49 protein-coding genes (2 of these 49 only partly in view) are annotated in these 57,202 nt (G+C 71.8%); 19 read left to right on the forward strand and 30 right to left on the reverse strand.

Annotated elements, in window-relative coordinates; all coding sequences use genetic code 11:
• The 3 genes from ACZ4TO_RS32390 to ACZ4TO_RS32400 form a co-directional block, all read right to left on the reverse strand.
• Positions 1 to 253, reverse strand: the 5' portion of a protein-coding gene (locus tag ACZ4TO_RS32390; protein WP_468026108.1) for a transaminase. It extends 1,097 nt beyond the left edge of the window; only the first 253 of its 1,350 coding nucleotides appear in the window; its start codon is at positions 251 to 253; its stop codon lies off the left edge, out of view.
• Between the two features lie 182 nt (positions 254 to 435).
• Positions 436 to 1,503 (reverse strand): dipeptidase, encoded by a 1,068-nt coding sequence (locus ACZ4TO_RS32395; protein WP_385044754.1) that lies wholly within the window; start codon positions 1,501 to 1,503, stop codon positions 436 to 438.
• Entirely contained in the window at positions 1,500 to 2,921 is a 1,422-nt protein-coding gene (locus tag ACZ4TO_RS32400; protein WP_468026109.1) for an amidohydrolase family protein, read from the reverse strand. The genes ACZ4TO_RS32395 and ACZ4TO_RS32400 overlap by 4 nt, the downstream gene beginning before the upstream one ends.
• 163 nt (positions 2,922 to 3,084) lie before the next feature.
• On the opposite strand from ACZ4TO_RS32400, the gene ACZ4TO_RS32405 reads away from it, so the two are divergent.
• From ACZ4TO_RS32405 to ACZ4TO_RS32425, 5 genes are all read left to right on the forward strand, one after another.
• Positions 3,085 to 3,930: an IclR family transcriptional regulator gene (locus tag ACZ4TO_RS32405; protein WP_468026110.1), complete on the forward strand. Its 846-nt coding sequence runs from the start codon at positions 3,085 to 3,087 to the stop codon at positions 3,928 to 3,930.
• Complete coding sequence (locus ACZ4TO_RS32410) at positions 3,927 to 4,877, forward strand: ornithine cyclodeaminase family protein (protein WP_468026111.1); 951 nt, start codon at positions 3,927 to 3,929, stop codon at positions 4,875 to 4,877. The genes ACZ4TO_RS32405 and ACZ4TO_RS32410 overlap by 4 nt, the downstream gene beginning before the upstream one ends.
• 139 nt (positions 4,878 to 5,016) lie before the next feature.
• Positions 5,017 to 5,904, forward strand: a complete 888-nt coding sequence (locus tag ACZ4TO_RS32415; protein ID WP_451076242.1) for an oxygenase MpaB family protein — start codon at positions 5,017 to 5,019, stop codon at positions 5,902 to 5,904.
• A gap of 98 nt (positions 5,905 to 6,002) precedes the next feature.
• Complete coding sequence (locus ACZ4TO_RS32420; protein ID WP_468026112.1) at positions 6,003 to 8,030, forward strand: ATP-binding protein; 2,028 nt, start codon at positions 6,003 to 6,005, stop codon at positions 8,028 to 8,030.
• 231 nt (positions 8,031 to 8,261) lie between these two features.
• Entirely contained in the window at positions 8,262 to 9,425 is a 1,164-nt protein-coding gene (locus tag ACZ4TO_RS32425) for a MerR family transcriptional regulator (RefSeq protein WP_468026152.1), read from the forward strand.
• A 19-nt stretch (positions 9,426 to 9,444) separates the two neighbouring features.
• Here the strand turns inward: ACZ4TO_RS32425 and ACZ4TO_RS32430 are convergent, their stop codons facing one another.
• The 10 genes from ACZ4TO_RS32430 to ACZ4TO_RS32475 all read right to left on the reverse strand — a co-directional run bounded on the left by ACZ4TO_RS32430 (position 9,445) and on the right by ACZ4TO_RS32475 (position 17,167).
• Positions 9,445 to 10,653, reverse strand: a complete 1,209-nt coding sequence (locus ACZ4TO_RS32430) for a cysteine desulfurase-like protein (RefSeq protein WP_382778789.1) — start codon at positions 10,651 to 10,653, stop codon at positions 9,445 to 9,447.
• 287 nt (positions 10,654 to 10,940) lie between these two features.
• Positions 10,941 to 11,219, reverse strand: coding sequence for a GlsB/YeaQ/YmgE family stress response membrane protein (locus ACZ4TO_RS32435; protein ID WP_355773918.1), 279 nt, complete (start codon positions 11,217 to 11,219; stop codon positions 10,941 to 10,943).
• A gap of 81 nt (positions 11,220 to 11,300) precedes the next feature.
• A complete protein-coding gene (locus ACZ4TO_RS32440; RefSeq protein WP_382778790.1) occupies positions 11,301 to 12,206 on the reverse strand; it encodes a YihY/virulence factor BrkB family protein in 906 nt (301 codons plus the stop codon).
• Between the two features lie 140 nt (positions 12,207 to 12,346).
• Complete coding sequence (locus ACZ4TO_RS32445; protein ID WP_382778791.1) at positions 12,347 to 12,775, reverse strand: ATP-binding protein; 429 nt, start codon at positions 12,773 to 12,775, stop codon at positions 12,347 to 12,349.
• Entirely contained in the window at positions 12,772 to 13,143 is a 372-nt protein-coding gene (locus ACZ4TO_RS32450) for an STAS domain-containing protein (protein ID WP_468026113.1), read from the reverse strand. Before ACZ4TO_RS32450 ends, ACZ4TO_RS32445 begins: the two co-directional genes overlap by 4 nt.
• Positions 13,144 to 13,165: 22 nt before the next feature.
• Positions 13,166 to 13,531 carry a PRC-barrel domain containing protein gene (locus ACZ4TO_RS32455; RefSeq protein WP_382778793.1) on the reverse strand — a complete coding sequence of 122 codons (366 nt, stop codon included), beginning with the start codon at positions 13,529 to 13,531 and terminating at the stop codon, positions 13,166 to 13,168.
• Positions 13,532 to 13,666: 135 nt separating this feature from the next.
• The gene (locus tag ACZ4TO_RS32460; protein WP_468026114.1) at positions 13,667 to 14,050 is read right to left on the reverse strand and encodes an STAS domain-containing protein; all 384 of its coding nucleotides are present in this window, start codon (positions 14,048 to 14,050) and stop codon (positions 13,667 to 13,669) included.
• Positions 14,047 to 15,174, reverse strand: a complete 1,128-nt coding sequence (locus ACZ4TO_RS32465; RefSeq protein ID WP_468026115.1) for a cobalamin B12-binding domain-containing protein — start codon at positions 15,172 to 15,174, stop codon at positions 14,047 to 14,049. The genes ACZ4TO_RS32460 and ACZ4TO_RS32465 overlap by 4 nt, the downstream gene beginning before the upstream one ends.
• Entirely contained in the window at positions 15,171 to 16,838 is a 1,668-nt protein-coding gene (locus tag ACZ4TO_RS32470) for a PP2C family protein-serine/threonine phosphatase (RefSeq protein WP_382778796.1), read from the reverse strand. The genes ACZ4TO_RS32465 and ACZ4TO_RS32470 overlap by 4 nt, the downstream gene beginning before the upstream one ends.
• 152 nt (positions 16,839 to 16,990) lie before the next feature.
• Positions 16,991 to 17,167, reverse strand: coding sequence for a hypothetical protein (locus ACZ4TO_RS32475; RefSeq protein ID WP_192582574.1), 177 nt, complete (start codon positions 17,165 to 17,167; stop codon positions 16,991 to 16,993).
• Between the two features lie 207 nt (positions 17,168 to 17,374).
• Here ACZ4TO_RS32475 and ACZ4TO_RS32480 point away from each other — a divergent pair, with 207 nt between their 5' ends.
• Positions 17,375 to 17,968 carry a DUF4383 domain-containing protein gene (locus ACZ4TO_RS32480; protein WP_468026116.1) on the forward strand — a complete coding sequence of 198 codons (594 nt, stop codon included), beginning with the start codon at positions 17,375 to 17,377 and terminating at the stop codon, positions 17,966 to 17,968.
• Here ACZ4TO_RS32480 and ACZ4TO_RS32485 read toward each other — a convergent pair.
• On the reverse strand, positions 17,965 to 18,414 hold the full coding sequence (locus tag ACZ4TO_RS32485; protein ID WP_468026117.1) for a hypothetical protein: 450 nt from the start codon (positions 18,412 to 18,414) through the stop codon (positions 17,965 to 17,967). The two genes, ACZ4TO_RS32480 and ACZ4TO_RS32485, sit on opposite strands and share 4 nt — an antisense overlap.
• 98 nt (positions 18,415 to 18,512) lie before the next feature.
• Complete coding sequence (locus ACZ4TO_RS32490) at positions 18,513 to 18,872, reverse strand: DUF5133 domain-containing protein (protein ID WP_382778799.1); 360 nt, start codon at positions 18,870 to 18,872, stop codon at positions 18,513 to 18,515.
• A gap of 199 nt (positions 18,873 to 19,071) precedes the next feature.
• Between ACZ4TO_RS32490 and ACZ4TO_RS32495 the strand changes: the two genes are divergently transcribed.
• Positions 19,072 to 19,644, forward strand: a complete 573-nt coding sequence (locus ACZ4TO_RS32495) for a Dps family protein (RefSeq protein ID WP_451076236.1) — start codon at positions 19,072 to 19,074, stop codon at positions 19,642 to 19,644.
• A gap of 90 nt (positions 19,645 to 19,734) precedes the next feature.
• Here the strand turns inward: ACZ4TO_RS32495 and ACZ4TO_RS32500 are convergent, their stop codons facing one another.
• Entirely contained in the window at positions 19,735 to 20,670 is a 936-nt protein-coding gene (locus ACZ4TO_RS32500; RefSeq protein WP_468026118.1) for an anti-sigma factor RsbA family regulatory protein, read from the reverse strand.
• Positions 20,671 to 20,976: 306 nt separating this feature from the next.
• Between ACZ4TO_RS32500 and ACZ4TO_RS32505 the strand changes: the two genes are divergently transcribed.
• The 3 genes from ACZ4TO_RS32505 to ACZ4TO_RS32515 all read left to right on the forward strand — a co-directional run bounded on the left by ACZ4TO_RS32505 (position 20,977) and on the right by ACZ4TO_RS32515 (position 29,040).
• Positions 20,977 to 21,858 (forward strand): RNA polymerase sigma factor SigF, encoded by an 882-nt coding sequence (locus tag ACZ4TO_RS32505; RefSeq protein ID WP_468026119.1) that lies wholly within the window; start codon positions 20,977 to 20,979, stop codon positions 21,856 to 21,858.
• A gap of 366 nt (positions 21,859 to 22,224) precedes the next feature.
• Entirely contained in the window at positions 22,225 to 26,502 is a 4,278-nt protein-coding gene (locus ACZ4TO_RS32510) for a HAMP domain-containing protein (RefSeq protein WP_382778803.1), read from the forward strand.
• Between the two features lie 120 nt (positions 26,503 to 26,622).
• On the forward strand, positions 26,623 to 29,040 hold the full coding sequence (locus ACZ4TO_RS32515; RefSeq protein WP_468026120.1) for a SpoIIE family protein phosphatase: 2,418 nt from the start codon (positions 26,623 to 26,625) through the stop codon (positions 29,038 to 29,040).
• 202 nt (positions 29,041 to 29,242) lie between these two features.
• On the opposite strand, the gene ACZ4TO_RS32520 is transcribed toward ACZ4TO_RS32515, so the two are convergent.
• Together ACZ4TO_RS32520 and ACZ4TO_RS32525 are read right to left on the reverse strand one after the other, a co-directional pair.
• Positions 29,243 to 29,983, reverse strand: a complete 741-nt coding sequence (locus ACZ4TO_RS32520; RefSeq protein ID WP_468026121.1) for an HAD family hydrolase — start codon at positions 29,981 to 29,983, stop codon at positions 29,243 to 29,245.
• A 91-nt stretch (positions 29,984 to 30,074) separates the two neighbouring features.
• Complete coding sequence (locus ACZ4TO_RS32525) at positions 30,075 to 30,932, reverse strand: DMT family transporter (protein WP_468026122.1); 858 nt, start codon at positions 30,930 to 30,932, stop codon at positions 30,075 to 30,077.
• 297 nt (positions 30,933 to 31,229) lie between these two features.
• Between ACZ4TO_RS32525 and ACZ4TO_RS32530 the strand changes: the two genes are divergently transcribed.
• Complete coding sequence (locus ACZ4TO_RS32530) at positions 31,230 to 32,402, forward strand: PP2C family protein-serine/threonine phosphatase (RefSeq protein ID WP_468026123.1); 1,173 nt, start codon at positions 31,230 to 31,232, stop codon at positions 32,400 to 32,402.
• Between the two features lie 102 nt (positions 32,403 to 32,504).
• Here the strand turns inward: ACZ4TO_RS32530 and kstD are convergent, their stop codons facing one another.
• Entirely contained in the window at positions 32,505 to 34,319 is a 1,815-nt protein-coding gene (gene kstD / locus ACZ4TO_RS32535; protein WP_468026124.1) for a 3-oxosteroid 1-dehydrogenase, read from the reverse strand.
• 251 nt (positions 34,320 to 34,570) lie between these two features.
• Between kstD and ACZ4TO_RS32540 the strand changes: the two genes are divergently transcribed.
• Positions 34,571 to 36,214, forward strand: coding sequence for a GMC oxidoreductase (locus tag ACZ4TO_RS32540; protein ID WP_382778808.1), 1,644 nt, complete (start codon positions 34,571 to 34,573; stop codon positions 36,212 to 36,214).
• Between the two features lie 100 nt (positions 36,215 to 36,314).
• On the opposite strand, the gene ACZ4TO_RS32545 is transcribed toward ACZ4TO_RS32540, so the two are convergent.
• The gene (locus tag ACZ4TO_RS32545; protein ID WP_382778900.1) at positions 36,315 to 36,794 is read right to left on the reverse strand and encodes a carboxymuconolactone decarboxylase family protein; all 480 of its coding nucleotides are present in this window, start codon (positions 36,792 to 36,794) and stop codon (positions 36,315 to 36,317) included.
• 9 nt (positions 36,795 to 36,803) lie between these two features.
• Positions 36,804 to 37,877, reverse strand: a complete 1,074-nt coding sequence (locus tag ACZ4TO_RS32550) for an NAD(P)H-dependent amine dehydrogenase family protein (RefSeq protein ID WP_382778809.1) — start codon at positions 37,875 to 37,877, stop codon at positions 36,804 to 36,806.
• A 276-nt stretch (positions 37,878 to 38,153) separates the two neighbouring features.
• On the opposite strand from ACZ4TO_RS32550, the gene ACZ4TO_RS32555 reads away from it, so the two are divergent.
• Positions 38,154 to 38,774, forward strand: coding sequence for an L-threonylcarbamoyladenylate synthase (locus ACZ4TO_RS32555; protein WP_382778810.1), 621 nt, complete (start codon positions 38,154 to 38,156; stop codon positions 38,772 to 38,774).
• An 82-nt stretch (positions 38,775 to 38,856) separates the two neighbouring features.
• On the opposite strand, the gene ACZ4TO_RS32560 is transcribed toward ACZ4TO_RS32555, so the two are convergent.
• Both ACZ4TO_RS32560 and ACZ4TO_RS32565 read right to left on the reverse strand, forming a co-directional pair.
• Positions 38,857 to 41,250, reverse strand: a complete 2,394-nt coding sequence (locus tag ACZ4TO_RS32560) for a M4 family metallopeptidase (protein WP_468026125.1) — start codon at positions 41,248 to 41,250, stop codon at positions 38,857 to 38,859.
• 311 nt (positions 41,251 to 41,561) lie between these two features.
• Entirely contained in the window at positions 41,562 to 42,410 is an 849-nt protein-coding gene (locus ACZ4TO_RS32565; RefSeq protein ID WP_468026126.1) for an SMP-30/gluconolactonase/LRE family protein, read from the reverse strand.
• 188 nt (positions 42,411 to 42,598) lie between these two features.
• Between ACZ4TO_RS32565 and ACZ4TO_RS32570 the strand changes: the two genes are divergently transcribed.
• Entirely contained in the window at positions 42,599 to 44,878 is a 2,280-nt protein-coding gene (locus tag ACZ4TO_RS32570; protein ID WP_382778813.1) for an MMPL family transporter, read from the forward strand.
• Positions 44,879 to 45,087: 209 nt separating this feature from the next.
• Positions 45,088 to 45,678: a GNAT family N-acetyltransferase gene (locus ACZ4TO_RS32575; protein WP_468026127.1), complete on the forward strand. Its 591-nt coding sequence runs from the start codon at positions 45,088 to 45,090 to the stop codon at positions 45,676 to 45,678.
• On the opposite strand, the gene ACZ4TO_RS32580 is transcribed toward ACZ4TO_RS32575, so the two are convergent.
• Positions 45,639 to 45,875, reverse strand: a complete 237-nt coding sequence (locus ACZ4TO_RS32580; protein ID WP_382778815.1) for a DUF6296 family protein — start codon at positions 45,873 to 45,875, stop codon at positions 45,639 to 45,641. The genes ACZ4TO_RS32575 and ACZ4TO_RS32580 overlap by 40 nt on opposite strands.
• Before the next feature lie 188 nt (positions 45,876 to 46,063).
• On the opposite strand from ACZ4TO_RS32580, the gene ACZ4TO_RS32585 reads away from it, so the two are divergent.
• Positions 46,064 to 48,796: a SpoIIE family protein phosphatase gene (locus ACZ4TO_RS32585; RefSeq protein ID WP_382778816.1), complete on the forward strand. Its 2,733-nt coding sequence runs from the start codon at positions 46,064 to 46,066 to the stop codon at positions 48,794 to 48,796.
• 39 nt (positions 48,797 to 48,835) lie between these two features.
• Here ACZ4TO_RS32585 and ACZ4TO_RS32590 read toward each other — a convergent pair whose 3' ends face one another.
• Entirely contained in the window at positions 48,836 to 50,476 is a 1,641-nt protein-coding gene (locus ACZ4TO_RS32590) for an MFS transporter (protein ID WP_468026128.1), read from the reverse strand.
• Between the two features lie 402 nt (positions 50,477 to 50,878).
• On the opposite strand from ACZ4TO_RS32590, the gene ACZ4TO_RS32595 reads away from it, so the two are divergent.
• Both ACZ4TO_RS32595 and ACZ4TO_RS32600 read left to right on the forward strand, forming a co-directional pair.
• Positions 50,879 to 52,378 (forward strand): MFS transporter, encoded by a 1,500-nt coding sequence (locus tag ACZ4TO_RS32595; protein ID WP_468026129.1) that lies wholly within the window; start codon positions 50,879 to 50,881, stop codon positions 52,376 to 52,378.
• A gap of 58 nt (positions 52,379 to 52,436) precedes the next feature.
• On the forward strand, positions 52,437 to 52,661 hold the full coding sequence (locus ACZ4TO_RS32600) for a cold-shock protein (protein ID WP_382778819.1): 225 nt from the start codon (positions 52,437 to 52,439) through the stop codon (positions 52,659 to 52,661).
• Between the two features lie 164 nt (positions 52,662 to 52,825).
• On the opposite strand, the gene ACZ4TO_RS32605 is transcribed toward ACZ4TO_RS32600, so the two are convergent.
• The 4 genes from ACZ4TO_RS32605 to ACZ4TO_RS32620 all read right to left on the reverse strand — a co-directional run bounded on the left by ACZ4TO_RS32605 (position 52,826) and on the right by ACZ4TO_RS32620 (position 56,173).
• Complete coding sequence (locus ACZ4TO_RS32605; RefSeq protein ID WP_382778820.1) at positions 52,826 to 53,434, reverse strand: hypothetical protein; 609 nt, start codon at positions 53,432 to 53,434, stop codon at positions 52,826 to 52,828.
• Positions 53,435 to 53,926: 492 nt separating this feature from the next.
• Positions 53,927 to 54,787: an ABC transporter permease gene (locus tag ACZ4TO_RS32610; protein WP_382778821.1), complete on the reverse strand. Its 861-nt coding sequence runs from the start codon at positions 54,785 to 54,787 to the stop codon at positions 53,927 to 53,929.
• Positions 54,747 to 55,526 (reverse strand): ABC transporter ATP-binding protein, encoded by a 780-nt coding sequence (locus ACZ4TO_RS32615; protein ID WP_382778902.1) that lies wholly within the window; start codon positions 55,524 to 55,526, stop codon positions 54,747 to 54,749. Before ACZ4TO_RS32615 ends, ACZ4TO_RS32610 begins: the two co-directional genes overlap by 41 nt.
• 185 nt (positions 55,527 to 55,711) lie before the next feature.
• Complete coding sequence (locus tag ACZ4TO_RS32620) at positions 55,712 to 56,173, reverse strand: MarR family winged helix-turn-helix transcriptional regulator (protein WP_468026130.1); 462 nt, start codon at positions 56,171 to 56,173, stop codon at positions 55,712 to 55,714.
• Between the two features lie 216 nt (positions 56,174 to 56,389).
• On the opposite strand from ACZ4TO_RS32620, the gene ACZ4TO_RS32625 reads away from it, so the two are divergent.
• Complete coding sequence (locus ACZ4TO_RS32625) at positions 56,390 to 56,767, forward strand: STAS domain-containing protein (RefSeq protein ID WP_468026131.1); 378 nt, start codon at positions 56,390 to 56,392, stop codon at positions 56,765 to 56,767.
• Positions 56,768 to 56,863: 96 nt separating this feature from the next.
• Here ACZ4TO_RS32625 and ACZ4TO_RS32630 read toward each other — a convergent pair whose 3' ends face one another.
• Positions 56,864 to 57,202, reverse strand: the 3' portion of a protein-coding gene (locus ACZ4TO_RS32630) for a MarR family winged helix-turn-helix transcriptional regulator (RefSeq protein WP_468026132.1). Its footprint extends 93 nt past the window's final position; 339 of the gene's 432 nt are visible here — the last part of the coding sequence; its start codon lies off the right edge, out of view — the gene reads right to left on this strand; the stop codon is at positions 56,864 to 56,866.

Consider the following 57,202-nt stretch of genomic DNA (forward strand, 5'->3'; position numbering starts at 1 on the left):
AGTGGCCGGCCATCGCGCCGGTGTCGCCGAGACAGAAGTCGATGTACTCGTGGCCGTCGATGTCGGTGACGCGGGCTCCGCGGGCGCTGTCCAGATAGCGCGGGAAGGCCCCGGCCGTCTTGTTCATCCAGGTCATGGGGACTCTGCCGAAAAGATGCTCGGCGCCCTCGTACGCGGCCCTGGACCGGGGGTTTCGGCGCTCGGCCTCGGCGCTCTCACGCGCGAGGAGCTGTTGCAGGCGAGTGCGGTCCATCGAGGGCTCCTCTGTCGGTCGACTCGGTCGCCGTGTTCGGTCGGCGAACACGTTCGACGAGCGGTTTCGGCCAGCGTACGAACGCAAACGGTGTGGAAGCAAGAGCAGACGCTCGATTCAGTCGACGAGACGACTGAATCGAGCGTCGAGCACCGTCAGAACACTCGGCGCGACCCGAAGGCCTACGGGACCCACACCCGGTCGGCGTAGTCGACGAAGTTCCTGCCGAGGATCTTCTCGATGCGTTCCGAGGTGTAACCGCGCTGCTCCAGAAGGCGGACGAGCTCCCGGAACTGGTCCACTCCGCTCAGCTCCAGCACGAAGGGGAGCGTGTCGTCGCGCTCGCCCGCCGCGCCGACACCCGCCTGGCGCCGCAGTGCCACGTGCTCGGCGAGATGCGCGCGGTAGGTGTCGAGGTCGTCGATGGACGTCACGGTCCCGTCGGTGCCGATGCCGACGGCGTCCTCGCCGCACACGTTGACGGCGTGGACGATGTGCTCCACCACGTCGGCGGCCGTGGCGTGGCCCGACAGGTTGAGGAAGGGCATGAAGTAGATGCCCACGAAACCGCCGCGCGAGGCGACCAGGCGCAGTTCCTCGTCCGTCTTGTTGCGGGGGAGGTCGGCGAGCGCGCGGCAGCCGGTGTGGTTGATCGACACGGGAAGGCGCGCCGACTTGGCGGCCTCCAGGCAGGTCCGCTCGCCGCTGTGGGAGAGGTCGACCATCAGGTGGTGCTCGTCGAGGGCCTCCACGACGCTGCGGCCGAAGTCGGTCAGCCCCCGGTTCTCCGGTGCCATGGACCCGTCACCGATGTGATTGGCCTGGTTGTACGTGAGCTGGACGACCCGGACGCCGAGATCGGCGAACGTGGCGACGCGCTCGACGTCGTCGCCGACCGCCACGGCGTTCTGGAAGCCGTAGATGACGCCGATCCGGCGCTCCTGCCTGGCCCGGTGGATGTCCGCGACCGTACGGACCTTCAGGAGGTCGGCCGCGTTGTCCCGGATGATCCCGTCCCAGACCGCGATCTCGTGCAGCGTGTGCTCGTACGGCGGCAGGTCCCCCATCGTGTAGCCGAGGGTGATGTTGACGGCGGTGAGGCCCGAGGCATGGGCGTCGGCCAGCGTGCGGGCGTCGACGCTCATCTGCTCGCTGGACGGGTTGAGCTGCGCGGCGGCCTCGGCCGACTGCGGTGCGTTCGGGTTGTCGAGCTGCCCGAGCGCGTTGACGATCATGGGAAGGCCGGTCATCGGGTCTCCTCGGCGGGGTGGGTCACGTCGGCGGGGCGGGTGACGTCTGCGGGGGCGGCGGGCTCCTCGGACCCGGGGCCCTGGGCGGCCGCCGGCAGTCCGGCGTCGGGGGCGCTGCCGTCGAAGTCCCGGCGCTCGAAGCGACGGCCGCGCTTGACGGTCAGCGTGACGCTGCGCAGGTTCGCGATGTCCCGCAGCGGATCGTCCTCCAGGACGACGAAGTTGGCGAGCTTGCCCGCTTCGACGGTGCCCATGACGTCCTCGGCCCCGGCGCTCCGGGCGCCGATCAGCGTGGCCGAGCGCAGCACCTGCGCGGGCGACATCCCGCAGCGCTCGACGAGGAACGCCAGCTCGTCGTACAGCGCGGGGAAGGGGTCCCCGGCGTCGGTCTCGTAGTCGGTGCCGGTCGCGATGTCGACACCGGCGCGGTGGGCCTGCGCGGTGAGCACGGCGGCGAGGTCGGTGTTGGCCGCCGCGCGCGCGGCGTCCTCGGGCCCCTCGCCCGCGAGGGCCTCGCTCGCCCACATGCCCGCGGTCGCGTCGAGGACCGTACCCCGCTGCCGCATCAGGGCGAAGAGCTCCTCGACACGGGGGTCGTCCCCGGCGGCGAACCGCTCGTAGTCGACCTTCGGCTTGGTCTTGTAGCTGGTCAGGGGCTCGTCCGTGCCCTCGAAGGCGAGCAGGGTGACATGCGAGACGGCGTCCGCGCCGGCCTCGACGATCTCGCCGGGCGAGGCGGGGAAGACGGTGGCGTGGGCCCAGACGGGGATGCCCTGGCGGTGCGCCTCCGCGGTGATCGCGGCGACGGTGTCCCGGTCGAGATCCGCGTACACCTTGATCGCGGAGGCATGGGTGCCGCGCGCCAGGGCGACGGCGATCGGCAGGTCGGTGTCCTTCGTGATCGCCTGCATCCACGGCACGGCGCCGGGCGTCTCGCCCTGCGACACCTGGTGGGTGCGCGGGTCGTCGAAGAAGCCGGGGCCCGCCATCAGGGCGGCGTAGCGGATGTCCGGGCCGGGGATCTCGCCGACGAGCGTCGCCCTCGCGATGTCGCCCACCTGACGCAAGTCGTCGGCCATGTCACGGATGGCCGTGACGCCGCTGTGGACGAGCCGGCGCAGCACCGCCTCGGCCAGGGGCCGGTCGGGCGGGGTCGCGATGTGCTGGTGGGCGTCGATCAGACCGGGGATGACGAAACGGCCGTCGAGGTCGAAGACCCGGGCGTCCGCGGGCAGGTTCTCGGCGATCACGGCGTCGTCGCCGACGGCACGGATGGTCTGGCCGTCGATCACGATCGACGTCGACTTCCGGGCCGGAGCGCCGGTCCCGTCGAACAGTGTCGCGCCGCGGTACACCGCGACGGAGCCCTTCACCGCGGGCGCGTGCGGGGCCGGTGCGCCCGAAGTCTCGTCCGTCATCTTCACCTCAGTAGTCGCCGTGCCCGGGCCCGGCGGTCGCCGCCGTCCGGACCTATGGGCCGCTTGATGGATCTTGTTACGCTCTACGTAACAGACGTATCGTCTCTCGCAACATGCGCTACCGTACGCTCACATCTCACGACGTCACAAGGAGGGGCCGGAATTGACCGAGGCACCCCGCAGCGCGGTGGACAAGGCCCTGGACCTCGTCGAGGCCGTGGCCCGCGCGTCCCGGCCGCCGCGTCTCACCGACCTGGCCGAGGAGGTCGGGCTGCATCGCGCGACCGCCTACCGCGTGCTCGTCGACCTGGTCAGGCGCGGCTGGGTGCTGCGCGCCGGCGACCGCTATCTGCCGGGCACGGCGGTCCTGCGACTGTCGTCCTCGGCGGCCCGGAACTCGCTCGGCGCCCTCGCCGGACCGGTTCTCGCGGCGCTGTCCGAGCGCACCGGCCTGATGGTCAACCTCCAGGTGCCCGAGGTCGACCGGTCCCGCGTCATCGACGTCGTACGGCCCGACCGGCTGGCGATGATCAGCAGCCTGGACGGCCAGGCCCTGCCCGTCCACCGGTTCGCCGGCCCGCTCGCCCTGGTCGCCGCCCTCGACCCGGACCGACGCGGCCCCTATCTGCGCGCCGCGCAGGAGTCCGGGCACCCGCTGGACGGACCCGAGGGGCTGCTGGCGGACGTCGAGGAGGCCGAACGCACGGGATTCGCCGTCGAGTACGGGCGCAACGAACAGCCCGTCGCCTCACTCGCCCGCGCCGTGGTCACCCGGCCGGGCGAGCCGGTCTGCGCCCTCACGCTGGTCGGCCTCGGTCCGGACTTCGACGAGGCCCGGCTGCCCGGCCTGCGCGAACACCTGCGGGAGGCGACGGACGAACTGGCCCGCATCCTCTCCGGCACCGAGACCGCCGAGGCCCCCGGACCCAGCGGAACCACCCGCACCAGCCACACCACCGAGACCACCGCGGTCACCGGAACCACCGAGACCACCGAAGGCCCGGCATGAGCGAGATCCTCTTCCTCGACGGGGCGCGGACGCGCGCCGCACTCGAACCGCGGCGCGTCCTGGACGCCTTGACCACGGCCCTCGTCGCCATCGGCCGCGACGAGGTCTCCGTACCGCCGCGGATCGCCGCCCACACCCCGCACGGGCTGCTCGGCGCGATGCCCGGTCATGTGCCCGGTCTCGGGCTCGCGGCCAAGCTGGTCTCCGTGTTCGCCGACCCGAAGCGGCCGGGCCGCAGCAGTCACCGGGGGATCGTCGCGCTCTTCGACGAGACGGACGGCCGCCCGCTGGCCCTGATGGACGCGGAACCGCTGACCGAGATCCGTACCGCGGCGACCGCCACCCTGAGCGCACGCGCGCTGGCCCGTCCGGACGCCGGCGAGGTCGCCGTCGTCGGAACGGGCGCCCAGGCGCGCGCCCAGATCGCGCTGCTCGCGGCCCTGGACCCCGAGACCCCCGTCGTCGTCGCGGGCCGCGATCCCGGACGGGCCGGGAGCGCCGCCGCGCTCCACCCGGCCGGCCGGGTGGCGGGGAGCGTCGAGGAGGCGGTACGAGGGGCCGGCACGGTGTTCTGCTGCACCGGCGCCGTCCGCCCGGTGATCCGTCGCGCCTGGCTCGCCCCCGGCACCCACGTCAGCTCGGTGGGCGGCTCCCACGGGCCCGAACTGGACCCGGACACGGTCCGGGACGCCACCCTCTTCGCCGAGTGGCACGGCGCGGCCACGACCCGGCCTCCGTCCGGCGCCCACGAACTGCAGGACCTCCCGCCCGGGCGGACCGTGACGCTCCTCGGCCAGGTCCTCGGCGGCGACCACTCCGGCCGGCGCGCGGACGACGAACTCACCCTGTTCAAGTCGACCGGCCACGCCGCCCTGGACGTCGCGGCGGCCCACGTCGCGTACACCGTCGCCCGCGCGGAGGCGTGGGGCACCCGCGTCGCCATGTGAGGCGGGGTCGGCCGTCCGGCGCGACCCCGTGGACTTTCCTCCCCCGGTTCGACCATGCTGAAGGTGCTTCCGCCTTTCCGCCGGTCCGGAACGGACCGCGGGCCCGGCGGAACAGGACGCGAAGGGAGACCGACGCCCCATGAGAGCGACCGGAACGGACGGCCACGGAGTACGGGAGCGGCTGGGCAGCGCGCTGTTCTCCCGGGTCGCGGGCCCTGAGGGACCGAAGAACCGCGCCCGTATCCACGGCACGCCCGGCCCCCGCTGGTTCGGCCCGGACCGCCCCATCCGCGCCGTGCACGGGGACGCGTCGATGTTCATCGGCGGCCTGTCCGCGCTGCTGCTCCAGTCCCTGCACCCGCTCGCCATGGCCGCCGTCTCCGCGCACTCGGGCTTCCGCGGCGACCCGTGGGGAAGACTCCAGCGCACCAGCACCTTCCTCGCGGTGACGACGTACGGGACGGCCGAGAGCGCCCAGGACGCCTGCGAGCGGGTACGGGCGGTCCATGAGCGGGTGCGCGGGGTGACCCCGGACGGGCAGAAGTACCACGCGGCGGATCCCCACCTCCTGGGCTGGGTCCACGTCGCCGAGGTCGACAGCTTCCTGCGCGCGCATCAGCGGTACGGAGCGCGGCCGCTGTCCGCGGCCGGCCGCGACGCCTATGTGGCGGACACGGCCCGCGTCGCCGCCGCGCTGGGCGTCCTCGACCCGCCCACGACCGTCGCCGAGCTCGCGGAACGGCTGGCCGTGTACCGCGGCGAGCTGCGGGCGACGCCGCAGGCACGGGACGCCGCGCGGTTCCTGCTGCTGAACCCGCCGGTACCGCTCGTGGCCCGCCTGCCGTACGGGGTGCTCGCCGCGAACGCGGTGTCCCTGCTGCCGCCCTGGGCCGCCGCCGAACTCCGGCTGCCACGAATGCCGTTGGTGGACAGCGTGTGCGTACGTCCGCTCGGCAGCGCCTTCACGGCGGCCGTGCGCTGGGCGATGGCGCCGCAGCGCGCCCGAACCGTGCGGGGGGTCGCCTGAGGGGCGCACGCCCTGGCGCGCTCCCCTCGCCCCACGAACGCGGTATCGACTCGGCGAAGTCGGCACACAGCGGACGTCGAGGCCGAAAGACTGTGCGTGTGCTGAGAAATCTGCCGGCCGTTCCTCCCGGCTTCGTCGGTCGCCTGGGCGAACTCGCCCACCTGGACGACGCGTTGTGCGAGGAGCGTGTCGTGACCCTCACCGGGGCCGGTGGCGTGGGCAAGAGCCGGCTGGCGCTGGAGGCCGCCGACCGGGCGCTGCGCTCGGCGGACCGCGGGGTGGCGTGGGCCGACCTGTGGCCGTTGCGGGACGACCGGCTGCTCGTCGCGACCGTGGCCGACGCGGTGGACTTCGCGGACCACACCACCGACCAGGCGCTCGACTCCCTGACCGGGTGGCTGGCCGACCGGGACGCCCTGCTCGTCCTGGACTCCTGCGAGCATCTGGTCGCCCACTGCCGCCGACTGGTCGCCCGCCTCACCGAGGCCTGCCCGCGCCTGACCGTCCTCGCGACGAGCCGGGAGCCGCTGGGTGTCCCCGGTGAACTCGTCGTCGCGGTCGAGCCGTTGCCTCCGGCCACGGACGCCGTGGAGATGTTCCGCCTGCGCGCGGCCGCGGCGGGCACCCCGCTGTCCTCCCCCGCGGACCTGGTGACCGCGGCCCGGCTGTGCGAGCGGCTCGAAGGCATGCCGCTGGCCGTGGAGCTCATCGCCGGACAGCTCGCCCACCGTACGGTCGAGGAGGTCGAGCTGGAGCTCGGCCGGCGCCTGGACATCACGGCGGACGGACCGCTCCCCGGACCGCCCCGCCACCGGGCGGTACGGACGACGATCGGCTGGAGCCACGAACTGTGCGCGCCCGCCGAACGCCTTCTGTGGGCACGGATGTCGGTGTTCCGGGAGCCGGTGGACGCGACGACGGTGCGCCTCGTGTGCGGCGGGGGCCCGCTCCCCGTGAACGACGTCGACCGGGCGCTGACAGGCCTGGTGAGGAAGTCGGTGGTGTCGCACGCCGGTTCCGACCACCGGATGCTCGACACCGTCCGGGAGTACGGGCGCATGTGGCTCGACCAGGTGGGCGAGAGCCGGGAGTCGGCGGACCGGCACGCCGCGCACTTCCTGGCACTCGCCCGCGAGGCCCACGCAGGCTGGCTGGGAGACCGGCAGGCCTGGTGGTACGAACGGCTCCGCTCGGCGCACGCCGATCTGTGCGCGGCGCTCGACCACCTCCTCTCCGCACGACCCGACGACGCCCTCGAACTGACCGGCCTGCTCGCCTTCCCGTGGAGCTGCTGCGGACATCTCAGAGAGGCGGCGGCGTATCTGGAGGACGCGCTGGCCCTGTCCGCCGCGTCCGGACCGGTCAGGACGAAGGCCCTGTGGGCGCTGGGCGTCACCCGTGTCCTGCGCGGCGAACACGAACAGGCGGCACAGCTCGCGGTGTTCTGCCGGGACCGCGCGGCGCTCCAGGAGGACCTCGGCGGAACCCTGCACGCCGCCTATCTCCTGGGCCTGACCCATCTGCTTCAAGGGCGGCCCATGGCGGCCAGACACGAGGTCGAGGGCGTCCTGCGGGAAGCCGGCGGGACGGCGTTCGCCTCCGCGGGGCACGTGCTGTGCCACCTGGTCCGGGTGTTCGCGCTCACCGCGGAGGGGCTGCTGGACGAGGCGCGCCGGGCGGCGGAGGAACTGCGGCACGGCTGCGTCGCCCGGGGTGAGTGGTGGACGCGCTCGTACACCGACTACCAGCTCTCGCTCATCGCGCTGTTCGAGGACCGCGCGGAGGACGCCACCGCCCACGCCCTGTCGATGCTGGACGGCAAGCGGCACATCGGGGACAGCTTCGGCATCGCGCTCGGCCTGGACCTGCTGGCCTCCGCCCTGGCCGCCCAGGGCGCGGGCGAACGCGCGGTGGCCGCGTACGCCGCCGGGGAGACGTACTGGAGCGCGGTCGGCCATCCGCAGCGCGGCACCCCCGAACTGGGCCCGGTGCGCGCACGCTACGAGGACACGGCCCGCTCCCTCCTCGGCGACGACCGCTACGAACAGGCCCTGCTGCACTCGGCGCTCAGCGACCCCGAGACGATCCTGCACCACCTCCTCGACGGCCCCCGCGGGAGGTCCTGAGGAGGGTGGGGCGGCGCCGGTGTCACGGCGGGCCCGTCCGCTGCATCCGGGGGGCCTTCCCGGCCGGAAGCAGGGGTGAGCCCGGTGGACCGGCCGGGTCCAGGGCGGCTCCGGAATCGAGGCGAGGCCCGTCATGAACCGCTGCCACCGCGCACCGGGCCCGCCCGCCTCCGGGTGGGGCACCGCCGACGGAGCGCCGTCCCGCGTCCTCCCCGGAGCCGAGCCGTGGAACTGAGCGCCGGAGACGAGGCGGAGACCGCCGGAGTGGGGGTGACCACCGGTTTCCTGGCGCGCAGACTCGGCGTGTCGCCCACGACGTTGCGCTCCTGGGACCGGCGGTACGGTCTGGGACCCGCGGTGCGGGCCGACGGCCGTCACCGCCGCTGGACGCCCGACGACGTGGCCATGGTCCAGGAGATGTGCCGCCTGACAGCCGCCGGTCTGCCCCCTGCCGAGGCCGCCCGTGCGGCGAAGGAGGCGGCTCGCGACCGGGTCGCCGCGTCGCCGGCCCTGGCGGCGCGCAAGGGAACCACCGCCCGTACGCGGACCGCGGACCGTACGCGGGCCGCCACCGGCACGCGGGCCGCCGCCCCCGCGCGGACCGGCGACCGGGCTCCGGAGCGGACGGCGGCGGGCCCGGGCACTCCTGGATCGACATCGGGCGCCGGGCCGTCACAGGCCGAGCCCTCCGGCACCGGGATGCCGGACGCCGGTCCGGACTCGGGGGACGCGGCCCAGGACAGCCGGGGTCTCGCGCATGCGGCCGTCCGGCTGGACGCCCCCGCCGTCCAGGAACGGCTGGCGGCGGCGGTCCGCACGCACGGTCTGGACCGGGCCTGGGAGGACGTGATGGTGCCCGCCCTGCGGGCGGTGGGCCGCAAGTGGGAGTCCTCGGGGGACCGTTACGTCGAGGTCGAGCACCTGCTGACCTGGCACGTCTCCGCCACCCTGCGACACGCCTACGTGTCCGCGGCGGGACAGGCACAGCCCGCCACGGCCTCGCCCGTCCTGCTGGCCTGCGTTCCGGGCGAACAGCACACCCTGCCTCTGGAGGCGCTCAACGCGGCACTCGCGCAACGGGGCGTACCCGCCGTGACCCTGGGCGGCTCCGTCCCTCCCGAGGCACTCGTCGCGGCGGTGCAGCGCGTCGGTCCCCCGGTGGTCGTCCTGTGGTCCCAGTCGTGGTCCACGGCGAACCTGCCGCTGGCCCGGCACGTCGCCGCCACGCGCTGGGGCGTACGGGGAGCACGGACCCGGAGCCGGGTCCTGCTGAGCGGGCCGGGCTGGAACACCGAGCCCGGCCCCGGGCTCCTGCGTCCGCGTCACCTCGCCGAGGCGCTCCGCCTGATCACCGCCCCGGACGACCCGACGACGGAGCCGCCGGCGCTCGCCTGACGGGAAACCGTCCCCGCGCCTACGACCGCAGGAAGGCCGCCAGCCCCTCCAGCAGCCGGTCGACGTCGTCCGCGTCGTTGTACGGCGACAGCCCGACGCGCAGACCTCCGGTGTCCCCGAGGCCGAGGTGCCGGGACGCCTCCAGCGCGTAGAACGATCCGGCGGGCGCGTGCACCCCGCGGCCCGCCAGGAACACGGAGGCGTCGGCCGCCTTCCGGCCGTCGAACGTCAGCAGCAGGGTGGGCGTGCGCTCGGCCGCCCGGGAGCGGACCGTGACGCCGGACAGCTCGGCCAGGCCCGCCTCCAACCGCTCGCGCAGCGCCTCCTCGTGCCGCCCGATCGCCGCGAAGGCCGTGCGCAGACGGTCCCGGCGGGCGCCCGCCGTCCCGCCCGCGAGTCCGGCGAGGAGGTCGATGGCGGCGATGGTGCCGGCGAGCAACTCGTAGGGCAGTGTGCCCAGTTCGAACCTTTCGGGCACGGTGTCGGTGGACGGCAGCAGTTTGTCCGGGTGCAGTCGCTCCAGCAGCTCCGGGGCGGCGGCGAGGACCCCGTGGTGCGGGCCGAGGAATTTGTACGGCGAGCACACGAAGAAGTCGGCGCCGAGCCGCGTGACGTCCACGAAGGTGTGCGCCGCGTAGTGCACCCCGTCGACGTGGAGCAGTGCCCGCGGGTGACGGTGGACCAGACGGGCGATCCCGGCGACGTCGGGCACGGTCCCGGTGAGGTTCGAGGCGGCGGTCACCGCGACCAGCCGGGTGCGCTCGGTCAGCAGCGCGCCCACGGCCGAGGGCGGGAGTTCGGCCGACTCCGGGTCGAAGTCGGCCCAGCGCACGTGGGCGCCGGCCTGTTCGGCCGCCTGGAGCCAGGGCCGGATGTTCGCGTCGTGGTCCAGACGGCTGACGACGACCTCGTCGCCGGGGGCCCAGTCCTTCGCGAGCGTCCGGGCGACGTCGTACGTGAGCTGGGTGGCGCTGCGGCCGAAGACGACTCCGGACGGGTGACCGCCCACCAGGTCGGCCACGGCCTGCCGGAACCCCTGGACCAGGTTCTCGGCGTTCACCTCTCCCGGCGTCAGGCGTCCCCGGATCGACAGCGGTCCGGTGAGCGCGTCCGCGATCGCCCCGGCCACCCGGGCCGGGGTTTGGGTGCCGCCGGGCCCGTCGAAATGCGCGACACCGGACAGCAGGGCGGGGATCTCGGCACGCAGCGCGCCGACGTCGTACGTCACTCGGGCTCCTCACTGGCTGCGTCGCGGGCCCGCTCCGGCCGGCCCGGAAGGGGGTCCGGCGGGCGGGGAGCCCGTGACCGGACGGGCCCGCGCGTTCTGTGGTGATCATGGCAGGAGGCTCGCCGCGCTGGGAAGGCGGTCCGGAGCCCCGGGCGCGCCCCGCAGGAACCGCCGCCGCGGGCATCGCCTCCGGAGGAACGACGAACGGCCTGGGGCCGGCACCGGAACTCCGGTGCCGGCCCCAGGCCGTGGGTCAGAACGCGCCGAACGGGCCGGGGCCCGGTCGGTCAGGCGTGGCGGTGCGATCGGCTGTTGCCGGTCAGCACCCGGTACAGAACCAGGAGGATCAGCGATCCCGCGATGGCGGCTATCCACGTCGACAGGTCGAAGAACCCGTCGATCGAGTCGACGCCGAAGATGACCTTGCCCAGCCAGCCGCCCAGCAGGCCACCCGCCACACCGATCAGCATGGTGATGATGATGCCGCCCGGGTCCTTGCCCGGCAGCAGCAGCTTGGCGATGGCACCGGCAAGCAAACCGATCAGAATCCAAGCGATGATGCCCACAGTTCCTCCAGCGTCCGTCCGTACAAGATGTGGCTTCCTCACTCCGTGTGCGCCGTCCGGGCCGGAACAAACCTGTGAACCTCAGACTGTCGCCCGATTCCCCGCCGTCACGGCCTTGTTCAGTTCGGCCGTGAACTGCGCGCCCGCCAGCAGCGCGAGGTTGGACAGCCACAGCCACACGAGGAAGACGACCAGCCCCGCGAGAGAGCCGTAGAGCCGGCTGTAGGCGCCGAGGGCGGAGGCGTACAGGGCGAATCCGGCCGAGACGGCGAGCCAGAGGACGGCCGCCAGGATGCCGCCCGGAAAGCTGTGCCGACGGCGTCGGGCGGGCGTCGGCCCGGTGTGGAACACGACGAGGACCAGCAGGGCCACCAGGCACGTCAACACGGGCCAGCGGAGCAGGTTCCAGGCCAGGGCCACCGGGCCGCGGACACCGAGGACGCGGCCCGCGGCCTCGGCCACGGGTCCGGTCAGGAGCAGGACGAGCGCGCTCACCACGAGCAGCCCGAGCAGCGCCAGAGCGGTCAGCACCAGCCGGTGCGCGGTGCGCCAGGCCGAGCGCTGGTCGGCCGTGTCGTGCATGCGGTGCAGGGCCCGCCGGAACACCGCGAGGTAGCTCGACGCCGACCACAGCGCGCTCGCGGCGCCGGTGACCAGCAGCGTCCAGGCGGCGGACCGCTGCCGCAGCATCTCCCCCAGCGCCTGGTGCAGTTCGGCCCCCGACTGGGCGGGTGCGTAAGCGGTGACGTGCGCGATGAAGTGCTCGGCGGTCTCCGGGCTGATCAGGCCGAAGGCGATGACCATCACCAGCAGGGCCGGGAGCACCGCGAGGATCGCGTAGTACGTCAGCGCGGCCGCCCAGTCGGACACGTCGTCGTTCCACATCGAGACCGGGGTACGGCGCAGGGCGGGCCACCAGAACGCGGGCAGCCGGGGCCCGTACCGGCGGAGCCGCGCCGGGCGGACCGCCTCGATGACACTGTTCATGACTCACCTCTCCGCGCCGGTCCGGCCGGCGTTCCGGACCCCGTGTCCGGCGGAGTCGGTCGAGGCTCTTCTTCCACGCGCGCGTCCCGCTACGCCCGCCGGCCTCGCACATCGCGACGGACGGGACGGGTGGGTCCGCCTCAGGTCAGGGGGACGAACACGTGGATCGTCTTGCCGCCGCCCGGGTACGGCTCGATGGTGACGGCGGTGGAGAGGCGGATGATCAGGGGCCAGCCGTATCCGTTCGTCCGGTGCGTGCGCGGGATCTCGCCGGTGCCGTAGGCCTGGGCGGGAACGACGTCGCTGTTGTCGCGCGCCGAGAGCCGGACGCCCTCGGGTGTCAGCGTCGCGTCGAACCCGGCGAGCCCGTCGCCGTGCCGGATCGCGTTGGTGACCAGTTCCGAGACGACGAGCAGCAGGTCGACGACCGCGTCCGGGTTCGGCCCGCCGGTCCGGCCGTGCTCGCGCAGCAGGGCCCGTACATGGTCGCGTGCCGTGGCGGCGCTCGTGATCGCGACACCCTCTCCCGGGCCCGGGCCCGCCGCCGACGGGCGGTCGCCCGGGGTCATGGTCCGGTCGCCGGGTCCGGGAGTTCCAGCGCCGCCTCGACACTGTCCGCGAGGACGAAGAAGCCCTCGGTCCCTGTCACGTCGAACAGCCTCCGTACGATGTCGCTGAATGGCCCGCAGATCACCATGAGCGTGCCACGGGCGCGGTGCGCGCGCTGCGCTTCGAGGAGGACGTGCAGGATCGAGGAGTCCGCGAAGTCGGTGCCGGACAGATCGACCACCGTGCGTTCCGGGCCCGCCCGGCCGGCCAGACTCAGTGCCTCTTCGAGCCGGAACGCGCTCTCGTGGTCGATGTCGCCGCCGACGTGTACGACGAAGGCGTCCTCGGCCGCCCCGTGCGTCACGGTGGCGTGCAACCCGTCGTGCATGTGAACACTCTTTCTCGTCCGCTCACGCGGGCTGCCTCGGCGGGAGGCCACGGTAGTAGGTCCCGACGCTGGACAGGTACGCGGGGTCCGAGGTCTCGCGGTCGGTCCTGAACACGGGTGCCGACTTGATCTCCTCGCGGGTGCACGCGACGGAGATCTTCTGGGACTCCGTGTCGATGCCGGCGACGACGCCCACCGGCACCAGGACGCTCTTGCCGAACACCCAGACCCCGGTGTCGACGACCAGGTGGCGCATGCCCGAGTCGTCGGCCTGCCGGTCGACATGCCCTATGGTCCCGTCGGTCGCCTCGACGCTGTAGCCGGCCAGTTCGTGCGCTTCGGGGTGGTCGAACTCCGGTGCGTAGGACCAGATTCCGTCGATCGTCATGTCTTCCTCCGTGGGCTCGCCGGTCGTACAGGGCCCCCAATACCCCACTATCCGGCGTGCATTCGACGGGATGCGGCGCGTTGATCGCGAGCCCGGCGCCTTTCACCCGACAGCGTGACGCCCGCCCACGACGCGTCAGCCGGTCCCGGGGCTCCGCTCGCCGTCGCTCTCGTCGCGCAGCGCGGTGAGGTGATCCAGTGTTCCCGTGATCTCCAGGAGCCGGTCCATGCCGCGCGGGCGCTGGTCGAGGTACAGGCACAGACCCGCGGCGTCGGTACGGCGACGGATCATCAGCAGGGTGGACAGGCCCATGGAGTCGATGCTGCCGAGAGCGGCGAAGTCGACGCGCAGTTCCCGGAAACGTCTGCCGGGATCCTGGGGCGCGAGGAGGTACTGGTCGACGGTTCTCATGAGCTCGTCGCACGTCTCGTGGTCGAGGTCTCCGGCGACGCGGATCACGAGTGCGGCGGGCTGGACCTCGACGGTCAGCGTGAAGGCGGGGGGATGTGAAGTGGTCATTCGGGCTTTCCGGGGCCGGGGATCGTGGATGGCGGCGTTCGGTTTCCGAGCGCCTCCCGCGCGTGGGCCAGTGTGCGGCAGGCGCGTGGGAAGTCCTTCAGTTGCAGGGCCAGCAGGTCCAGGGCGGGGTCCAGGCTCCGCGCGGGGACTCGGCGGGCGGTGAGGATGTCGGCGGTCCAGAGGATGAACCGCGTGAACAGCTCCTCGTCGGCCACGTACAGCGAGGTGGCCAGGTACTCGACGATGTGCGCGAGGTCCTCGGCGGTGTGCCGCCGCTGGCGTTCGGTGTAACCGCGCAGCGGCTCGAACCGGTCCTCCAGGTCCGCCAGGGTCTGCTTGACGAGCTGGTGGGTCGTCCCGGCGACGATCGTGTATTCCTGGTCGGCCAGGTGCGGGAGGTCGTCGACGGTCTGGTGGAGGGACGGGGAGACGGGGCGGTCGAGGCCCCGTTCGAGGACCTCGGCCGCGCCCCGGGCGTCGGGCGCCCATCCGTCGGCGCCCAGCGCGCGGGCGTAGCGGCCCTCGGGCCCGAAGGCGGCGCCGCCCGCGATGACGGGCACGCCCGCCGCCTGACAGGCCGTGATGGCCGTGTGCGCGGTGGGCAGATGGGTGGGGATCGAGGAGGAGAGCGCCACCGCCCTCGGTCCCGTCTGGTGCAGATGCGCGATGAGGTGCGGGGTGGGCACGTGCGCGCCGAGGAAGTCCACCCGCCATCCGCGCAGCCGCAGCACCTCCGCGAGGAGCCTGGCCGGCAGGGCGTGCCACTCGCCGTCGACGCAGGCCACCGTGACGCGCGGGCCGCTCGGGGCCTCGTCGCGCGGGCCGGGTCGGTGGGCGAGGACCGCGATGACCCGCTCGTGGATGGCGGTGGCGGTGTGTTCCTGGGCGACGGTGAGCCGGTTGGCCGCCCACTCCATGCCGACTCTCGCCTGGACCGGGGCGATCAGGTCGAGCAGGACGGCCTCGGCGTCGGCCGACGACTCCAGCGCGTCGAGGACGACGGCCGCGGCTCCGCGCTCGTCGCCCTGGTGGACCGCGGACCACAGATGGTCACGGGCGGGGCCGAGCGACACCACGTCGGGGTGCGGCGAGAGTGGTGGAGGTGGTGGGGGTGGTGGGGTCATCCTGTGTACCTGCCCCGCGTGTGGCCGTTCACCGCGCTCAGATGCGCATGGTGGGGTGCGGTGACCGCGACGGTCGCCATGTCGTCGTGGCCGCCGCGTCCGACCCACTGGGCGGCGAGCATCTGGATGTGCTCCACCACGGCTTCGGCGGGCATGCCGGCGCACTGCGCGAGCGCCGTCTCCAGCCGCCGTACGCCGAAGAATTCGTCGCCGAGCGGCCCTCCCCTGGCCTCGGTGATGCCGTCCGTGAAGAAGAGGCAGGTCTCGCCGGGCGCCAGTTCGACGTCGGCCGTGGTGGAGCTGACGTCCCAGAACGCGCCGATGAGGGTCCCGCGGGTTCTGGCCTGCTCGACCGCGCCGTCGGCCCGCACGATCAGCGGAGCGGGGTGTCCCGCGCTGGTGACCCGCAGCCGGACGACGCCCGCGCGGCGTACCACGGAGGCCATGGCGAGGGTGGCGAAGCGGGTGTGGTGGGAGTTCATCAGCGCGCCGTTGAGCAGGCCGAGCAGCCGCTGGTGGTCGTCGGCGAGCGGCAGGAGCGCCTGCACCGTGTTGCGGATCTTGCCGGTCAGGACGGCGGCCTCCAGCCCCTTGCCGCAGACGTCCCCGAGGACCACGAGGGACTCCTGGCCCTCGTCCGAGGCGGGGTGGACGTCGTAGAAGTCGCCGCCGACGCGTTCGGCCTGGCCCGCGGGGCGGTAGCGTCCGGCGAACTCGACCCCGTGCACCGCGTGCAGCTGGGGCGGCAGCAGTTCCCGCATCAACGTCGCGGTGATGGCGGCCTGTTCGGCGTACATGCGGGCCGCGGACATGGCGGCTCCGGCGCGCGAGGCGAACAGCCGGGCGAAGATCTCCTCGCTCTCGGTGAAGGCCGCGTGGCGGCTCGACCGGAGCAGGATGAGGGCACCCGCGGGCACGCCGTGTCCGGGCAGCGGTGTCACGACGGCCGAACCCACGGGTTCGGTGAACCCCTCCGGCACGACCCATCCGGGAACGGTGGCTGGGTCGATCCAGCGGGACGGTACGGGCGGGAATCCGCGCAGGGCCTCGCCGAGCCCCGGCAGTTGTCGTACGTCGTTCTGGACCGTCCGGTGCACGACGGCGCCGTCGGGTCCGCAGAACGTGAGCTGGATCTTGCGTCCGCGCGGCGGGGCGACGATCACGGCGGCGTCGGCGAGGTGCTCGGCGGCCAGTTCCGCCGTCACCTCCATGCACCGTTCGACGTTCAGCGAGGAGAGCAGGGCGCTGGAGGCGCCGGCGAGGAAGCCGGCACGCTCCCGTTCGGCCTTGAGGGCGTCCTCCGCCAGGCGCCGGTCGGTGTCGTCGACCAGCCACCAGACGACGTCGCCGTCGTCCGTGCGGGTGGGGTGCGCCTCGAAGGTGCGGTCGCCGACCGGGCCGTGCGCGATCGCGCCGGATCCGCGGTTGCGGGGGCCCGGCACGATGCCCGGCAGCCGCGTGTGGGCCTCCGCGATCCAATCGGGTACCACGTCCGGCAGCCATGACCCCGCGATCGCGTCGGGGAAGAGCGCGGCCGCGGCGTCGTTCGTGTCGACCACGCCACCGGACGGGTCGGCCACGACCACGGGGTAGGGGGCGGAACCCCACGAGGCGGCCGCGACGGCGCCACGTGGGCCGGGGGGAGGTTGCTGGGAAGTGTCCACGAGCAAGGGCCCGCTCAGCGAGCCCACCACCTTTCCGGACGACAGATTGTTTCCGTCCGACAACCATCTCCCGAGGGAGCGTGTCACGGCAAGCCGCCCGGGTGAAGTCACCCGAATTGGGGCCTTTTCGGCCGGTTCCGTCCGCCCGTCCGTCAACGCCGGCGGCTGCGCGTCGTCCAGCCGCCGCCGACACCGGAGAGGTGCAGGGCGAGCAGCGCGAGTCCGATGAGCATGACGTTGGTGGAGGTGAACACGTGATTGGTCGAGACGTCACCGGCGTTGATCAGGAACGCGATGAACAGCAGGACGGCGGCGGCTATGCCGAGCATGGGGACTCCTCGTGAAGGTCCGGTCGTGGATCGATGGACACCGGATGCCCCGAGAAGCCCGCCCGACACCGCGCCGCACGACGAATTCGCCCGGCCACCGCCCGGAACGGGGTGCAACCGCGTGGCGCTTTTCCACGGAAGTGAGGGACGAAAGGGATGAAGGGGATGCCGTGCGGCGGTGTCCCCCGGCGAACGAAGGGACGGGCGATGAAGCTCCAGGACGAACTGCCCCTCGACCACCACCTGGCCACCGTCTACCGGTGGGGATCCGCGTTCTGCGGTGTGGTCCTGCTCGTCTTCGGCAGCCTCGGCTTCGCCGACGAACTCAGTCCGTTCGACACGAACGGGAACAGCGTCGCGGGCATGTCGACCAACGGCGCCCTGAGCCTGATCTCCGTGGTCGTCGGCGCGGTCCTGATCGCCGGCGCCGTCGTCGGAGGCAACGTCGCCTCCACGCTCAACATGGTGGTGGGAACCCTGTTCCTGCTCAGCGGATTCGTCCACGTCTTCATCCTCGACCGGCCCGCGAACATCCTCGACTTCGGCATGACGAACGTCGTCTTCAGCTTCGTCATGGGCCTGGTGATCCTCACGTTCGGCATGTACGGGCGTGTGTCGAGCAAGCTGCCCCACGACAATCCGTACTGGCGGCACCGCCATCCGAGCGAGGCCACCCGGGGATCCCTGCCCCGCGGCGGCGCCCCGGCCCCGACCGCGCTCCCGGCCGGCACGGAGCGCGGCGGGCGGCACCTGACCGGGGCGGAATCGCCCGGCAAGCGCCGCCACGGGCCGTCGTCCTAGGAAGCGCTCCCGGCCGAGGCCCCCACGCCTTCACGGGCGACCGCGCCCTCCACCGGGCCGGTCGCCCGCCACACGCTCTCGTGGTCCTCGGCCAGTCCGAGCCCGGCCAGACCCTTGAGATGCCCCAGCACGGTGGAGCGCCGGAAGCCCACGGACTCGGTGAGCTCGGCGACCTCGACCCCGCCGGCGCCCGCCTCCGCCAACCGCTCCCAGGTGCGGACGGCATGACGGCTCAGACCGCTCTCGGTCACCGTCCTGGACACGGCCTCGGCCCGTTCCCCGTTCGCGTCCTGCCCGGGGATGGGAGGCTGGGGGCGCGGGGGCCTCGGGTCGGCCGCGGCCGCGCCCGCCGGCACCCGCGCCTCACGGGGCGATCTCCTCGGTCCGACCGGACGGGGCGTCATGTTCACCTTGCGGTGCCTGCGGCCTTTGCTGTGTCGGCTCATCGATTCCTCATCTCCGCCTCGACGATGCTCACAGCAGGACAACGAGCGGGAGGCGAAGAGGTAGTTCAGCCGTTCGAAGGACAGGAACCACGTGGCGGTCAGTGGAGCGGACCGGACACACCCAGGGGTCTGCCGTTCAGGGACCGCACCTCGGTGTGCGGACGGGTGAGCGGCGGGGTGGTCGCGGACACCGCCTTCGGCGAGGGCGCGGGCGACGTCCCGCCCGCCAGCGATCCGGCCTGCCGCGCGTCCCGGCGCTTCTCTCCGGCCGCGAGCAGGACGTCCGCCGCGGCGACGGCTTCGCGGACACTGGTCGTCCCCGTCATCACACACAGGGTGTAGGTGACGTCCTCCAGTCCGCGGACCGTCTCCGGAGTCTCCTTCTCGGCGTACGCGATCTTCAGGGCCGCGTAACGGGTCAGCAGCCTCCGGACAACCTTCGGGTCGGGCACGAGCACGGCGAGGGCTCCTCTCTCGAGTTTCCGACCGTGTGCCCGGGTTCGCGGCGGTTCATTCGCAACAACCGCACCGGACAACCTATTTGGCTCAACGCCGCCTCAGGAACGCCATCCCGTCGCCGTCGCCCGTCGGGTACGGACCGGTCGGTTCCCGGGGCGAAAGGTGTGCGTCCGCCGAACCAGGGCACTCGGAGGCACCATGACGACTTCCACGACTCCCCATTACACGGTCCCCGGCGTCAGCACACAGGACGGCGGTCGGATCATCGACGTGCTGAGCATGCGGCTGCACGCCCTCAACGACCTGTCGCTCACGCTGAAACACATCCACTGGAACGTCGTGGGTCCCCACTTCATCGCCGTGCACGAGATGCTCGACCCGCAGGTGGACCGCGTACGGGAGATGGCGGACGACGCCGCCGAACGGATCTCCGCCCTGGGCGGGGTTCCGCACGGCACTCCGGGCGCCCTCGTCGCCGAACGGACCTGGGACGACTACAGCGTGGGCCGCGCCGACGCCATCGCCCATCTCGGCGCCCTCGATCTCGTCTATACCGGGATCGTGGAGGAGCACCGCGCGGCGGTGGCCGAGGTCGGCAAGATCGACCCGGTGACCGAGGACCTTCTCATCGAGCAGCTCCGCGCGCTGGAGCAGTTCCAGTGGTTCGTCCGGGCACACCTGGAGAGTTCGGGCGGCTCCCTGTCGCAGGCCGGGGCCCGCACGGAGAGCGAGGCGGCGCGATCGGCCGGTCAGGGCGCCGCGCCGCGCTAGGGGCACACGAACGCGGTGGACGACGGCGAGGGGCCCGGACCGGGAGCACAGGTCCGGGCCCCTCGCCGTCCCTGCGACGGCTCGGAGGGGTCAGAGGCGGTCGATGTAGCTGCGCACGGTCGTTCCCGCGTCGTCGCTGTGCAGCCGGACGAGGTCCGAGAGGAAGTGCACGAGCAACAGGCCGCGCCCGCCGATCTGATCCGGACGCGCGGGGTGCCGGCCGGCCAGCGGATCGCTCAGCCTCCCCTTGTCCTGCGTCTCGCACACGATCTGCTCGCCTTCGGCCCAGATCTTCAGGGTTCCCGAACCGCCCCCGTGCACCACACTGTTGGTCGTCAGCTCGGCGACGACGAGGTTCAGGTCCTGGAGCCGGGCTGCCGACATCCCCCAGGCCCGGGCCTCCGCCAGGGCGAAGTCGCGCACGACGGGCAGGAGTTCGGCGTCGAACGAGGCCGTGGCCGCTCCCGGCGGATGGCGCAGCACCTGGTTGAAGCGGGCCAGCACACCGTCCGGGTCGTAGGCCGCGCTGAGGCACTGCCGCCCGGCGCCGATCACGAGGGGGTGGGTGGCGTGGGCGTCGGCGATGACACCCGGGGCGAGAGCACGGGCGTCGTACGGGCAGAGGATCGTCACGTCCCGTCCGGCGAACGCACGGTTGATCAGGGCTTCGTGCTGGACGCAGGCCGGGTACTCCACCGCCGTGCGGCCGGCCCAGACCGGCTCGCCGATGATCCGTACATGGACGTCTCGGTGGAGGTCGGCGAACGCCCGCAGGACGGAGGGGATGATCCGGCCGGGGTTCCGGCCGGCCCGCGCCATGTCGATCCAGCGGACGCCGGCACCGAGCGGTCCCATGGCGTCACGGACGAGTTCGAGCCGCTGGGCGGGCACGGCCACCGCCACCGGCTCTCCCGCGGCTACGCCGTCGGAGACGAACCGTGTCATCTCCTGCACGTACTCGAGTTCGTCGCGGTAGATGAGCGCGGGATGGACGAAGGGGTCGCCGTGCGGTGCCGTCGTCGTCATGGCGCGACCACCGCCGCTCCCGGGATGCGGCGCCCGGCCTGCAGTCCCGCGTCCGGGCACGCCAGGGGCGAGCGCGTCTGCGCCCGGCCCACTCGTCGCTCGCTACCCACTGACTCACCCCGAGACCCACTTTACTTCGCCGCATCCGAACGGTGTCCCGGGGACGAAGGAACCCCTGACCCGGGGTCGAGGGAAGGCGGCGCGCACGCGTTCCGCGAAATTTCGAAACTGGGTGGCATGAGCGGTGTGAGGCGGGGCAGACGGGCCCCTGTCATCAATTCCTTAGGACGATGTGGGGTGGACGGCATGGCAGCCGTGACGGCAGTGAGGACGACGGACACGGCGCACCAGGCAGCCACGGTCACGGAAGACGTTCTTCCGCAGATCGACGAACCCCTGAAGATCAGCCCGAAGGACGCGCGTGAGCTGTCCCGTCAGTTCTTCGACGGGCTGGCCGTACTGGAGGAGGGGACGCCGGAACACCAGTACGCGCGCAACACCCTCATCGAGATGAACCTCTCTCTCGTCCGGTACGCCGCGGCGCGCTTCCGCAGCCGCAGCCAGGGCGAGATGGACGACATCGTCCAGGTCGGCACGATCGGCCTCATCAAGGCCATCGACCGTTTCGAGCTGACCCGCGAGGTCGAGTTCACCTCCTTCGCGGTGCCGTACATCGTCGGTGAGATCAAGCGCTTCTTCCGCGACACGAGCTGGGCCGTGCACGTGCCCCGGCGGCTTCAGGAGGCCCGCGTCGAGCTCGCCAAGGCGACGGAGGAGCTGCGCACCCGCCTCGGCCGGACGCCCACGACCCGTGAGCTGTCCGAGCTGATGTCCCTGTCGGAGGAAGAGGTCATCGAGGCCCGCAAGGCGTCGAACGGCTACAACTCCTCGTCCCTCGACGCCGCGCTCACCGCCGACGGCGGCGCGGACGGCGAGGCGGTCCTCTCCGACTTCATCGGCGAGCTGGACCCGTCGCTGGAACTGGTCGAGGACTTCAACTCCCTGGCCCCGCTGATCGCCGAGCTCGACGAGCGTCAGCGCCGGATCATCCACCTGCGTTTCGTCGAGGAGCGCACCCAGGCGCAGATCGGCGAGGAGCTCGGCATCTCCCAGATGCACGTCTCCCGGCTGATCACCCGCATCATCAAGCGGCTGCGCGCCGGGCTGCTCGACCCCGCGGTCGCCTGACCTCTGCACACGTCACAGCGCGTACGGCTCTCCTGACGGCCCGCCCCGGACTCCGGTCCGGGGCGGGCCGACGGCGTGTCCCGCGCCCGAGGTCCCGTCCAGAGGGACACAGCGGGACCGAGAGGGTCCTGTGTATCCCGTTCACGGGAGGTTATTCCTGCGACCGGCGACATTTTCGGTCGCCCGGGGAATTCCTTCCGACGCTTTGTTCCGCCCCCGCTCCCTGGGTTAGCCTGCGGCGTATTTTCTTGATGGGATGACCCGTGATCTGCGGGAATCCCACGGGCCGGCAGGGGCCGTCCGTGGGCCCGGCGCGGTTCCGAGTTCCGTGACACGGGACTCCAGGGGAGCGGAACGAGGGTGGCCATGACCAGGGCAGCGAGCGGGACGTCCGTACGGACACCGGGTGAGCAGGAGCTGCGGCAACTGCTGGCCGGCCTCACCGCGGTGCGCGACGGCGACTTCGGCACCCGGCTCCCCGACGAGGCCGGTGGTCTGCTGGGGGACATCGCCACCGTCTTCAACGGCATGGTCGACCAGCTCTCGGTGTTCACCTCGGAGGTGACCCGGGTGGCCCGTGAGGTCGGTACGGAGGGGACGCTCGGGGGCCAGGCGGAGGTGCCGGGGGTCTCGGGCACCTGGGCCGACCTCACCGACTCCGTCAACGCCATGGCGGGAAATCTCACGACGCAGGTCCGTGACATCGCGCAGGTGGCCACCGCGGTCGCCAAGGGCGACCTCTCGCAGAAGATCGACGTGCCCGCCCGCGGCGAGATCCTGCAGCTCAAGGAGACCGTCAACACGATGGTCGACCAGCTCTCCGCGTTCGCCGACGAGGTCACCCGCGTCGCCCGCGAGGTCGGCACCGACGGACGCCTCGGCGGCCAGGCCCAGGTTCCCGGGGTCGGCGGTGTGTGGCGTGATCTCACCGACTCGGTGAACTTCATGGCGGGCAACCTCACCGCCCAGGTCCGCAACGTGGCCCAGGTCACGACGGCGGTGGCCCAGGGAGATCTCTCACAGAAGATCACCGTGGACGCCCGGGGCGAGATCCTGGAACTGAAGAACACCATCAACACGATGGTCGACCAGCTCTCCGCGTTCGCCGACGAGGTCACCCGCGTCGCCCGCGAGGTCGGCACCGACGGACGCCTCGGCGGCCAGGCCGACGTGAAGGGCGTCAAGGGCACCTGGCGGGATCTCACCGACTCGGTGAACTTCATGGCGGGCAACCTCACCGCCCAGGTCCGCTCGATCGCCCAGGTCGCCACGGCGGTGGCCAAGGGCGACCTGTCGCAGAAGATCACCGTGGACGCCCGGGGCGAGATCCTGGAGCTCAAGGAGACCATCAACACGATGGTCGAGCAGCTCTCGGCGTTCGCCGACGAGGTGACCCGTGTGGCCCGCGAGGTCGGCACCGCGGGCAACCTGGGCGGACAGGCCACCGTGCGCGGCGTCTCGGGCACCTGGAAGGACCTCACCGACAACGTCAACGTCATGGCGTCGAACCTGACCGGTCAGGTCCGCTCCATCGCGCAGGTGGCGACCGCCGTGGCCCGCGGCGACCTCTCGCAGAAGATCACCGTGGAGGCCAAGGGCGAGGTCGCCGCCCTGGCCGACGTCATCAACACGATGGTCGACACCCTGTCCGCCTTCGCCGACGAGGTCACCCGCGTCGCCCGCGAGGTCGGCACCGAGGGACGGCTCGGTGGCCAGGCGCACGTGCCCAACGTGGCGGGCACCTGGAAGGACCTCACCGACAACGTCAACTCGATGGCCAACAACCTCACCGGCCAGGTGCGCAACATCGCCCTGGTGACGACGGCGGTGGCCAAGGGCGACCTGTCCAAGAAGATCGACGTCGACGCCCGGGGCGAGATCCTCGAACTCAAGACGACCATCAACACCATGGTCGACCAGCTCTCCGCCTTCGCCGCCGAGGTCACCCGCGTGGCCCGCGAGGTCGGCAGCGAGGGCAGGCTCGGCGGCCAGGCCGAGGTGGAGGGCGTCTCCGGCACCTGGAAGCGGCTCACCGAGAACGTGAACGAGCTGGCTGGCAACCTCACCCGTCAGGTCCGCGCGATCGCCGAGGTCACCAGCGCCGTGGCCGAGGGCGACCTGACCCGGTCCATCACCGTGGAGGCCTCCGGCGAGGTCGCCGACCTGAAGGACAACATCAACTCCATGGTGGAGTCGCTGCGGGAGACCACGCGCGCCAACCAGGAGCAGGACTGGCTCAAGACGAATCTGGCCCGCATCTCCGGCCTGATGCAGGGCTACCGCGACCTGGACGTGGTGGCCGACCTGATCATGGACGAGCTCACGCCGCTCGTGGCCGCGCAGTACGGCGCCTTCTACCTCGCCGAGGAGACCGTGAAGGGCACGGAGCTCCGGCTCGTGGGGTCGTACGGCTATCCCGACGAGGAGGGGCGCCCCACCCGCATCCCGCTCGGCCGCTCCCTGGTCGGGCAGGCCGCACGCAGCAGGCGGGCGATCACCGTGGACGAGGTGCCGCCGGGGTACGTCACCATCTCCTCGGGCCTGGGCCACACGGCACCGACGGCGCTGGTGGTCCTGCCGATCGTCGTCGAGGAGCAGGTGCTGGGCGTCATCGAGCTGGCCTCGGTCACCCGCTTCAAGCAGGGCCACATGACGTTCCTGGAACAGCTCATGGAGACGATCGGCGTCAACGTCAGCACCATCGTGGCCAACGCCCGCACCGATGAACTGCTCGGCGAGTCGCAGCGCCTGACCGCCGAACTCCAGGCCCGCTCCGAGGAGCTCCAGGTCCAGCAGGACGAACTCCAGCGCTCCAACGCCGAGCTGGAGGACAAGGCCTCCCTGCTCGCGACCCAGAACCGCGACATCGAGGCGAAGAACCTCCAGATCGAACAGGCCCGGCAGGAACTCGAGGCTCGGGCCCAGCAGTTGTCGCTGGCGTCCAAGTACAAGTCCGAGTTCCTCGCCAACATGAGCCACGAGCTGCGGACCCCGCTCAACAGCCTGCTCATCCTGGCCCAGTTGCTGGCGCAGAACCCCTCCCGCAACCTCACGCCCAAGCAGGTCGAGTACGCGGGCATCATCCACTCCGCCGGCTCCGACCTGCTCCAGCTCATCAACGACATCCTGGACCTGTCGAAGGTCGAGGCCGGCAAGATGGACGTGACCCCCGAGCGGGTCCCGCTGCGCCAGCTCCTCGAGTACGTCGAGGCCACCTTCCGCCCCATGACCTCGCAGAAGAGCCTGGAGTTCACGGTGAGCACCGCTCCCGGGGCCCCGGTGGACCTGCTCACCGACGACTCCCGGCTGCGGCAGGTGCTGCGCAACCTGCTGTCGAACGCGGTCAAGTTCACCGAGCGGGGCCGGGTCGAGCTGCGCATCGAACCGGCGTCCGACCAGGAGATCCCCGCGGGGGTGCACCGGGGCGGGACGATCGCGGCCTTCCGGGTCAAGGACACCGGTATCGGCATCCCCGAGCAGCAGCTCGAGACGATCTTCGGCGCCTTCCAGCAGGCCGACGGCACCACGAGCCGCAAGTACGGCGGCACCGGTCTCGGTCTGTCGATCACCCGGGAGATCGCGCACCTGCTCGGCGGGGCGGTCACCGTGGACAGCACCCCCGGACAGGGCAGTACGTTCACGCTGTTCCTCCCGGTGGCCCGGCCCGAGTTCGAGGAGCTGATGGCCGGCGGCCGGGCCCCCGAGCCGGCTCCGGACCGGGGCGCCTCGGCGCACTTCGAGCCGCGGCACGCGCCCGCAGGCTCGACGGGCCTGCCCCGCCAGCGCAGGAGGCGGCTCCTGGTGGTCGAGGACCGGCCGCGGGGGCTGCTGACGCTGGTGGCCGAGAGTGCCGTCGGCGATGTCGCGCGCAGCCGTGACGAGGGCGACGCGCGGGAGAGCGTCGACGTCATCACGGTCGTCGGCGCGCAGGAGGCGGCCAGTGCCCTGGCCGCGGAGCCGTGGCACTGCGTCGTCCTCGAACTCGGCATGCCGGAGGGCGAGACCGCCCGGTTCCTCGAGGCGGTGGAGGGTGACTCGGCCCTGGCGACCGTCCCCGTCCTCGTCCACAACGGCAGCCGGGTCGACCTCGCGCAGGAGCAGGCGCTGCAGTCCCGCTCGGGCGCCCGGTCGCTGGAATTCCTGTCCAGCCTGGACGAGTTGCGCGAGCGGATCGCGCTGCACCTGTCCGCGGAACAGCCGGGCGACGTGGTGCCGCTGGTCCGCGCCGAGGAGGCCAGGAGCCGGCCCGCGCGGCCGATCGACAGCGCCTTCGAGGGCCGTACGGTGCTCGTCGTCGACGACGACGCCCGCAACCTCTTCGCCCTCAGCGGGATCCTGGAGCTGCACGGTTTCCAGGTGCTGCACGCGGAGAACGGCAGGAAGGGCATCGAGACGCTGCTGAGCCGGCCCGAGATCGCGCTGATCCTGATGGACGTGATGATGCCCGAGATGGACGGGTACACCGCGACCGCCGAGATCCGCAAGATTCCCCGGTACGCCGATCTGCCGATCATCGCGGTGACGGCGAAGGCCATGCCCGGCGACCGGGAGAAGAGCCTGCTGTCGGGTGCCAGCGACCATGTCACCAAGCCGGTCGACACCGAGGACCTCATCGCGTGCGTCCGACGCTGGCTCGGGGCGTGACGTGACACCCCGTACCCCGTACCCACCCCGTGCCCTCCGCCGCGGCTTCGCGACGGGACACCCGCCGCTGCCGCCCCTCCCCCGGCCCGCACCGGGCACCCGCCGAGGAGCGGCCGCACGATGAACCGTCCTGAGACAACCGGCCCGGACGTCCCCGATCCCGCGGACGACGCCGCGGACGCCGGGCCGGCCGGCGACCGGTCGGGCGTGGCCCGGACCTCGCCGGTGGGCCGGCTGGCCGCCACCGTCGATCGGCTGCGCCGCGAGGTACGGGCCGCGCAGGCGCAGGCCGACGGGCGCGCGCTGATCGAGCTGGCCAAGGGCATCCTGGTCGAGCGGCTGGGCTGCGGCCCGGCCCAGGCCGCCCGCCAGCTCGCCGAGTTGGCCGAACAGGCCAAGGTGCCCCGGCTCCAGCTCGCGGTCGAGATCATCAACCAGGCGGCGCACGACCGGCTTTCGGAGGTGACCAGCACCTTCCTCTCCGCCACCGCGGAGCGTCCCCCGCGGGACGACGCTCCCGCGGTACGGCTGCGCGCGGCCGAGAGCGGCGCGCTGGCGGCGGGCGACACCCAGTCGGTGGCCGACTCCCTGCTCCAGCACGCGCTGACCCCGCTCGGGGCGGTCGCCGTGGCCATCTGGGCGGCGGACGCCGACGGTTCGCTGTCGCTGGCGGGCAGCGCGGGGTTCTCGGCGGGCGAGGCCAGGCGCTGGCGCCACGTACCCCCGGGCGTGGCCACGATGGCACGCCGGGCACTGTCCGACCGTACGGCGCAGTGGGCGCGCTCGCTGGCGGGCACCGGGACGCCGTCCATCGGGCACGCGGAGTATCCGGACGGCGGACGGGTCGCGGTACCGGCCGGCTCGGGAGGCCGGATCCACGGCGTCCTGGAGATCGCGTGGCCGTCCGCCCTGGAACCTCAGCCGCCGCAGGTGGTCCGTCAGGTCGAGGCACTGGCCGAACTGTGCTCGCACACGCTGGAGACCCACACGCTGCCGGGCGACTGCGCCGACGTGCGGGGGACGGCCGACGTCGGCGAACTGATCGACCTGGTCGACGGATTGCACGATCCCGCCCTGGTCCTGGTGCCCCAGCTCGACGACCAGGGAAGACTCGCCGACTTCCGCATCCGCCACGTGAACGGGCGCTTCCTCGATCCGGCCGGCCGGCCGCGTGGCACCGTTCAGGGGGCGCTGCTCCTCGAGGCCTATCCACTGGCCGCCGGGGACAGCGGCCTCTTCCAGTGCGTCGAGCGCGTCTACGCGACCGGGGAGCCGTTCCGGGCGCGGCGCATGGATCTGACGGCGCTGGTCGACCAGGTGCGGCTGTCGGCCGTGGCCGACATCAACATCAGCCGGCACGGCGGAACCGTGCTGCTCATCTGGCGCATAGAGGACGAGACGGCACGGCTGGCGAGTCTGCTCCAGCACGCCCAGCGGCTCGGCAGGATCGGCGGGTTCGAGGAGAATCTGCTGACGGGCGAGACCATCTGGAACGAGACGCTCTTCGATCTCTACGGCCGCTCCGCTTCCGGCGCCCCCGTCCCGCTGGAGGAGCTGGCCGCGCACGCCCACCCGGACGACGCCGTCACCATCGGCCGCTTCCTGCGGACCGTCCTGCACCACCGGCGGCCCGCGTCGGCCGCGTTCCGGCTGCAGCGTCCCGACGGCGTGACCCGGCACATCCGCGTGGTGGCCGAGCCGGTGCTCGACGCCGACGACCGGCTGTTCGCGGTCCGCGGGGCCTACCAGGACATCTCGGCGCAGCACTGGACGGAGGTGGCGCTGGCCGTCACCCGCGACCAGCTGGCGCACACCGAGCAGCAGGCGCACGAGCGCAACCGGCTGACCCTCCAGCTCCAGCACGCGATCATGCCGCCGGCCCAGGCGCCGTTGCGGGCTCCGGGCCTCGGCGTGGCGGTGCGCTACCGGCCGGCGGAGACCGAACAGCTCGTGGGCGGCGACTGGTACGACGCGGTCGTGCTGTCCTCCGGGCTGGTCCTGCTGTGTGTCGGTGACGTGGCCGGTCACGGGATAGAGGCGGCGACCAGCATGGTGGTGCTGCGCAACGCGCTGCGCGGACTGGCCGTGACGGGTGCGGGGCCGGGGCAGTTGCTGTCCTGGCTCAACCTCGTGGCGCACCATCTGACGGGCGGGGTCACCGCCACCGCGGTCGTCGGGATCTACGATCCGCGCCGCCGCGTCCTGCGCTGGGCCAGGGCCGGACATCTGCCGCCGGTTCTGGTCCGGGACGCGGACGCCACCCCGCTGCCCCTGCTCAAGGGCATTCTGCTCGGTGCCGTCCCCGAGGCGACGTTCGAGGAGAACGAGGTGCAACTGGAGGTCCACGACACGCTGTTGATGTACACGGACGGTCTGGTCGAACGGCGTGACCGCTCGGTGGAGGTGTCGCTGCGCCAGCTCCTCACCGCGGCCCGTACGACGTCCGGGACGCTGGACCACCAGCTCGACCGGCTCCTGACGTACAGCCGGTCCGACACCGACGACGACACCTGCATCGTCGGCATCCGGGTCGAGTAGGACCGCACGGACGTGGAGCGGGGCCGTACGAATGCGGCCCCGCCGGCAGCCGGGGGGAGTGACTGCCTGCGGGGCCGTGCAGCTCGGGGTTCGCCAGGGGGGTAGCTTCCCGAACTGTCTCAGGATGCTGGTGCCCCGCCCCCGGCGATGCATGCACACGAGTTTCCGACGGGTTTTCCGCTCGTATGGCGCAGTGATCGGCTCAGGAGGATTCCCGCAGGGTACGCAGCAGTGGCTCCAGGGAATCCGTGACGCACCGCCCGGGAACACCGGCCTCCCGCAGTGCCCGCGCTCTGCTGGGGTGGCGGGCGTAGCCGAGGAACGGGACACCGGCCCGGCGCGCCGCCGCGTGGTCCTCGGGGGCGGCGCCGATCATCAGCGAGACGTCCGGCTCGGCGTCCATGGCGCTCAGGGCCAGTTCCAGGGCGGCCGGACGGGGCGCGGGCGTTCCCGGGTGCGGTACGCGGCCGAATATGTACGGGGCGAAGCGGGGCGTGAGACCGCGCGTGTCCAGGTAGGTGGTGACGGCCCGGGCCGATGTGCCTGTCGCCACGGCGAGCCTCGCGCCGACCGCCGCCCAGGTGTGGATGAGCGGATCCGCGTACGCCGTCGGCATGGCGGTGCGTACCGCCTCCAGCTCGGTCCCGGTCAGCCACGCGTCGAGCCGGGCGAAGGCCTCTCCCGGGTGCCGTCCGGCCACCGCCGTCAGAACGCGATAGGGGTCCGCGGCGTCGCACTCCTCCTCGGCGAGTGCCGCGCGCAGGTCCGGTTCCGTCAGCCGGTCGAGCCGGGCCCGCGCGAGGGCCGTCGCCGAGGGCCCGGAGAAGAGCTGGCAGATCGGGCCGTCGAAGCCGAGGACGACGTACCGCGTCCGCGCGACCAGTTCCCGAACGTTCTCGATCCGACTCGTCACCACCAGGGTCTGTCCAGTCCCGGCCGTCACCAATCGAGCGAGTGTCGGCCACGCGCGGGGCACCGTCCCGGCCCGGCTCCACCGGCGGTCGCGGGCGGGCGTGAGCGGGGTGGGCCATACGTCAATGGGCCATGTCCGCGAGATTCGGGACCACCCGGGTCAGCCGCAGGACGCCCCACAGGACCAGGCCCGCGCCGATCAGCTCGGGCAGCAGCCACCAGCCCGTACGGATCGTCTCGCCGAACAGCGTGACACCGAGTACGAGGCTGAGGGTCGCGTCTCCGATGGTCAGCGCGGGCTGTGAGGCGGCCAGCGGACCCGCCTGGAGGGCGTTCTCCAGGAGCAGGACGGCGGCGATCCCGGTGAGGGCGAATCCGTAGGTCTGCCAGATGCCGAGGAAGGCGACGAAGCCGTCGTCGCGGAGCGTTCCCACGGCCGATTTGAGCAGGGCGGCGGTCAGCGCGTTGCTGATGGCCGAGGCCGCCCCGAGCACGGCGGCGCGGAAGAGCGGCGGGCGGCCCGGCCTGGCGACGACGACCGCGACCGCCACGCTGCCCAGGCACGCGATCAGTACGGGGATCCAGCGCTCCATGGCGGCGTCGGACCGTGCTCCGGAAGGAGCGGCCGCGAGGAGGACGAGGCCGAGTCCCGCCACCACGCCGGCGACGGCCTGCCATCCCGCGCGCGACAGACGGCGGTGCAGGAGCGGGACGGCGATCATCAGGGCGAAGGGCAGTTCCAGGATGAACAGCGGCTGCACCAGGGACAGCGGCCCGTTCGCCAGCGCGAGGGCCTGGAAGAGCGCCGCCCCGATCACCCCGGCGATGCCGATCAGCCAGGGCGGCTGCCGGGCCAGCCGGATGATCAGGCGCAGCCCGCCGCCTTCGGTGAGGCGGGCGGCGGCCTTGCGCTGGAACGCCGTGCCCATCGCGTTGCTGGCGGCCCCGAGGAGCGCGAACAGCACGGCCAGTCCTGTCACCTCTCCACCATGCCCCGGAAGCGGAGCCGGGGCCTCTCCCGAAAGCCGGTGGGATGAATCGCGGACGGCGGGGCATCCGCCCTGTGGAGCCCCGTCATCTCATCCCCGTGATGGCGGGGCTTCGTGCCGCCTCGCACCACCCCGCTCCCCTCGCCGGTCCCCCGTCCGGGCCGTCGCGGACGGCTCGGACCCGCACACTCCGGCCCGTCGGCTTCCACGCGCCGCCCGTGCCGGCGAGCCGATCAAAATGCGCGACGGCGGGGAAGGGAGGAGCGTGGTGACGAAGGGAGGAGTGCCATGGCCAGGAAGGCCGCGCCCGGTCGGCGGGACGACTACCCGGGATGGCTGCGCGGCTCGCCCCCTCCGCGCTGGGTGAGGCTGCTCCCGCCGGTCCTGCTGGCGGCCGTCCTCGTGGCGGAACTCGTGAGCAGCGAGCCCCCGGACATCGGCTTCCTGCTGGGCGCCATCCCCTCCCTCGCCGTGCTCTCCTACGGCCCCCTCTCGACGGCGGGCTTCGGCGTGGTCGTCGTGGTCCTGATGAACATCCCGGCCCTGCACCTCAACCATCCGGGCAACGCGGACCTGCTCACGATCACCTTCATCGCCGTGCTGAGCGTGTTCGTCTCACTCGTCCGCAGCCGCAGGGACGCGCATCTGGTCACCGTGCGGTCGGTCGCGGAGGCCGCTCAGCTCGCCGTGCTGCCGCCGCTGCCCGAACGGGTCGGCCCGGTCCGCTGCGCTGGGCTGTACCGGCCCGCCCAGCGGGAGACGCTGGTCGGCGGTGACTTCTTCGAGGTACGGGACGGGCCGTTCGGGGTCCGGGCCGTGATGGGCGACGTGCAGGGACACGGGCTGTCGGCCGTGGGGACGGTCGCCTCGCTGCTGGGGGCGTTCCGCGAGACGGTGCTGGACCAGCGCGATCTGGAGGAGGCCGCGGCCCGGCTCGACCGCAGGCTGGTGGTGGACTCGGCGTCGGTCGATCACGCCGAGCTGTTCGCCACCGCGCTGCTCCTGGAGTTCCCGCCGGGCACCGACACCGTACGGATGGTGTCCTGCGGGCATCCCGCGCCGATGCTGTTGCGCGGGGCCAAGGCCCTCGAACTGGACACCGATCCGGGGCCCCCGCTGGGGCTGGGATTCTTCGAGTTGTCCCCGCCGAGGGCGCGCACGGTCGAGCTGGAGCCGGGCGACCGGCTCTTCATGGCCTCGGACGGAGTGAGCGAGAGCCGGGACGCGGGCGGCGCCTTCTACCCGCTGCCCGACCGGCTGACCTCGTTCGCCGAGGAGCCGTCGGACGCGCTCGTCGGCCACCTGTGGGAGGACCTGGTCCGGTTCTGCCCCTCGATCCGCGACGACGTCTCCGTCCTGGTCCTGTCGCCCCGGCCGCGCGGCGACCGGCACGCCGACGGGAACGGGGACGGGGACGCCGGCGCGACCGCCGACAGCCACAGCGAGAGCACCGGCGGCTGACCGACCAGCGGCCGCCGTCCTCGCGGGTCGTCCCCACGAGGGTCGGGTCGCCGCCGCTGACGTCAGGTCGTCACCGCCTGTGTCGGGCCGCCGCCGCGTGCGTCAGCTCGACGCCGCGAGGTCGAGTGCCGCGATGTAGCCGAACGTCATCGCGGGCCCGATCGTCGACCCCGCTCCCGCGTAGCTGTGGCCCATGACGGCCGCGCTGGCGTTGCCCGCCGCGTACAGGCCCGGGATCACCGTGCCGTCGGGGCGCAGGACGCGGGCGCGGGCGTCGGTGCGCAGTCCGCCCTTGGTGCCGAGGTCACCCGGGACGATCTTGAAGGCGTGGAACGGAGGCAGCCACAGCGGGGCGAGGCAGGAGTTCGGGAGCACCGCGGGATCGGTGTAGTAGTGGTCGTAGGCGCTGTCGCCGCGGTGGAAGTCGGTGTCCTTGCCGCTCAGGGCCAGGCCGTTGAAGCGGCTGACGGTGGTGCGCAGGGCGGCCGCGGGGACACCGATCCTTCCGGCGAGCGCGTCCAGGGTCCACTCCTTGTGCGCGGCTCCGGACGTGTACCAGGAGTCGGGGAACGCGAGGGTCGGCGCGACGTCCTTGAAGAGGTAGCGGTTGCGGTAGTTCTGGTCGACGACCAGCCACGCCGGGATGTCCGGAGCGCTCGGGTCGCGGTCGTACATGGTGTGGACGACGTCGCTGTAGGGTCCGGCCTCGTTGACGAACCGCGCGCCGGCGGCGTTGACGAGCAGGCCGCCGGGCAGGGTGCGTTCGGCGAGGCAGAAGTAGGGCTCGCCGGGCAGCGGGACGGCCGGGCCCCACCAGGCGTCGTCCATCAGGTCGAGCGCCGCCCCGGCCCGCCGGCCCGCCTGGATGCCGTCGCCGGTGTTCTCCTTGGCGCCCACGGTCCAGGCGGTCCCGATGGGCTGCCGCTGGAACTCGGCGCGCATCGCCGCGTTGTGCTCGAATCCGCCGGAGCCGACGACGACCCCGCGCCTGGCCCTGACCAGTCCGGCCGCGCCGTCGCGGGTGACCACGGCGCCGGTGACCGCGCCGTTCTCCATGAGCAGGTCGGACATCGGGCTGTTCAGCCACACCGGGACCTGGGCGGCGAGCAGGCCGGCACGCAGTCCGGCCGCGAGCGACTGGCCCATCGTCAGCGGTTTCTGGCCGAGCAGCGCCGCCTTGGTGCCGCGTGCCAGGCATGCGGTGGCGACGGCCGCGCCCTTCGCGCTGACGGCGGCGAGGGTGAGCCACTTGTAGTCGGCGCTGAAGACGACCATGCCGGCCGGGACGGCCAGGTACGCGGGGTTCAGGCGGGCGAGTTCGGCTCCGAGGATGTTCCCGTCGAGCTGGTCGGGCTCCATGGAGCGTCCGCCCGGCAGGCCGCCGGGGAGTTCGGGGTAGTAGTCGCTGTAGCCCTCCATCCAGCGGAAGCGCAGCGGGCTGTTGGCCATGACGAAGGAGATCATGGCCGGTCCGTTGCCGAGGAAGGCCCGCTGCCGGTCGGCCGGGACGTCCGGGCCGACGACGGCCGCGAGGTAGGCGGCGGCCTTGGCCGGGGTGTCGGGGACGCCCGCGGCGAGGATGACGGGGTTGTTGGGAATCCAGATGCCGGCGCCCGAGCGGGCCGCCGAGCCTCCGAAGGTGGCCGCCTTCTCCAGGACGACGCAGCTCAGCCCACGTTTCGCGGCGGTGAGCGCCGCGGTCATCCCGGCGGCTCCCGAGCCGACCACGACGACGTCGTACGTGCCGAGCAGGGGCAGGTCGGCCGCCGTGGCGGGACCGGCGGCGGCGACGGCACCGGCGGCTCCGGCAGCGAGCGCGAGGGAGGCGCCCGTGGCCGCGCCGAGCACCCGGCGCCGTGACGGACCGGAGGACGGGAGGGCGGGGGCAGGGCCGGCGGGCCCGGGGATCGGGGACATGGCGGGGCTCTCCAGCGGGGCGGGGGAAGGTGAGGCGTTCCGTTGCTCCGGGAGCCCTACCGGCCCCCGCCGTACCGGTTCTGATGCAGCGTCAGGAATGTCGCGCGAGGGTCTTGTGAAGTCAAGAGCAAGCGGAGCAGACCTCGCCGATCACCCCAAGATCGGGCAGAAGTTACCAACCGGTATGTAGTGACTTAACAAGCCGGCAACAGTAGAACCTGTTCCCACTCGTAGAGAGTGAGGAGTGTCACGTGGGTGACATCAACCAGCAGACCAACGATTCCAGGGGTGTTTCGCGCCGACGATTCATAGCTGGAACAGGTTCTATTCTTGGAGCAGTGAGCCTTGCCGGTCGCGCCGTCGCGGCCCCCGCGACCATCGCCACGGCGGCCTCGTCGATCCCGTCCGGCGCACACGTCCCCGTCCTCGTGATCGGCACCGGTTACGGCGGCTCGGTCGCCGCCCTGCGCCTCGCCCAGGCGGGCGTCGACGTGCAGATGGTCGAGATGGGCATGGCCTGGGACACACCGGGCTCGGACGGCAAGATCTTCGCCAACACGACCAGCCCCGACCAGCGTTCGTACTGGCTGCGGACCAGGACCAAACAGCCCCTCAGCAACTTCCTCGGCTTCCCCATCGACAAGGACATCCCCCGCTACACGGGGATCCTCGACGCCGAGGAGATGGGCCAGATCATCGTGTACCAGGGCCGCGGTGTCGGCGGCGGATCACTGGTCAACGGAGGTATGGCGGTCACTCCGAAGCGGGAGAACTTCGGCGCGATCCTCCCGTCGGTGAGCGCCGACGAGATGTACGCGACGTACTACCCGCGCGCCAACGCCACGCTCGGCACGGGCCTCGTCGACCCGGCGTGGTTCGACACGACCGACTGCTACCAGTACGCGCGGGTCGGCCGGAAGCAGGCCCAGCGCTCCGGCTTCCCCTTCGTCTTCGTGCCCGACGTGTACGACTGGGACTACATGAAGCAGGAGGCCGCGGGCACCGTCACCAAGTCGGCCCTCGCCGGGGAGATCCTCTACGGCAACAACTACGGCAAGAAGTCCCTCCAGAAGACCTACCTGGCCCAGGCCACGGCCACCGGCCGGGTCACCATCTCACCGCTGCACAAGGTCACTTCGGTCGCGCCCGCGTCCGGTGGCGGCTACACGGTCCTGATCGACCAGCTCAACACCACCGGGGACACCACGGCCACGAAGTCGGTGACCGCGGACCGGGTGTTCTTCGCGGCCGGAAGCGTCGGGACGAGCAAGCTCCTGGTCCGGCTGAAGGCGACCGGCGCGCTGCCCGGCCTCAACGGCGAGATCGGCCAGGGCTGGGGCGACAACGGCAACGTCATGTGCGGCCGCGCCAACCACCTGTGGGATCCCACCGGTTCGCTCCAGGCCAGCATCCCCTGCGGGGGCATCGACAACTGGGCCGCGGGCGGGGCGTTCGCCGAAGTGGCGCCACTGCCCACGGGCATCGAGACCTGGGCGTCCTTCTACCTGTCCATCACCAAGAACCCGAACCGCGCCCAGTTCACCTGGAACGCGGCGACCGGGAACGTCGACCTCAACTGGCAGACCGCCTGGAAGCAGCCCGCGATCGACATGGCGAAGACGATCTTCGACAAGATCAACGCGAAGGAGGGCACGATCTACCGGACCGATCTCTTCGGCGTGTACAAGATCTGGGGCGACCATCTCACCTACCACCCGCTCGGCGGTGCCGTACTCAACAAGGCCACCGACAACTACGGGCGCCTGCGCGGCTATTCGGGCCTGTACGTGATCGACGGCGCGCTGATTCCCGGCAACACCAGCGTCAACCCGTTCGTCACCATCACCGCCCTCGCCGAACGGAACATCGAGAACATCATCGCCGTGGACCTCTAGGGCGTGTCCGCGACGTCACGTCGTCCGCCCCAGGCGGTGCGGACCCCGTGAGGGGTCCGGATCCGCTCGGAGGGCCGCGACGGCCTGCCGCCGGCCGCGTTCAGTGGGTCGGCAGCACGCACACGGCGTCCAGTCCCAGCACATGGTTGAGCCGGCCGAACGCCAGCCAGGAGCCGACACTCATGGTCAGCTCCACGATCTCCCGCTGGCTGTACGAGGCCGTCATCCGGGTCCAGAAGTCCTCGTCGAGACCGTGGTGATCCAGGGCGTACCGCTCCGCGTACTCGGCGGCCAGCCGCGTCCGGTCGTCGAAGGCATCGGTGGTACGCCACTGGGTCACCGCGTCGGCGAACTCCTCCTCGACCTTCAGCCCGTCGCGCTCCGTGCGCCAGTCGAGGCAGAACAGACACCCGTTGATCTGCGCGATGCGCAGCCGGGCGGCCTCGAACTCGCGCAGGCCCAGGGTCGTGTGCTCGTACACCGACAGGGAGAAGTTGGCGGCGGCCATGCCGATGCCGGGCACCATCTCGCCCCAGACGTAGCCGATCGGTTCCTGTCCTTCGGGAATGTCGACGCGCAGCGTCATGGGTCACTTCCTTCCGAGCCGGCCGACTGCGGGACGCAGCGGGACGTCGAGTGCGTCGTAGAGTCCTGGTTCCGCGTCCACGAGCCAGTCGATGGCACCGACGAGGCGGCCGACCGCGGTGGCGTTCCCGCCCGCGGACCGGTTCTCGCCCTCGTCGGTGGCCGCGACGGTGACCTCGATGCGCGGGCGGCCCTCGATGATCACCCGGTGGGCGCCGTCCCCGTCGGGCGGCGAGGGCCAGTCCGGTGCGCAGGAGGCGTGGATGCGGGTGATGTGCTCGATGACGATCCGGGGCTCTCCCCCGACGATCCCCCGCACCTCGAAGCGGACCGCGCCCTGGGTGCCGGCCGCGAACTCGCCCATGGTGCGGGTGCTCACGGTGCCGGTCAGCGGGCGGCGCTCCAACGTCTCGGTGATGTCGTCGAGTTCGACGCCCAGAGCCCGCGCCATGAGCCGTATCTGGCCGCCCCACACCATCGTCGGGATCGACGGGGCGAGCATGAGCGGCTCGTAGTCCATCGGCTGCCCCATGCCGACCAGGTACCGAACGGACTCCTCCTGTTCGTACGTGGAGTAGTCGAAGATCTCCTGGCAGCGGATGGCGTCGATCGTGGTGCCCAGACCGCTGATCAGCAGGGGCAGGACGTCGTTGCCCCAGCCGGGATCGACTCCGGAGACGAACAGGGAGCCGCCCCCGTCCGCGACGGCGGCGAGCACGGGGTCCCGGAACTCGGGCGGGGCGCTGCGCTGGTCGTAGAGCGGATACAGGGCGGGCGTGACGACCACCGCACCGGCCCGGATCGCCCTGGCGATGTCGGCGAGGGCCTCGTCGGGACGGATGTCGCCGGTGGCCGCGTAGACGACGGCTCCGGGCCCCGAGGCCAGGACCGCGTCGATGTCGTCGCTCGCCGCGACACCGAGGCCGTGGCCGAGTCCGGCGAGCTCGCCCGCGTCACGGCCGACCTTGCCGGGATCGTGGACGAGCACGGCCGCGAGTTTCAGTTTCGGGTGGGCCTCGACGGCGCGGATGGCCGCGCGGCCGACGTTGCCGGTACCCCAGACCACCGTGGAAATCATGCGGCGGAGGGTAGCGAGACGGCCGCGAGGTTCCTATAGCCGCGACCGGGGAGAATTCCGGGCGACGACGCGAATTGTGGGACAGGCCCTAGGGCCTGTCCCACAATTCGCGTCGTCGCCCGGAGGGCGGCCCGGCGGCGTCAGGTGCGTGCTCTCGGCGTGCCGGCCCCAGACCTGCGTACTGGACGTACTCGGGTCTGGGGCCGGTGCGGCGAGAGTGCGTGCATGGCGTCGCCGGGCAGACGCGAAGTGTCGGACAGGCCCTAGTCTCGAAACATGGCCAAGTACTTCGACGTTCACCCGGACAACCCGCAGCGGCGCGTCATCACCCAGGTGGTGGAGATCGTCCGCAGCGGCGGGCTGATCGTCTACCCGACGGACTCCTGCTTCGCTCTCGGCTGCGCGCTCGGCAACCGGGACGGCATCGACCGCATCCGCTCGATCCGCCAGCTCGACGAGCGCCACCACTTCACGCTGATGTGCGAGGACTTCGCCCAGCTCGGACACTTCGTGCGGATCGACAACGCGGTCTTCCGCACGGTCAAGGCGGCCACACCCGGCCGCTACACCTTCATCCTCCCGGCGACGAAGGAGGCCCCGCGCCGGCTGCTGCACCCCAAGAAGAAGACCGTCGGGGTGCGGATCCCCGATCACGCGGTCGCCCAGGCGATCCTGGCCGAGCTCGGCGAGCCGCTGCTGTCGAGCACCCTGCTCCTGCCGGAGGAGGACAAGCCGCTGACCCAGGGCTGGGAGATCAAGGACCGCCTCGACCACGTGGTGGACGCCGTCATCGACTCCGGCGACTGCGGCACCGAGCCGACGACGGTGGTCGACTTCTCCGGCGCGGAGCCCGAGCTCGTACGCCTCGGAGCGGGCGACCCCTCCCGGTTCGAGTAGGCCGGGGAAACGGAACGCGACGTGGGTCGTCCTCACGGAGGACCCACGTCGCGGCCGATGCGGAGATGTCAGGTGTCGCTGGTCAGCTCGTCGTCACGGCGGTGTCGTCCACGACGAAGCTCGTCTGGAGCGAGGAGTCCTCGACACCGCTGAACTTGAGGCTCACCGTGGTGCCGGCGAACGAGGACAGGTCGAACGTCTTCTGCGTGTAGCCGGTGGCCTTGTTCAGGTTGGAGTAGGTCGCCAGCGTGGTCGAACCGGCGGTGACCGTCAGCTTGTCGTACTGCGAGCTGGTGGTGGTCTCCGCGGTGTCGATGTGCAGCCAGAAGGTGAACGAGGCCTTGCAGCCGCTGGGGATGGTCACCGACTGGGAGAGCGTGTCGGTGTGGGTGGAGCCGTAGCCGTCCAGCCAGGCCTTGTACGAGCCGCCGTGGGCCGCCTCACCGGAGTCGGTGGTGATGACTCCGCTGCTCGCGGTCCAGGTGGTGGCACCGGACTCGAAGCCGGGGTTGCCGAGCAACTGCGTCGAGGTGCAGGTGCCGCCGCCACCGGAGGAGCTGACGGTCCAGGTGAAGGACGCGGTGCCGGTCGCCCCGGTGCTGTCCGTGACGGTCACCGTGGTGCTGTAGGTGCCGGCGGTGGTCGGGGTCCCGGTGATCGCGCCGGTGGAGCTGTTGATCGACAGCCCGGTGGGCAGACCGCTGGCGGAGTACGTCAGGGCGCCGCTGTTGGTGCTGCTGGCCGCGATCTGCAGGCTCACCGCGGTGCCCACGGTGGAGGACTGGCTGCCCGGGTTGGTGACGGTCACACCGCTGGTCGGCGGGGTGACGTGACCGCCGACGGCGATGCCCGCGAAGGCGTTCGCCACACCCGCGTACTGGGTGGAGCTCGCGCCGTACAGCGCGGTCGCGGCGTTCAGCGCGGCGGTGCGGGCGCCCGCGTAGTTGGTGGTCGACGTCATGTACGTCGTCAGCGCCTTGTACCAGATCTGCAGCGCGGCGGCGCGGCCGATGCCCGCGACGGCGACACCGTCGGAGGTCGAGCTGTTGTACGTGACGCCGTTGATGGTCTTGGAGCCGCTGCCCTCGGAGAGCAGGTAGAACATGTGGTTCGCCGGGCCCGAGGAGTAGTGGACGTCCAGGTTGCCGACGCCGGAGTACCAGGAGTCGGCGGAGGAACCGTCCTTGGACGGCTTGTCCATGTAACGCAGCGGGGTGCCGTCGCCGTTGATGTTGATCTTCTCGCCGATGAGGTAGTCGCCCACGTCGGTCGAGTTGTTGGCGTAGAACTCCACGCCGGTGCCGAAGATGTCGGAGGTGGCCTCGTTGAGGCCGCCGGACTCACCGGTGTAGTTCAGGCCCGCGGTGTTGGAGGTGACGCCGTGGCTCATCTCGTGGCCCGCGACGTCGAGCGAGGTCAGCGCGTGGGTGCTGCTGGTGCCGTCGCCGTAGGTCATGCAGAAGCAGCTGTCGTCCCAGAAGGCGTTGACGTACGCCGTGCTGTAGTGGACGCGCGAGTAGGCGGCGACACCGTTGTTCTTGATGCCGCTGCGCCCGAAGGTGTTCTTGTAGAAGTCCCAGGTCATCTGGGCGCCGTAGGCGGCGTCCGCGCCGGCGGTCTGGGTGTTGGAACCCGCGCCGGTGCCCCAGACGTCGTCGGCGTCGGTCATCAGCGTGCCGGTGCCGGACGTGCCGTTGTTCAGCGAGTACGTCTTGTGGCCACCGCGGGTGGAGTCCGTGAGCTGGTACGTCGACCCCGACAGCGTGGTGTTGAGGGTGACCGTGCCGCTGTACTGGGTGTTGCCGGTGCCGGTCTGGATGCCCTCGTACCGGGTGATCTCCTTGCCGGTGGTGGCATCCGTGATGACGTGCAGCTTGCTCGGCGTGCCGTCGTCCTGGACACCGGTGACCACGGTCTCCCAGGCGAGCCGGGGGGTGCCGGTACCGGCCCAGATCACCTTGCGGGCGCTGTCCGTGGCGGGCTTCTCGGCCTTCAGCGCCTTGGCCGTCTTCAGGGCCTGGGCTCCGGCGGTCGCCTTGGTCACGGCCGGGGTGGTGCTCGCGACCTTGATGGTGTGCTTGTTGGCGAAAGTCGTGCTCACCGTGCCGGTGGCCTGCGAGGCCGGCGGGGTGTGGACCACGAGGTCGCCGCCGAGCACCGGGAGACCGGCGTAGGTGCGCTCGTAACGGGTGTGCAGGGTGCCGTCGTTGTCCTTGACGACGTCCTTGACGACCAGCTTCTCCTTCGAGCCGAGACCGAGCGTGCCGGCGGTCGCGGTGGTCTGCTTCGATGCCTTCGTCAGCAGCGCCAGGTGCTGGGCCGGGGTGAGCTTTGCCTCAAGTCCCCCCGTGCGGAGGGGGGTTGTGTGGGGGGCGGGCTTGGCGACTGCCGGGACCGTCTGCACACCGACGGCCAGGAACGCGGCGGTGGCCACCAGGGCCCCGGCCGCAGTCGCCTGACGGGGGAAACGTCTCACTCGTACTCCTACGCCTTCGGCCGCGGTCGGCGGCCGGTGACAGACCGGACAGACGGGATGTGCTGTCCGGGAAGCGCTGAGCAGGGCGCGCGGGAACGCGGCTGTGGGCGGGCCATGGACGACCTGTCCCACAGGTGTGGGAAGGATTGCACTTTTGACCTAGCCATGACATGGCGTTGCCGGCGATCGAGGGTTATCCCTACGCCCCCGCGCCGAAACCCCCGCCGACCACGGCTTCTGACGGAACGGCAGCTCGCGCCAGGTGGTGACAGCCTTGGCGCATCACCCGGCCGGGCCGGGCGGAAACCGCGTCAGGGCCGGCCCGCTCCCGGCACCTCGACGCGGACGGCGAGGACCCGGCCGGAGCCGGGCTCAACGAGCGCCGACTCCGTCATGCCTCGCCAGACGGCGGCCACGACGAACAGCGTCCTCCTGTCCTGGCCGCCCAGTACACAGGCGAAGCCACCCCGGTCGAGGTCCACCCGGTCCAGTACGGCGCCTCCCTCGGCGACGCGCACACAGCACCGGCCCGGCACGTCGGCGTACCAGACGGCGTCGGCCGCGTCGCAACAGATGCCGTCCGGGGTGCCCTCCCCCAGGTCGGCCCACACCCGGCGGCCCGACAGCGCGCCGCCCGGGCCGATGTCGAAGGCGAGCAGGGCGTGCCGGTAGGAGTCGGCGACGATCAGGGTCGAGCCGTCGGGGGGCACGGCCATCCCGTTGGGGAACGCGATGTCGTCCGCCACCTCGCGCACCGAACCGTCCGGGGTGACCAGCGAGACCGAGCCCGGCGCGAAGGCCTCGCCCGCCATCGGGTCGAACCCCGCCCTGTTGACGTAGGTGTTCCCGCGGTCGTCGACCACGATGTCGTTCCAGCCGGGCCGGCCCAGGTCCGCGTACGTGGCCAGGGAGCCGTCGGGCTCCCGCCGGAGCAGCAGGCCCTCCGCCGAGGAGACGATCAGCAGGCCCTGGTCGGGGTGCCGGTCGGTGCACAGCGGCAGCGACGCCACCCGCGCGACCACCTCGACGCGACCGTCGGCCGGATCGAGGGCGAGGACCTCGCCCGCGGTCCAGTCGGAGAAGTACAGCCGGCCCCCGTGCCAGCGCGGCGACTCGACCAGCCCACGTCCGTCGAGCAGCGTCCGGATCCCGTCCATCATCGTCACAGCCTTCGCTCAGCACCGGCCCGGCACCGGTGTCCCACTTCCAGAACGAACGGGCACCGGCCGGATCGACAGATCGGGGCCGGCGGCGGGCGCGGGGAGGCCGCGCCGCTCGGCGGGCCGCGATGATCGTCACATCGTTTAATGACGGAGTCGGAGGAGTCGTCTGCGAGCAGGAGCTGCCCATGTCGGCGACACAAGCCCCTTCAGCCGGCGGGCCCAGCAGGCCCGGGGTGCTGCAGCGGCTGGGCGAGTGGTGCGCCCGCCATTTCGTGATCGTCATCGTGGCGTGGCTCGTCGCGCTCGGTGTGCTCCAAGGGCTCAACCACTCGTTCGGCGGACAGTACTCGGACAACTTCCAACTCCCCGGGGTGCAGTCCACCGAGGGGCTGGACGTCCTCAAGGAGCACGACCCGGCGGCGGGCGGCTACAGCAGCCAGATCGTGCTGCGCGACACCCAGAAGCCGCTGACCGACCTCAGCTCCCAGATGAGCCAGACCGTCAGCTCCCTGGAGAAGCTTCCGCACGTGCTGTCGGCGCAGAACCCGCTGCCGCCGCCCGGCTCCCAGCCGCCCTCGGGCCAGTCCCAGCAGCCGAACGTCGGGCCGCTGTCCAGCGACGGGAAGACCGGCTACATCACGGTCCGTTTCGATGTGCAGCCCTCGACCCTCGGCGACGACTACCTCCACGGCGTCGACAGCGCCGTCCAGCCGCTGCGGTCCGCGGGAGTCGACGTCGAGTACGGCGGGCCCCTGGGCGAACTGGCCCGGCCCGCGGCGAACGACAAGATCAGCGAACTGATCGGGTTCGGGGTGGCGATCGTCGTCCTGCTCGTCGGGTTCGGCAGCGTCATCGGGGCGGTTCTGCCGCTGGTGACCGCCCTGGTCAGCGTCGTGGGCGGGCTGGCCATCCTCGGCCTGCTGGCCGCAGCGACCTCCTTCGCGACGGTGTCACCGACGCTCGCCACCATGATCGGCCTGGGCGTCGGTATCGACTACGCCCTGTTCCTGAGCACCCGGCACCGGCAGAACCTCATCAACGGGCTCGACCCGGTGCGGGCGGCGGGCCGGGCCACCACCACCAGCGGGCGGGCGGTCCTGGTCTCGGGCTGCACCGTCATCATCGCCCTGGCAGGCCTGTCGGTCTCCGGCGTCTCGTTCATCAGCAAACTCGGCCTCGCGGCGGCCGTCACGGTCGTCTCGGCGGTGGCCGGCGCGCTGACGCTCGTACCCGCCCTGCTCGGGCTCATCGGCAAGCGCATCGACCGCTACCACGTGCGCACGCCGATCGCGGAGACGAACGCCGAACCCGGCGCGCCCGTCACCGGCACCTGGCACCGCTACGCGCTGCGCGTCGAGCGGCGCCCCTGGCAGTTCCTGACCGGCGGCCTGCTCACGGTCCTCATCCTGGCCATCCCCGTGTTCACGATCCAGCTCGGGCACATCGGTGACGGTGCCGACCCCACGTCCTTCACCGACAGGCGGGCGTTCGACATCATGTCGGACTCCTTCGGGCCCGGCTCCAACGGCCCGCTGACGGTCGTCATCGACCAGACGGACGTGCCGTCGGACAAGCGTTCCGCGCTGGCGTCACAGGCGCAGAAGACGGTCAGCGGGGTCTCGGGGGCGGCCGTGGTCACCCCGCTGACGGCCACGCAGGACGGGGACGTGCTGGTGGGCACCGTCTACTCCAAGGTGTCCCCGCAGAACAAGGACACCACGAACCTGACGAACCGCCTGGTCGACGACACCCTGCCGAAGGCCGTGTCCGGGTACGACGCCAAGGGCTACGTCACGGGCACGACGGCGGCCCAGGTCGACTTCCGCAACATCGTCGCGAGCCGGCTGCCCCTCATCATCCTCGTGGTGGTCGCGCTGGCCTTCATCATCATCCTGATCGTCTTCCGCGGACTGCTCGTCGCGCTCAAGGCGGCGATCCTCAACGTGCTCTCCATCGCCGCCTCGTACGGTGTCGTCGTGGCCGTCTTCCAGTGGGGCTGGGGCGGCCCGGCGCTCGGGGTCTCGGGCAAGGTGCCCATCGAGAGCTATGTGCCGATGATGATGTTCGCGATCATCTTCGGGCTCAGCATGGACTACGAGATCTTCCTGCTGTCGCGGGTCCACGAGTTCTGGCTGCGCACCGGGGACGCGAAGGCGAGTGTCGCGCACGCCCTGGAGATCACCGCGCGCGTGATCACCTGTGCCGCGCTGATCATGATGAGCGTCTTCGCCGCGTTCATCCTGAGCGACAACATCGTCGTCAAGATGCTCGGCCTCGGCCTGGCCGTGAGCGTGCTGATCGACGCGACGGTCGTACGGCTCCTGATGGTCCCGGCGGTGATGACGCTGCTCGGCGCCCGCGCCTGGTGGACACCGCGCTGGCTGGACCGGATGCTCCCGCACATCGACCCCGAGGGCGACGACGTCGCGGTTCCGGCTCCCGGCGGCCCACCCGCCGGCGGCTGAGGACCGCGCCGCGCCGGCCGGCGGCCGAGAACCCGGCCGCGCCGGCGGGCGGCTCAATCCCCTACGCGCCCCGCGGACGCGGGGCGCGCGCCGGTTCCCCACCCGCCGCGGGGCGGTCCCGATCCCACCCCGCCCCGCCCCGCCCCGCCCCGCCCCGCGGCCGAGGAAATCCGAGTGCCCCGGACGCCAGTCGTCCCTAGCATGACCGGATGCCCCGCATCGAACGCCTCCGCCCCGACCACGCGGCCGCGCTGCTCGCCTTCGAGCGGGAGAACCGCGCGTACTTCGCCGCCACGATCCCCGACCGCGGCGACGCCTTCTTCGACCGGTTCGACACCCTCCTGGGCGAGCGTCTGGCCGAACAGGCCACGGGCCTCGTCCAGTTCCACCTCGTGGTGGACGATGCCGGCGCGGTGCTCGCCCGCGTCAACCTGATCGACCTGGAGCACGGTTCGGCCGACCTCGGCTACCGCGTCGCCGAGCGGGCCACGGGGCGGGGACTCGCCACCGCCGCTGTCCGGGAGATGTGCGCCCTGGCCGCGAGCGCGTACGGCCTGAGCACCCTGCGCGCCCGCACGACCGCCGACAACGGGGCGTCCCGGACGGTCCTGGCCCGCAACGGATTCCTCGTCACCGGCGAGGTCGAGCTGAACGGACGTCCGGGACTTCGCTTCTCACGGGAGCTCGCCGAAGCCGGACCCACCGGCCCCGTCGGGTTCCCGGCCGCCGGGGCCGTGCTCGGGGCCGGTCGCGCGGCCCGTCAGGACAGTGGTTCGGCGGCCGGGTTGATCGGCGACTGATAGGCGCCGCTGGCCAGCATGCGGACCTCACCGGCCGGGCTGATCTCGGCGCGGAGGATGCCGGTGTGATCGCTGTACACCGGGTTGCCGCCCGGTCCCTTGGCGGTCGTCCGCTCGACGACCACCTCGTCCGTCACCATGCGGGCGTCCGGTCCGGGATGGGTGAAGGTCAGCCGGTAGCGGTCCACAGTCTTCATCAAAGCCCTCCGCGCCGAAGCGACAAATTCAGGTAATAGGGACTATGTCTCCATCATGCGTCCCCACACGCACACGCCGCTTCGCCGGCGCCCTGCCGCCCGCCGGCCGACGGCACGCCTCACGGGGCACTCGATCACGGTGTGTGACGCCCCTCGCCACGGGACGCCGGGCAGTGTAGACATAGCTCATGGTCGGACTATTGGGTCGAACCCGGGCTCAGTCGACCCGCCGCCCCAGTACAGCGCGCCCCGAGCGCGGGCGACACGACGGCAAGCACGGGAACGGCCCGTCCAGCGGGCTACGCTCCGCCATCGGCGGGCGCAGTGTCGCCGGACAGGTGTTCGTCCTGCAAGTGGTGATCGTGCTGCTCCTGGTCGTCGCCGCGGTGGTCGCACTGGTACTCCAGGTGCGGCATGACACGACGCAGGAGGCCCGCAACCGCTCGCTCGCCGTCGCGGAGACCTTCGCCAACGCGCCCGGCACCCGCGCCGCCCTCGCCGCCCCCGACCCCACGGCCGTGCTGCAGCCCCGCGCCGAGGCCGCCCGCAAGGCGTCGAACGTGGACTTCATCGTCGTGATGAACACGGACGCGATCCGCTACACCCACCCCAAGCCCGACCGGATCGGCAAGAAGTTCATCGGGACCACCGCACCGGTCCTGGCGGGCCACTCCGTCGTCGAGCAGGTCAACGGGACGCTCGGACCGCTGGTGCAGGCCACCGTCCCCGTCGAGGCGCCCGGCGGAGAGGTCGTCGGCATGGTGTCCGCCGGCATCACCACGAAGAACGTGGGCGGCGCCGCCGACCATCAGCTCCCGCTCCTGCTGGGCGCCGCCGCCGCCGCGCTCGCCCTGGCGACCGCGAGCACCGCGCTGGTGAGCCGACGCCTGCTGCGCCAGACGCACGGCCTCGGCCCGTACGAGATGACCCGGATGTACGAGCACCACGACGCCGTGCTGCACTCCGTCCGGGAAGGAGTGATCATCGTCGGCGCGGAGGGGCAGTTGCTCCTGGCCAACGACGAGGCGAACCGCCTGCTCGACCTGCCCCCGGACGCCGAGGGACAGCACGTCCAGCGGCTCGGCCTCGACGCGGGCACCGCCGAACTGCTGGCCTCCGGCCGCGTCGCCACCGACGAGGTCCATCTCGTCGGGGACCAGCTCCTGGCCGTCAACCAGCGGCCCACCCACCTGCGGGGCGGACCGGCCGGCAGCGTCGCCACCCTCCGCGACTCCACGGAACTACGCGCGCTCTCCGGCCGGGCCGAGATCGCCCGCGAACGGCTCAAACTCCTCTACGACGCCGGCGTGCGCATCGGCACGAGCCTGGACGTCACCAGGACGGCCGAGGAACTGACGGCGGTCGCGGTCCCCCGGTTCGCGGACTTCGTGACCGTCGACCTGGCCGACGCGGTACTGAACGGACAGGAGCCGGACGCGGGCACCGGGCTGCGCCGCACCGCCGCGGGCGGCATCCGCGAGGACGCGCCGCTCTATCCGGTCGGCGAGCACATCGGCTTCGTACCGTCGACCCCGCAGGCCCACAGCCTGCGCACCGGAGAGGCCGTGGTCGAGCCCGATCTCGGCGGTGCCCCGGGCTGGCTGGCCCAGGACCCGCGGCGCACCGCACGCGTCGTCGACTACGGAATCCACTCCCTCATCACCGTCCCCCTGCGGGTCGGCCCGCTGGTGATGGGCGTGGTCAACTTCTGGCGCTCCGAGAAGCCCGACCCCTTCGACGCGGACGATCTCGCCCTCGCCGAGGAACTGGTCGCCCGCGCCGCGGTCTCCATCGACAACGCGCGCCGCTACACGCGCGAGCACACGATGGCCGTGACCCTCCAGCGCAGCCTCCTGCCGCGCACCCTGCCCCACCAGAGCGCCCTCGACCTCGCCTACCGCTATCTGCCGGCCCAGGCCGGGGTCGGCGGCGACTGGTTCGACGTGCTGCCGCTGCCCGGGGCCCGGGTCGCGGTCGTCGTCGGCGACGTGGTCGGCCACGGGCTGCTGGCCGCCGCGACGATGGGCCGGCTGCGTACGGCGGTCCACAACTTCTCCGCCCTCGACCTGCCGCCCGACGAACTCCTCGGACTGCTGGACGAGCTGGTCGGCCGGATCGACCAGGACGAGCTCCCCGAGGACAGCAGAGCCGCCGTCACCGGCGCCACCTGCGTGTACGCGGTGTACGACCCGACGACGCGGCGCTGTACCGTCGCCCGCGCCGGACACCCGCCGCCCGCGGTCATCCACCCGGACGGCAGCGTCGAGTTCCCCGACGTGCCGGCCGGGCCGCCGCTCGGCCTGGGCGGTCTCCCGTTCGAGACGGCCGAGCTGGAACTGGCGGAGGGCAGCCGGCTCGTGCTGTACACCGACGGTCTGGTCGAGGACCGGAAACGGGACATCGACGTCGGGCTCGACATGCTGCGCACGGCGCTGACGGGAGCCGACCGCTCGCCGGAGGACACCTGCCAGCGAGCCCTGGACGCCCTGCTGCCGGACCGGCCGAGCGACGACATCGCCCTGATCGTGGCGCGTACCAACGCCCTCGATCCCGACCGGATCGCCTCCTGGGAGGTGCCGTCCGAACCGGCCGCCGTGGGCGGGATGCGTGCCTCGGTCAGCCGGCAACTGGCGCACTGGGGCCTCGACGAGCTGGCGTTCACCACGGAGCTGATCCTCAGCGAGCTGGTGACCAACGCGATCCGCTACGGCAACGGGCCGATCAGGGTCCGCATGCTGCTGGACCGGGCGCTGATCTGCGAGGTCTTCGACGGCAGCAACACCTCGCCCCACCTGCGGTACGCGGCGACGACGGACGAGGGCGGACGGGGCCTGTTCCTGGTCGCCCAGCTCACCGACCGCTGGGGAACGCGGTACACGCCGGAGGGCAAGGTCATCTGGGCGGAGCAGCCGCTGCCCTGAGGATTCCGCCGGGTCCGGATCGGCCGGGGCGGACCTGGATCAGCCGGGGGCGGACGGTCCGCCGTCCCGGGTGTCCGACTCCCCCGCCGGGGTCGCTCCGGCCGAGGCACCCTCTCCGTCGCCGGCCCCGTCCCCGGACGTCATCGCGGCGGCCCCTCCCTGGAGCCGCTCCAGGTCGGACGGGCGCACCTGGATGACGAGCACGGCGACCAGGGCGGCGACGACCGCGAAGGCGGCGGCGGCGACGAACGCTCCCGAGATGCCCGACGTCAGCACCTGGCTGCTCCAGGGCGCCGGAAGCTGTCCCGTCCTGCGGAACTGCAGTTGCTGCGCCGGGGTCGCGGTCTGCAGGAACTTCGCGACCTGGTCGGTGGCCTCGTTGCGGCTCGCCGTGCCGAAGACCGTGACCAGTACGGACAGACCGAGGGAACCGCCGACCTGCTGGGTGGCGTTGAGGATGCCGGAGGCGGCGCCCGTCTCCTTGGGCTCGACTCCCGACACCGCCATCAGCGTCAGCGAGACGAACTGCAGACCCATGCCGAAGCCGAACACCAGGGTGGGTCCGAGGATGCTGCCGAGGTAGGTGCTGTTGACGTCGGTCAGCGTCAGCCAGCCGAGGCCCAGCGCGGCCAGGATCGCGCCGACGGCCATGAAGGGTTTGGGACCCCATCGGGGCAGGAAGTTGGACGCCACGCCCGCGCCGATCGCGATGATCACACTCACCGGCAGGAAGGCGAAGCCGGCCTTGAGCGGGCTGAAGCCGAGGATGTTCTGCACGAAGAGGGTGAGGAAGAAGAACATCCCGAAGATGGCGGCGGACAGGCTGAGCATCATCGCGTAGACGCCCGAGCGGTTGCGGTCGCGGAACATCCACAGGGGCGTGATGGGCTGTCTCGACCGGCGTTCGACGGCGATGAAAGAGATCAGGAACACGAGCGCGGCGCCGAAGGCCCCGAGGGTGAGGGGATCGCTCCAGCCCTCCTCCGAGGCCCGGATGAAGCCGTAGACCAGCAACACCATGCCGAGGGTGGAGGTGAGGGCGCCGAGGAGGTCGAAGTGGCCCGGATGCCGCTCGGATTCCCTGATGTAGCGGGGTGTCGCGAGCACGATCAGCAGACCGATGGGGACGTTCACGAAGAAGACCCAGCGCCAGTCGAGCCACTCGACCAGGATGCCTCCCGCGAGCAGCCCGATCGCGCTGCCGCCCGCGGAGACGGCGGCGAACACGCCGAACGCCCGGTTGCGCTCGGGGCCTTCACGGAAGGTGGTGGTGATCAGCGACAGGGCCGTGGGCGAGGCGATGGCACCGCCGACACCCTGCAGAGCGCGGGCCGCGAGCAACTGCCAGGAGTCCTGGGAGAGTCCGCCGAGCAGCGACGCGAACACGAAGAGCAGCACGCCGAAGATGAACATCCGGCGTCTGCCGAGGATGTCGCCGGAGCGTCCGCCGAGCAGCAGCAGACCACCGAAGGTCAGCGTGTAGGCGTTGATCACCCAGGACAGGTTCTCGGTCGAGAAGCCGAGCGAGGTCTGGATGTGCGGCAGCGCGATGTTCACGATGGTGATGTCGAGGACCACCATGAGCTGACACGAGGCGATGACGAGGAGTGCGATACCGCTGCCTCGTCCCCGCTGCGGGGATTCGGCAGACTCGGAGGATGTCACGTGATCGGCCGTCATCGGGGAAGGCCCTGCATCTCGGGTCGGCGGTGAACATGGTTGCTCACTCCATCGACGTTAAGCCTGCCCGCCCGGCCTCACCAATCGATCAACGACCGGCCCCCGGATCGCCGTCCTCCCTGGCCGGCGGCCTCGGCGGCGACGACGCGAACAGGGCACCGAGGGGTGTGGCGGAGTCGATACGACGTGGTCGAGCGGCCGGTGCGCGGGGATGCCGGGCAACAGGTCGCACGGAGCGTCGACTTGGCGGCCGAGCGGTTCGACCGGGCCCACGGCTCCGCCGGATGCCGGGCTGATACGGAGCCAGACCCCTTGCGCGAGCGCCGTGCCGGACGCGACGCCGCCGCTCGCCGGGCCGTGTATCCGGGTGCGGTGCGCCATCGCGCGTGTGAGCCTGCCGGTGTGGATGTCCAGGCGGGCGAGGCGGAACCCGGAAGCGCAGGCCGGTCGGCGCCGGCGGCTGTGCTGATCGCGACGTGCGTCTCGACCCTGGTCGTCAACGCGAACACCTCGGCGGTGAGCATCCTGCTGCCGGCGATCAGCGACGACACCGGCGCGTCGTTGGACGTCCTGCAGTGGGCGGTCACCGGGTATTCGCTGGTGGGAGCCGCGGTGATCGTCACCTCGGGGGCCCTCGGCGACGTGTTCGGACGACGTCTGGTCTTTCTCGGCGGCCTGGCGCTGTTCATCGCCTCGTGCGTGCTCATCGCGCTGTCCGGCAGCGGTGTCGGGGTGATCGCGGGCCGGGCGATCCAGGGGGCGGCGGGGGCGACGATCCTGGCCTGCGGGATGAGCCTGTTGTCCGTGTCCACCTCGGGAGAGGGACAGGTGCGGGCGGTGACGCTCTGGGGTGGTGCTTCAGCGGTGGGCGCGGCGGCCGGGCCGTTGCTCGGCGGTGTCCTGGTGGACGGCACGGGATGGCAGGGCTTGTTCTGGATCGATGCCGGCATCGCGCTGGCCTGCGTGCCGGTCACCCTGAAGGGTGTCGCCGAATCCCGCGATCCGGATCGCAGCCGCTCGATCGACTTCGCGGGAACCGTCCTGATCGCCGTCGCGCTCGCCCCGGCACTGCTCGCACTCAGCGAGGGGGCCACCTGGGGCTGGACTTCGGCCGCGGTGCTCGGATGCTTCGCGCTGGCGGCGGTGTCGTGCGTGGCGTTCGTCGCGGTGGAGCGGCGGGTCGAGGCGCCGCTGGTCGACCTGCGGCTGCTGAGGAATCGCGTCCTGATCGGGGCGACGGTCGGGATCCTGCTGAGCGCGGGTGTCATCAACGGTCTGATGTACCTGGTCAGTCTCTACTTCCAGAACCCCGCCACGCTCGCGCTGAGCCCTTTCGAGGCGGGCCTGGCCACGCTGCCCGCGACGGTCGGTCTGATCGCGGTCACGCCGCTCGTGCCCCGGATGGTCCAGCGGCTGGGCGTCGGTCCCGTGATCGCCGTCGGCTTCGCGGCGGCGACGGCCGGGTGCGCGCTGCTGTCCTTCGTCGAGGGCGACTGGCGGTACGCGGCCTTCGTCCTGCCGCTCGTGCTCCTGGCCGCGGGTCTGGGGCTCGTCAACGGTCCGGCGAGCTCGGCGTCGACCTCGTCGGTGTCCGCCGACGACGTCGGTGCCGCGTCGGGCATCTCGAACATGGCGCGCTACATCGGCGCTGCCGCGTTCACGGCGGCGGTGGCGACGGTCAACGCGACGGTGGGCGAGTCCCGGCGGTCGGGAGGGGACGGGGCGGCGGACGCGTTGGCGGCGGGCCTGTCCAGCGCGTGCGCGCTGCTCGCGATCGCGTCCGGGGTGGGCCTGCTCCTGTCGGTTCTGGCGATCCGTGCCCGCCGGCGCCGGGTCGGACCGGGCGCCTACGGCGCGGCCGCGGCGTCGCACGCGCTCACCGTCCCCGTCGAGGACCGGTGAGCGCGCGAACGTCCGAGGCCACCTCGCCGGCATGGAGGAAGCCCGTAGGGTGCCACCCATGGTTACCGCGAAGGTCCGTGAGTGGCGTGACGAGGAAGGGTGGGGCGTGCTCGACTCCCCCGAGACTCCCGGCGGCTGTTTCGGCCATTACTCCGACATCCAGGCACCCGGCTTCCGCACGCTGTCGCCCGGCCAGGAGGTGGAGCTCGTGTGGGAGGCCCCCGGCTTCAAGCAGGACGGGTACGACTACCGCGCGGTGAGCATCGTGCCCCGGTCCGCCTGACTCCCGTGAGTTGACGTCGGCCGGGCCGGGACCCTCGCGCTCACCTGGCCAGGCGCCCCGGCAGTGACGACGCCGACAGGACGCCCGAGGGCCGCAGCTACGGCCGATGTACCTCAAGACCGTTCTCTCAGGCCGAGACCGAGAGGTGACGCCGCCTCAGATCCTCAGATGGTCGGGGTGTCGTCAACAATCGGCCTGTGAATCTCGACGACCGGCTTCCACCCGTCGGAGAACTCGATGAAGTCCGCGCGGGTGGGGTAGGTGTCGATCGCGCGACGGTCACGCTTGGGGCTGTCGCTTCCCTTGCGCCCCCGGGGAATCTGCTCCTCGAAGATGTCGACCTTCACGTCGGGAACCTCCTTGAGGCCCTGGCGCCAGATCTGCACGATGTCGGCGCCGAACGCCTGCCGGGCCGCGGCATAAAGGGCCGTGAGGGCCCCCTTGTCCCCACCGGGGACGAAAAGTGCCAGGTCCAGCACGACACCGGCGGACTGGAGAACCTCAATGGTCACCGAGCTGTTCTCGTCGGCCAAGTAGATTCCGGGTTCATTCTCGTCGTCGGGAAGGCAGGAGACCTCTTCCTGGAATACGGTTCGCGCCGTGATCGAGCCGCCCTCGAAATGCTCACCGGACTTGGTCAGAAAAGCAGGGACATAGCAGTCGGGAAGCTTGAGTTCTGCCGTATCGGCGGAAATGAAGAGCCTGTCCTTCACGCCGAGCTTCGTCACCTCTTCCAGCGAGAGGCGGCGAGCGGCAATCTTCTCCGTGTTCACGATTTCCCTTTCAGGTTGCACTGTCCCTCCGAACCAGGACGCTACCACGAAACCCCGAGGTCAACTGCCCAGCAATCTCTGGGTAAATGACCTCCGACGACCTGCACGGGAGGATACCGAAGCGAGTGCCACTCGGTCGGGAACTCGCATCCGCCAGGCAGTAACCCTCGTCATCGCGTTGGGGATCAACCGGCCGTTGCATTGGGGCGCGTCGGGTAGCGCGGAGGAACCAAAAGAGAGTTTATGGAAGATATCACCCATATCGACTTCGGGGAGGTGGCGGCGAGTAAGGCGATCCATTCGTCGTGCATCTCGAAGAGGGCAGCGGAAACCGACCGGGGTGGTCGGCTCACGCCGGATTGCTGACGACTGGCCGACGCGGGCGTGGTGTTGCAAAGGGCCCGGGAGGCACGACAGCTTGCGATCCACCTGACCCGGCCGTTGCTGGCGCCCTCGGCCGGCGCCCCCTGGGCGGGAGCCCGGATCGCCGTCTCACCTGGCCAGGCGGCCCAGCAGTGACGACGCCGACAGGACGCCGAGGGCCGCGGCCACGGCCAGGACGCCGTAGTCGAGCGGCAGGTGCGCGGGGGTGCCGAGCAACAGGCCGCGCAGGGCGTCGACTTGGTAGCTGAGCGGGTTGACCAGACTGACGGCCTGGAGCCAGCCGGGCATGACCGCCACCGGGTAGAGGGCGTTGGAGCCGAAGAACAGCGGCATGGTGATGGCCTGTCCGATGCCCATCAGCCGGTCCCGGGTGAGCACGATGCCCGCGATCGTCATCGACAGGCAGGAGAAGAACGCCGAACCGAGCACGACGGCGACGGCCACTCCGAACAGCCGCAGCGGGTTCCAGGTCATCGCCACCCCGAGCAGCGCGGCGATGACGACGACCACCACGGCCTGGATCAGGGCCTTCACCCCGGCCGCGAACGCCTTGCCGGTGATGAGCGCGGAGCGGGGTGTGGGCGTGACCAGGAGTTTGGTGAGGATCCCCGCGTCCCGCTCCCAGATGATCATGATGCCGTAGAAGATGGCGATGAACATGGCGGACTGGGCGATGATGCCGGGCGCCAGATAGTCGAGGTAGGGGATTCCGCCGGTCGGGATCGCGTGGATCCGGGTGAAGGTCTCGCCGAAGATCAGCAGCCACAGGGCCGGCTGGATCGCCCGGGTGTACAGCTCGGTGCGGTCGTGGCGGAGTTTCTGGAGCTCCACCGCGCACATCGCGGCGACCCGGGCGGGCAGCACGCGCCAGCCCGTACGCGCCCGCGGCGGGGTCACGAGCAGGTCGAGGTTCCCGGGGCGGACGCGTTCAGCCGACGCGGGAAGCGGTACGGCGGGTGCTTCGGACATCGCTGAAGTCTCCTGATCGGTCGTCGAGTCCACTGCCGGCGACGTCGCGGAAGACGTCTTCGAGCGTGGGAGGTTCGGCGTCGCCGGTGATGCCGCGGCGCTCGCCGAGGCCCGCCCTGAGCTGCCGCGGGGTGCCGAGCGCGCGGACGCGTCCGCGGTGCATCAGCGCGACGCGGTCGCAGTACTGGTCGGCCTCGTCCATGTAGTGGGTCGTCACGAGGACGGTCATCCCGGTGGCGGCCCGTACGGCGTTGATGTGCTCCCACACGCTGGTACGGGCGATCGGGTCGAGGCCGATGGTCGGCTCGTCCAGGATCAGCAGGCGCGGTGCGCTGACCAGCGCCTGGGCGAGTTCGAGGCGGCGGACCATGCCCCCGGAGTACGTCTTGGCGAGCCGGTCGGCCACGTCGGCGAGGCCGACCGCTTCGAGCGCCTGGGCGACACGGGCCGCCCGTTCACGCCGGGACACGTCGAAGACGCGGGCGAACAGGGAGACGTTCTCGCGCCCGGTGAGTCCGGAGTCGGCGGACAGTTGCTGCGGGACGTAGCCCAACAGGCGTCGTACGGCCATGCGTTCACGGGTGGCGTCGTGCCCGAAGACACGGACCTTCCCGGCCGGGACCGGCAGCAGGGTGGTGATGCACCGGAGCGCCGTCGTCTTGCCGGCGCCGTTCGGCCCGAGCAGTCCGAACACCTCACCGTCACGGACGGCGAGGTCGAGACCGTCGACGGCGGTCATCTCGCCGAAGGCGTAGACGAGTCCGGCACAGGACACGGCGTCCGGGGCCGGTCCGTCGCCGACCGCGGTCGCCGGGAGCGGTGTCCGGGCCGCTCCGATCAGGTCGCCGACCGGGTCCGCCTCGTCCCGAGGGGGCTCAGGGTTCACCGGCTGTGCGGATTCCGCGTGTCCGCTCCTGTGCCGTCTCATGTCCCCTCGGCCTCCTCGTGCAGGTTCGCCGCCAGTTTGCGCAGGGCCGGAAGGGCGGCCTCCAGCGCGGCGCGATCGGCCGCGTCGAGGCGCTCCACCTGTGTGCGGACGAGCACCGCGCGCCGCTGCCGCCAGTCGCGCAGCCGGGCGTCGGCCGCCGGTGTGGACAGCAGTCGGGCGGCGCGCCGGTCGGCCGGGTCCGTCTCGCGGATCAGATAGCCGTCCGCGACCAGCCTGTTGACCAGCGTGGAGACCGAATTGCCCGCCAGGTAGAGCTCTTTGGCCGCCTCCGAAACCCCTATGCCGGGCCGGTCGACGACCAGCCGCAGCAGATCGACCTCGGCGCCGCGCAGGCTCGGTCCGGCCGTGCCGCGGCGCAGTCGCCGTCTGATCAGCCGCTGCAGCCCGGCCAGGGCGTCCGCCAAGGTCTCGGGGAAACTCTCCGACTCCGACTTCACTCTCCGAGATTACCTCTGTGTCAGAGGTAATTCGGGAAAGGGAGGGTCAAGACCCCGGCCCCGGCGGCGAACTCCCGAGGGTGTGCGCCGATGCGATTCCGGCGGCGAAAACCGAAGGTGTGCACCTCGATCCGGGGGGTAACCGTTGACCTGCTCGCCGGCGTACCCCAGCGCCGGGTGGATCCGACGGGTCGAAGTTCCCATGTGGAGGTAACCGTGCCGGCCGAAGAGGCTCCTTTGTCCATCGAGGCGACCGTGTACGGCGAAGGAATCGCGCTGGTCACCGTCGCCGGGGAACTGGACGTGGAGACAGCCCCCGAACTGCACCACCGCCTGGCCGACCAGATACGCGGCGGCCGGCGGCACGTGCTGCTCGACCTGTCCGCCGTCCCGTTCATGGACTCCTCGGGCATCAACGCCCTGCTCAAGGCGCACGACGCCGCCGGACGTGCGGGAGGGGGCCTGCGCCTCGTGTCCCCGGCCCCGGCCGTCCAGCGCGTCCTGGATCTCACGGGCGTCAGCCTCGCCATACCGTCGGTGAAGGACGTGGACGCCGCGCTGGTGCAGATCGGGGAGGGGACGGCCCGGCACTAGGGCCTACCGGGCGGGACCTGGGGGGCGGGACCTGAGGCGTGTCAGGCGTCGCCGGGCCCGCGCTCCGGGCGGACGACGCGACTTCACGGACAGGCCCTAGGCCGTGCGGGCCTCCGTGGTGCCGGCCTCGTGAAGTTGCGTCGCCGCGGCCGCGCAGAAGGCCGCCAGCCCCTCCGCGAGCGCCGCCCGCCCGGCGGCCGACATCTGCGCGAGGACCGCTTCCAGCACCTCCTCCCGCCGTGCACGCAGCTCGGCGAGGAAGGTCCGGCCCTGGGGGCTCAGGAACAGCCGCAGCTCGCGGCGGCTGGTGGCGCTCGGTGCCCGTTCGACGAACCCCACGGCCTGAAGCCGGTCGCAGAGTCTGCTGGTCGAGGGGGCGGTGGAGCCGAGCGCGTCGGCCAGGGTCCGCAGGTTGATGCCCTCGTCGTGTTCCAG

The organism is Streptomyces sp. NPDC028298, assembly GCF_055565895.1.

Bases quoted from the DNA above. Each gene is read 5' to 3' on its own strand.
- ACZ4TO_RS32395 (WP_385044754.1), bottom strand. From the start codon at position 1,503: ATGACCGGCCTTCCCATGATCGTCAACGCGCTCGGGCAGCTCGACAAC.
- ACZ4TO_RS32400 (WP_468026109.1), bottom strand. From the start codon at position 2,921: ATGACGGACGAGACTTCGGGCGCACCGGCCCCGCACGCGCCCGCGGTG.
- ACZ4TO_RS32410 (WP_468026111.1), top strand. From the start codon at position 3,927: ATGAGCGAGATCCTCTTCCTCGACGGGGCGCGGACGCGCGCCGCACTC.
- ACZ4TO_RS32415 (WP_451076242.1), top strand. From the start codon at position 5,017: ATGAGAGCGACCGGAACGGACGGCCACGGAGTACGGGAGCGGCTGGGC.
- ACZ4TO_RS32440 (WP_382778790.1), bottom strand. From the start codon at position 12,206: ATGAACAGTGTCATCGAGGCGGTCCGCCCGGCGCGGCTCCGCCGGTAC.
- ACZ4TO_RS32445 (WP_382778791.1), bottom strand. From the start codon at position 12,775: ATGACCCCGGGCGACCGCCCGTCGGCGGCGGGCCCGGGCCCGGGAGAG.
- ACZ4TO_RS32450 (WP_468026113.1), bottom strand. From the start codon at position 13,143: ATGCACGACGGGTTGCACGCCACCGTGACGCACGGGGCGGCCGAGGAC.
- ACZ4TO_RS32455 (WP_382778793.1), bottom strand. From the start codon at position 13,531: ATGACGATCGACGGAATCTGGTCCTACGCACCGGAGTTCGACCACCCC.
- ACZ4TO_RS32460 (WP_468026114.1), bottom strand. From the start codon at position 14,050: ATGACCACTTCACATCCCCCCGCCTTCACGCTGACCGTCGAGGTCCAG.
- ACZ4TO_RS32465 (WP_468026115.1), bottom strand. From the start codon at position 15,174: ATGACCCCACCACCCCCACCACCTCCACCACTCTCGCCGCACCCCGAC.
- ACZ4TO_RS32475 (WP_192582574.1), bottom strand. From the start codon at position 17,167: ATGCTCGGCATAGCCGCCGCCGTCCTGCTGTTCATCGCGTTCCTGATC.
- ACZ4TO_RS32480 (WP_468026116.1), top strand. From the start codon at position 17,375: ATGAAGCTCCAGGACGAACTGCCCCTCGACCACCACCTGGCCACCGTC.
- ACZ4TO_RS32485 (WP_468026117.1), bottom strand. From the start codon at position 18,414: ATGAGCCGACACAGCAAAGGCCGCAGGCACCGCAAGGTGAACATGACG.
- ACZ4TO_RS32495 (WP_451076236.1), top strand. From the start codon at position 19,072: ATGACGACTTCCACGACTCCCCATTACACGGTCCCCGGCGTCAGCACA.
- ACZ4TO_RS32500 (WP_468026118.1), bottom strand. From the start codon at position 20,670: ATGACGACGACGGCACCGCACGGCGACCCCTTCGTCCATCCCGCGCTC.
- ACZ4TO_RS32505 (WP_468026119.1), top strand. From the start codon at position 20,977: ATGGCAGCCGTGACGGCAGTGAGGACGACGGACACGGCGCACCAGGCA.
- ACZ4TO_RS32510 (WP_382778803.1), top strand. From the start codon at position 22,225: ATGACCAGGGCAGCGAGCGGGACGTCCGTACGGACACCGGGTGAGCAG.
- ACZ4TO_RS32515 (WP_468026120.1), top strand. From the start codon at position 26,623: ATGAACCGTCCTGAGACAACCGGCCCGGACGTCCCCGATCCCGCGGAC.
- ACZ4TO_RS32530 (WP_468026123.1), top strand. From the start codon at position 31,230: ATGGCCAGGAAGGCCGCGCCCGGTCGGCGGGACGACTACCCGGGATGG.
- kstD (WP_468026124.1), bottom strand. From the start codon at position 34,319: ATGTCCCCGATCCCCGGGCCCGCCGGCCCTGCCCCCGCCCTCCCGTCC.
- ACZ4TO_RS32550 (WP_382778809.1), bottom strand. From the start codon at position 37,877: ATGATTTCCACGGTGGTCTGGGGTACCGGCAACGTCGGCCGCGCGGCC.
- ACZ4TO_RS32555 (WP_382778810.1), top strand. From the start codon at position 38,154: ATGGCCAAGTACTTCGACGTTCACCCGGACAACCCGCAGCGGCGCGTC.
- ACZ4TO_RS32565 (WP_468026126.1), bottom strand. From the start codon at position 42,410: ATGATGGACGGGATCCGGACGCTGCTCGACGGACGTGGGCTGGTCGAG.
- ACZ4TO_RS32570 (WP_382778813.1), top strand. From the start codon at position 42,599: ATGTCGGCGACACAAGCCCCTTCAGCCGGCGGGCCCAGCAGGCCCGGG.
- ACZ4TO_RS32575 (WP_468026127.1), top strand. From the start codon at position 45,088: ATGCCCCGCATCGAACGCCTCCGCCCCGACCACGCGGCCGCGCTGCTC.
- ACZ4TO_RS32580 (WP_382778815.1), bottom strand. From the start codon at position 45,875: ATGAAGACTGTGGACCGCTACCGGCTGACCTTCACCCATCCCGGACCG.
- ACZ4TO_RS32585 (WP_382778816.1), top strand. From the start codon at position 46,064: ATGGTCGGACTATTGGGTCGAACCCGGGCTCAGTCGACCCGCCGCCCC.
- ACZ4TO_RS32590 (WP_468026128.1), bottom strand. From the start codon at position 50,476: ATGACGGCCGATCACGTGACATCCTCCGAGTCTGCCGAATCCCCGCAG.
- ACZ4TO_RS32600 (WP_382778819.1), top strand. From the start codon at position 52,437: ATGGTTACCGCGAAGGTCCGTGAGTGGCGTGACGAGGAAGGGTGGGGC.
- ACZ4TO_RS32610 (WP_382778821.1), bottom strand. From the start codon at position 54,787: ATGTCCGAAGCACCCGCCGTACCGCTTCCCGCGTCGGCTGAACGCGTC.
- ACZ4TO_RS32615 (WP_382778902.1), bottom strand. From the start codon at position 55,526: ATGACCGCCGTCGACGGTCTCGACCTCGCCGTCCGTGACGGTGAGGTG.